At 59.5% G+C, this 57671-nt stretch carries 53 protein-coding genes and 3 pseudogenes (1 of these 56 running past the window's edge); 29 read left to right on the top strand and 27 right to left on the bottom strand.

Annotation, left to right across the window (positions count from 1 at the left end; genetic code table 11):
• Positions 1–582, top strand: the 3' portion of a protein-coding gene (locus BM374_RS29485; protein WP_210188603.1) for an HpcH/HpaI aldolase/citrate lyase family protein. The gene continues 354 nt to the left of window position 1, outside the view; the window shows 582 of its 936 coding nt (coding positions 355–936); the start codon falls outside the window, past its left edge; the stop codon is at positions 580–582.
• A gap of 57 nt (positions 583–639) precedes the next feature.
• On the top strand, positions 640–1557 hold the full coding sequence (locus BM374_RS29480) for an NAD(P)-dependent oxidoreductase (RefSeq protein WP_349510005.1): 918 nt from the start codon (positions 640–642) through the stop codon (positions 1555–1557).
• Between the two features lie 78 nt (positions 1558–1635).
• Here BM374_RS29480 and BM374_RS29475 read toward each other — a convergent pair whose 3' ends face one another.
• The 7 genes from BM374_RS29475 to BM374_RS29445 all read right to left on the bottom strand — a co-directional run bounded on the left by BM374_RS29475 (position 1636) and on the right by BM374_RS29445 (position 9245).
• Complete coding sequence (locus BM374_RS29475) at positions 1636–2562, bottom strand: electron transfer flavoprotein subunit alpha/FixB family protein (RefSeq protein ID WP_092300714.1); 927 nt, start codon at positions 2560–2562, stop codon at positions 1636–1638.
• The gene (locus tag BM374_RS29470) at positions 2559–3308 is read right to left on the bottom strand and encodes an electron transfer flavoprotein subunit beta/FixA family protein (RefSeq protein ID WP_092300712.1); all 750 of its coding nucleotides are present in this window, start codon (positions 3306–3308) and stop codon (positions 2559–2561) included. Before BM374_RS29470 ends, BM374_RS29475 begins: the two co-directional genes overlap by 4 nt.
• A 184-nt stretch (positions 3309–3492) precedes the next feature.
• Positions 3493–3852 carry a hypothetical protein gene (locus tag BM374_RS29465; RefSeq protein WP_244552731.1) on the bottom strand — a complete coding sequence of 120 codons (360 nt, stop codon included), beginning with the start codon at positions 3850–3852 and terminating at the stop codon, positions 3493–3495.
• Positions 3853–3918: 66 nt separating this feature from the next.
• Positions 3919–5553, bottom strand: a complete 1635-nt coding sequence (locus BM374_RS29460) for a GMC family oxidoreductase (RefSeq protein ID WP_092301132.1) — start codon at positions 5551–5553, stop codon at positions 3919–3921.
• 148 nt (positions 5554–5701) lie between these two features.
• Positions 5702–6682: an ABC transporter permease gene (locus tag BM374_RS29455; RefSeq protein WP_092300707.1), complete on the bottom strand. Its 981-nt coding sequence runs from the start codon at positions 6680–6682 to the stop codon at positions 5702–5704.
• On the bottom strand, positions 6679–8199 hold the full coding sequence (locus BM374_RS29450) for a sugar ABC transporter ATP-binding protein (protein WP_092300704.1): 1521 nt from the start codon (positions 8197–8199) through the stop codon (positions 6679–6681). Before BM374_RS29450 ends, BM374_RS29455 begins: the two co-directional genes overlap by 4 nt.
• Positions 8200–8258: 59 nt before the next feature.
• The gene (locus BM374_RS29445; RefSeq protein ID WP_092300701.1) at positions 8259–9245 is read right to left on the bottom strand and encodes a substrate-binding domain-containing protein; all 987 of its coding nucleotides are present in this window, start codon (positions 9243–9245) and stop codon (positions 8259–8261) included.
• A gap of 330 nt (positions 9246–9575) precedes the next feature.
• On the opposite strand from BM374_RS29445, the gene BM374_RS29440 reads away from it, so the two are divergent.
• On the top strand, positions 9576–10343 hold the full coding sequence (locus BM374_RS29440) for an SDR family NAD(P)-dependent oxidoreductase (RefSeq protein WP_349510004.1): 768 nt from the start codon (positions 9576–9578) through the stop codon (positions 10341–10343).
• Between the two features lie 35 nt (positions 10344–10378).
• Positions 10379–11275 (top strand): amidohydrolase family protein, encoded by an 897-nt coding sequence (locus BM374_RS29435; protein ID WP_092300695.1) that lies wholly within the window; start codon positions 10379–10381, stop codon positions 11273–11275.
• 262 nt (positions 11276–11537) lie between these two features.
• Here the strand turns inward: BM374_RS29435 and BM374_RS29430 are convergent, their stop codons facing one another.
• Positions 11538–12440: a LysR family transcriptional regulator gene (locus BM374_RS29430; protein WP_092301129.1), complete on the bottom strand. Its 903-nt coding sequence runs from the start codon at positions 12438–12440 to the stop codon at positions 11538–11540.
• A gap of 202 nt (positions 12441–12642) precedes the next feature.
• Between BM374_RS29430 and BM374_RS29425 the strand changes: the two genes are divergently transcribed.
• The 7 genes from BM374_RS29425 to pyc all read left to right on the top strand — a co-directional run bounded on the left by BM374_RS29425 (position 12643) and on the right by pyc (position 21627).
• Complete coding sequence (locus BM374_RS29425; RefSeq protein WP_092300692.1) at positions 12643–13017, top strand: EthD family reductase; 375 nt, start codon at positions 12643–12645, stop codon at positions 13015–13017.
• 16 nt (positions 13018–13033) lie between these two features.
• Complete coding sequence (locus BM374_RS29420) at positions 13034–14074, top strand: LysR family transcriptional regulator (RefSeq protein WP_092300689.1); 1041 nt, start codon at positions 13034–13036, stop codon at positions 14072–14074.
• A gap of 183 nt (positions 14075–14257) precedes the next feature.
• Positions 14258–14686, top strand: a complete 429-nt coding sequence (locus BM374_RS39540) for a type 1 periplasmic-binding domain-containing protein (protein ID WP_244552730.1) — start codon at positions 14258–14260, stop codon at positions 14684–14686.
• Positions 14604–15218, top strand: coding sequence for a substrate-binding domain-containing protein (locus tag BM374_RS39535; protein WP_244552729.1), 615 nt, complete (start codon positions 14604–14606; stop codon positions 15216–15218). Before BM374_RS39540 ends, BM374_RS39535 begins: the two co-directional genes overlap by 83 nt.
• Before the next feature lie 313 nt (positions 15219–15531).
• Positions 15532–16968 carry an aldehyde dehydrogenase family protein gene (locus tag BM374_RS29410; protein ID WP_092300686.1) on the top strand — a complete coding sequence of 479 codons (1437 nt, stop codon included), beginning with the start codon at positions 15532–15534 and terminating at the stop codon, positions 16966–16968.
• Positions 16969–17032: 64 nt separating this feature from the next.
• Positions 17033–18049: a zinc-dependent alcohol dehydrogenase family protein gene (locus BM374_RS29405; protein ID WP_210188602.1), complete on the top strand. Its 1017-nt coding sequence runs from the start codon at positions 17033–17035 to the stop codon at positions 18047–18049.
• A 137-nt stretch (positions 18050–18186) separates the two neighbouring features.
• A complete protein-coding gene (gene pyc, locus BM374_RS29400) occupies positions 18187–21627 on the top strand; it encodes a pyruvate carboxylase (RefSeq protein WP_092301123.1) in 3441 nt (1146 codons plus the stop codon).
• Between the two features lie 157 nt (positions 21628–21784).
• Here the strand turns inward: pyc and BM374_RS40305 are convergent.
• Positions 21785–21872: pseudogene (locus BM374_RS40305) on the bottom strand (IS5/IS1182 family transposase); the annotation flags it as partial.
• A 5-nt stretch (positions 21873–21877) separates the two neighbouring features.
• Positions 21878–22351 carry a MarR family winged helix-turn-helix transcriptional regulator gene (locus BM374_RS29395; RefSeq protein ID WP_092300683.1) on the bottom strand — a complete coding sequence of 158 codons (474 nt, stop codon included), beginning with the start codon at positions 22349–22351 and terminating at the stop codon, positions 21878–21880.
• Between the two features lie 97 nt (positions 22352–22448).
• On the opposite strand from BM374_RS29395, the gene BM374_RS29390 reads away from it, so the two are divergent.
• Both BM374_RS29390 and BM374_RS29385 read left to right on the top strand, forming a co-directional pair.
• Entirely contained in the window at positions 22449–22817 is a 369-nt protein-coding gene (locus BM374_RS29390) for an antibiotic biosynthesis monooxygenase family protein (protein WP_244552728.1), read from the top strand.
• 29 nt (positions 22818–22846) lie between these two features.
• Positions 22847–23293: a hypothetical protein gene (locus BM374_RS29385; RefSeq protein WP_092300677.1), complete on the top strand. Its 447-nt coding sequence runs from the start codon at positions 22847–22849 to the stop codon at positions 23291–23293.
• Between the two features lie 260 nt (positions 23294–23553).
• Here BM374_RS29385 and BM374_RS29380 read toward each other — a convergent pair whose 3' ends face one another.
• Positions 23554–25167 carry a methyl-accepting chemotaxis protein gene (locus BM374_RS29380; RefSeq protein ID WP_177248611.1) on the bottom strand — a complete coding sequence of 538 codons (1614 nt, stop codon included), beginning with the start codon at positions 25165–25167 and terminating at the stop codon, positions 23554–23556.
• 699 nt (positions 25168–25866) lie between these two features.
• Between BM374_RS29380 and BM374_RS29375 the strand changes: the two are divergent.
• A pseudogene (locus tag BM374_RS29375) lies at positions 25867–26061 on the top strand (aquaporin family protein); the annotation flags it as partial.
• 380 nt (positions 26062–26441) lie between these two features.
• On the opposite strand, the gene BM374_RS29370 reads toward BM374_RS29375, so the two are convergent.
• From BM374_RS29370 to madL, 4 genes are all read right to left on the bottom strand, one after another.
• Positions 26442–27728: an SIR2 family protein gene (locus BM374_RS29370; RefSeq protein ID WP_092300672.1), complete on the bottom strand. Its 1287-nt coding sequence runs from the start codon at positions 27726–27728 to the stop codon at positions 26442–26444.
• Positions 27729–28042: 314 nt separating this feature from the next.
• The gene (locus BM374_RS29365) at positions 28043–28759 is read right to left on the bottom strand and encodes a GntR family transcriptional regulator (protein ID WP_092300669.1); all 717 of its coding nucleotides are present in this window, start codon (positions 28757–28759) and stop codon (positions 28043–28045) included.
• Complete coding sequence (gene madM, locus BM374_RS29360) at positions 28760–29524, bottom strand: malonate transporter subunit MadM (RefSeq protein ID WP_092300667.1); 765 nt, start codon at positions 29522–29524, stop codon at positions 28760–28762.
• Complete coding sequence (gene madL, locus BM374_RS29355; protein WP_092300664.1) at positions 29521–29955, bottom strand: malonate transporter subunit MadL; 435 nt, start codon at positions 29953–29955, stop codon at positions 29521–29523. The genes madM and madL overlap by 4 nt, the downstream gene beginning before the upstream one ends.
• Positions 29956–30148: 193 nt before the next feature.
• Between madL and mdcA the strand changes: the two genes are divergently transcribed.
• The 9 genes from mdcA (at position 30149) to BM374_RS29310 (ending at position 37752) form a co-directional block, all read left to right on the top strand.
• Positions 30149–31795, top strand: coding sequence for a malonate decarboxylase subunit alpha (gene mdcA / locus BM374_RS29350; RefSeq protein WP_092301120.1), 1647 nt, complete (start codon positions 30149–30151; stop codon positions 31793–31795).
• Between the two features lie 10 nt (positions 31796–31805).
• The gene (gene mdcC, locus BM374_RS29345) at positions 31806–32123 is read left to right on the top strand and encodes a malonate decarboxylase acyl carrier protein (protein WP_092300661.1); all 318 of its coding nucleotides are present in this window, start codon (positions 31806–31808) and stop codon (positions 32121–32123) included.
• A complete protein-coding gene (locus BM374_RS29340) occupies positions 32120–33034 on the top strand; it encodes a biotin-independent malonate decarboxylase subunit beta (RefSeq protein WP_092300658.1) in 915 nt (304 codons plus the stop codon). Before mdcC ends, BM374_RS29340 begins: the two co-directional genes overlap by 4 nt.
• A complete protein-coding gene (locus tag BM374_RS29335; RefSeq protein WP_092300655.1) occupies positions 33021–33749 on the top strand; it encodes a biotin-independent malonate decarboxylase subunit gamma in 729 nt (242 codons plus the stop codon). Before BM374_RS29340 ends, BM374_RS29335 begins: the two co-directional genes overlap by 14 nt.
• A 1-nt stretch (position 33750) precedes the next feature.
• On the top strand, positions 33751–34398 hold the full coding sequence (mdcG, locus tag BM374_RS29330; protein WP_092300652.1) for a malonate decarboxylase holo-[acyl-carrier-protein] synthase: 648 nt from the start codon (positions 33751–33753) through the stop codon (positions 34396–34398).
• Positions 34395–35243, top strand: a complete 849-nt coding sequence (gene mdcB / locus BM374_RS29325) for a triphosphoribosyl-dephospho-CoA synthase MdcB (protein ID WP_092300649.1) — start codon at positions 34395–34397, stop codon at positions 35241–35243. Before mdcG ends, mdcB begins: the two co-directional genes overlap by 4 nt.
• Entirely contained in the window at positions 35129–36169 is a 1041-nt protein-coding gene (locus BM374_RS29320) for an acyltransferase domain-containing protein (RefSeq protein WP_244552727.1), read from the top strand. Before mdcB ends, BM374_RS29320 begins: the two co-directional genes overlap by 115 nt.
• Before the next feature lie 285 nt (positions 36170–36454).
• Positions 36455–37105: an FMN-binding negative transcriptional regulator gene (locus BM374_RS29315; protein ID WP_092300643.1), complete on the top strand. Its 651-nt coding sequence runs from the start codon at positions 36455–36457 to the stop codon at positions 37103–37105.
• Between the two features lie 20 nt (positions 37106–37125).
• Positions 37126–37752, top strand: a complete 627-nt coding sequence (locus BM374_RS29310; RefSeq protein WP_092300640.1) for a LysE family translocator — start codon at positions 37126–37128, stop codon at positions 37750–37752.
• Positions 37753–38410: 658 nt separating this feature from the next.
• Here BM374_RS29310 and BM374_RS29305 read toward each other — a convergent pair.
• From BM374_RS29305 to BM374_RS29280, 6 genes are all read right to left on the bottom strand, one after another.
• Positions 38411–39805: a M20 family metallopeptidase gene (locus BM374_RS29305; RefSeq protein ID WP_092301117.1), complete on the bottom strand. Its 1395-nt coding sequence runs from the start codon at positions 39803–39805 to the stop codon at positions 38411–38413.
• Positions 39806–39836: 31 nt separating this feature from the next.
• Positions 39837–40964, bottom strand: a complete 1128-nt coding sequence (locus BM374_RS29300; protein ID WP_092300637.1) for an ABC transporter ATP-binding protein — start codon at positions 40962–40964, stop codon at positions 39837–39839.
• The gene (locus BM374_RS29295; protein ID WP_092300634.1) at positions 40961–42103 is read right to left on the bottom strand and encodes a M24 family metallopeptidase; all 1143 of its coding nucleotides are present in this window, start codon (positions 42101–42103) and stop codon (positions 40961–40963) included. Before BM374_RS29295 ends, BM374_RS29300 begins: the two co-directional genes overlap by 4 nt.
• A gap of 117 nt (positions 42104–42220) precedes the next feature.
• Positions 42221–42988 carry an ABC transporter permease gene (locus BM374_RS29290; protein WP_177248610.1) on the bottom strand — a complete coding sequence of 256 codons (768 nt, stop codon included), beginning with the start codon at positions 42986–42988 and terminating at the stop codon, positions 42221–42223.
• A gap of 83 nt (positions 42989–43071) precedes the next feature.
• Positions 43072–43956 (bottom strand): ABC transporter permease, encoded by an 885-nt coding sequence (locus BM374_RS29285; protein ID WP_177248609.1) that lies wholly within the window; start codon positions 43954–43956, stop codon positions 43072–43074.
• Positions 43957–44022: 66 nt separating this feature from the next.
• Complete coding sequence (locus BM374_RS29280; protein WP_177248608.1) at positions 44023–45084, bottom strand: ABC transporter substrate-binding protein; 1062 nt, start codon at positions 45082–45084, stop codon at positions 44023–44025.
• A 176-nt stretch (positions 45085–45260) separates the two neighbouring features.
• Between BM374_RS29280 and BM374_RS29275 the strand changes: the two genes are divergently transcribed.
• Positions 45261–45743 (top strand): Lrp/AsnC family transcriptional regulator, encoded by a 483-nt coding sequence (locus BM374_RS29275; RefSeq protein ID WP_092300622.1) that lies wholly within the window; start codon positions 45261–45263, stop codon positions 45741–45743.
• Between the two features lie 14 nt (positions 45744–45757).
• Here the strand turns inward: BM374_RS29275 and BM374_RS29270 are convergent, their stop codons facing one another.
• Entirely contained in the window at positions 45758–46981 is a 1224-nt protein-coding gene (locus tag BM374_RS29270) for a diaminopropionate ammonia-lyase (RefSeq protein WP_177248607.1), read from the bottom strand.
• Between the two features lie 75 nt (positions 46982–47056).
• Here BM374_RS29270 and BM374_RS29265 point away from each other — a divergent pair, with 75 nt between their 5' ends.
• A complete protein-coding gene (locus BM374_RS29265) occupies positions 47057–48439 on the top strand; it encodes an aminotransferase class V-fold PLP-dependent enzyme (protein WP_244552726.1) in 1383 nt (460 codons plus the stop codon).
• Between the two features lie 1807 nt (positions 48440–50246).
• Complete coding sequence (locus BM374_RS29250) at positions 50247–51572, top strand: DUF3422 family protein (protein ID WP_092300613.1); 1326 nt, start codon at positions 50247–50249, stop codon at positions 51570–51572.
• Between the two features lie 216 nt (positions 51573–51788).
• Here BM374_RS29250 and BM374_RS29245 read toward each other — a convergent pair whose 3' ends face one another.
• The 3 genes from BM374_RS29245 to BM374_RS29240 form a co-directional block, all read right to left on the bottom strand.
• Positions 51789–52610: a hypothetical protein gene (locus tag BM374_RS29245; RefSeq protein ID WP_092300611.1), complete on the bottom strand. Its 822-nt coding sequence runs from the start codon at positions 52608–52610 to the stop codon at positions 51789–51791.
• Positions 52611–52667: 57 nt separating this feature from the next.
• Positions 52668–52820 carry a hypothetical protein gene (locus tag BM374_RS38815; protein WP_177248605.1) on the bottom strand — a complete coding sequence of 51 codons (153 nt, stop codon included), beginning with the start codon at positions 52818–52820 and terminating at the stop codon, positions 52668–52670.
• Between the two features lie 886 nt (positions 52821–53706).
• Complete coding sequence (locus BM374_RS29240) at positions 53707–53937, bottom strand: hypothetical protein (RefSeq protein ID WP_143270268.1); 231 nt, start codon at positions 53935–53937, stop codon at positions 53707–53709.
• Between the two features lie 418 nt (positions 53938–54355).
• Here BM374_RS29240 and BM374_RS40300 point away from each other — a divergent pair.
• Positions 54356–54762 (top strand): annotated as a pseudogene (locus tag BM374_RS40300) (IS66 family transposase); the annotation flags it as partial.
• Between the two features lie 628 nt (positions 54763–55390).
• On the opposite strand, the gene BM374_RS29225 reads toward BM374_RS40300, so the two are convergent.
• Positions 55391–55600, bottom strand: coding sequence for a hypothetical protein (locus tag BM374_RS29225; protein WP_177248604.1), 210 nt, complete (start codon positions 55598–55600; stop codon positions 55391–55393).
• Positions 55601–55977: 377 nt separating this feature from the next.
• Here BM374_RS29225 and BM374_RS29220 point away from each other — a divergent pair, with 377 nt between their 5' ends.
• Complete coding sequence (locus BM374_RS29220; protein ID WP_092300605.1) at positions 55978–56181, top strand: hypothetical protein; 204 nt, start codon at positions 55978–55980, stop codon at positions 56179–56181.
• Between the two features lie 942 nt (positions 56182–57123).
• Positions 57124–57348: a hypothetical protein gene (locus BM374_RS29215; RefSeq protein WP_092300603.1), complete on the top strand. Its 225-nt coding sequence runs from the start codon at positions 57124–57126 to the stop codon at positions 57346–57348.
• Positions 57349–57450: 102 nt separating this feature from the next.
• On the opposite strand, the gene BM374_RS29210 is transcribed toward BM374_RS29215, so the two are convergent.
• The coding region (locus BM374_RS29210) for a winged helix DNA-binding protein (protein WP_143270267.1) at positions 57451–57671 on the bottom strand (221 nt) is incomplete at its 5' end.

Below are 57671 nucleotides of genomic sequence, written 5' to 3'. Positions count from 1 at the left end.
GGCGTCATGCTCGCCAAAACGGAGCAATGCGAGGACGTCTCGCGCCTCGCGGACCTGCTTCCGGGTCGCTCCACGGTGGGTCTGATCGAGACTGCTACTGGCATCGCCAATGCGCGCCTTCTCGCACCTCTGTGTGCAAGATTGGCATTCGGATCAATCGACTATGCGAATTCGATTGGAGCTGCCCATTCGGCGCGCGCCCTGCTGGCGGCCCGGTCGGAACTCGTTTTCGCCTCGGCGCTTTCCCGTGGGGCCGGGCCGCTGGACGGGGTGACAACTTCGATAGGAGACGAGTCGGTAATCGAGACCGATGCGTCCGCGGCGCGAGAGCTCGGGTTTCGGGGCAAATTGCTGATCCATCCGAAGCAGGTCGTGCCAGCGCTACGCGGCATGGTCCCTCCGCCAGCGGCTCGCGAGCACGCCCTCGCGGTTCTCGCCCCAGGTCATGGCGGTGCCCACGGTGTCGACGGGAAGATGGTGGATGCACCGGTTGTCGAGGCCGCAAGACGCATTGCTGAAGACTACGACCGAATACATCGCAGGATTGACGCCATTGCGCGCGGATCCGCCCTGCCATCGTAGTTCATCCGCGAGGACGTCCTTTTAGGACCACAGCGAACTGAAGAGCGCCACGAAACGTTGCGGCGACATTCGCCGCAGAGAGGAGCAAATATGGAGAAGCGGATTGGTATTATCGGGATCGGCCTGATGGGGCACGGCATTGCCAAGAATCTTCTCCTCCGAGGGTGGAAGATCAGTTATCTAAGACACGCGGGCAACCAACCGACCGACGATCTCGATGCGAAGGGTGCGGTGGGCTGGCCTTCAACGACAGACCTCACGAGAACATCCGACGTTCTTATTTTGTGCGTTACGGGCACTCCTCAAGTTGAGGATGTCCTGACGGGAAGCGGCGCAGTACTTGATGCCCTCCGCCCCGGTACGATTCTTATCGACTGCTCGACAGCAATTCCGAGCTCGACGACGAGGTTAGCGGAATTGGTCGCCGCAAAAGGCTGCCACTTTGTCGACGCTCCAATGACGCGCACTCCGAAGGAGGCCGAAGAAGGCCGGCTTAACCTCCTGGTTGGTGGGGACGTCGCTGTGGTCGAGTCCTTGCACCCTCTACTTTCTTCATTCGCGGAAAACATCTTTTACGCCGGCGGCATCGGGTCAGGGCACCAGCTCAAGCTGCTTCACAATTTTGTATCGCTCGGCACCGTCACATTGATCACGGAAGCCGTGGCCTGCGCAGCCAAAGGAGGCGTCTCAATGGCCGCTCTTGTGGACTGCCTGAGCCGCGGTGGCGGCGCCGGCGTCGCGCTCGATCGGCTTATTCCTTACATTCAGAAAGGACAAACCGAACAACTTCGCTTCACCGTGGCGAATGCTTGCAAGGATTTCTCCTACTACAATCAAATGGCTGATGAACTCGGCGCCTCGCATTTAATCGCCGCTGGTATCTATCACACCCTCGATGGTTTGGTTCGCTGCGGCGAAGGAAACGCATTCATGCCCCAGCAAGCCAAATTGCTTCAGAAGCATGTCATAACGTGATCGATGCCGAGGCTTTCAGCACCTCGCCGGAAAGAAGGGACTTATCGGCCCCTTCTTCACCGCAACACTCCAGCGTTCTCACAGCGCCTTTTCCAGTTCGGGCAAGGCCTCGAATAGATCGGCAACCAGGCCGAAGTCCGCCACCTGAAAAATGGGCGCATCCTGATCATTGTTGATCGCTGCGATAATCTTAGAGTCCTTCATGCCAGCGAGGTGCTGTATGGCGCCGGAAATGCCGACCGCAATGTAAAGGTCGGGTGCCACCACTTTGCCGGTTTGCCCCACCTGATAGTCATTCGGCACGAAACCCGCGTCGACGGCCGCACGGGACGCGCCCACCGCAGCGTTCAACTTCCGAGCCACCGCTTCGAGCATTTTGAAATTGTCGCCGGACTGCATACCACGTCCCCCCGAGATGACAACCTTGGCTGAAGTGAGTTCAGGTAGATCCGAGCGAGAGATGGTTTCCCCCACGTAGGAGGACAGGCCCGGATCAGCAACGGCCTCTTTACGCTCGACGACGGCGTTCCCGGTCTCTCTTGCCGGCGGAAACGAGGCGATACCCACCGTGATGACCTTTTTCGCATCGGTCGCTTGGACCGTCTGCACGGCGTAGCCGGCATAAATGAGTCGAACAAATGTGTCGGCTGCCTTGACGTCCGACACTTCAGACACCTGCATCACATCAAGCATCGCGGCCACACGCGGCATGTAGTTCTTGCCGTTGTTGGTGGCCGGCGCGACGATGTGATCGTAATCGGCCGCAAGTGCGACAATATTCGCTGCCATGGGCTCAGCCAGCGGACGCTCGAGCTCCGCAACGTCGATATGCAGAACCCTGGTCACGCCGGTCAGTTTTGCCGCATGCCCGGCCGCCGCCGTGGCCCGGTATCCCGCGACGAGTACGTGAATATCGCCACCCAACTTGGCGGCCGCAGACAGTGCCTTGTGAGTAGCTTCTTTCAGCGACTCGTTGTCATGTTCCGCGATGAGTAGAACGGTCATCGAATTGCACCCGTTTCCTTGAGCTTTACTACGAGCTCGCTCACCGAACTCACCTTCACGCCCGCCTGCCGTCTCAACGGCTCCTCCGTCTTGATCAAGTTGAGACGCGGTTTAACATCAACGCCGTAGTCTGCTGGAGTCATTTCGGCGCAAGGCTTCTTCTTTGCCTTCATGATGTTGGGCAGCGATGCATACCGCGGCTCGTTGAGCCGGAGATCCGTCGTAACTATAGTCGGCATACTAAGCCTGACCGTCTGCAGGCCGCCATCCGCCTCGCGCACGACGGTCAAACTCGAGTCCTCTAGGTCAATCTTCGAGGCGAAGGTACCTTGTGGCCAGCCCAACAATGCGGCGAGCATTTGTCCCGTTTGATTGCAGTCATCGTCAATGGCTTGTTTACCCAAAATCACGATGTCGGGTTTTTCGGCCGTAACAACTTCCTTTAGCACCTTGGCCACGCCGAGCGGCTCAACATAGTCCTCGTGCTTGACGAGAATGGCCCGGTCGGCCCCCATGGCCAGCGCCGTGCGTAGGGTCTCCTGGACCTGGGCAGGGCCGACCGAAACAACCACCACTTCGGTCGCCTTTCCGGCTTCCTTGAGGCGCACCGCCTCCTCCACACCAATCTCATCGAAGGGGTTCAGCGACATCTTCGCGTTGCCGATGTCCACGCCGGAGCCGTCGGGCTTAACACGGATTGCGACATTGAAATCGACGACGCGCTTCACCGCGACGAGAATCTTCATCAGTCGAATTCTCCGATCTTCTTTGACAGTTTTGAACTGAGTTGTAGTGCCGGAACGGCTTTTCGATCGTCAGCGCCCGATGCACTTGGCGACAGGACTTCGGCGACAGGCCCGGATTGGAGCAACTGGCAGGCCAGCCGCTCATGGACGGCGGCCTGCCCTTCAAAGCCCGGAGCAACTTGACCTAAACCTTGACGTAACAAGGTCCGCGGGCAACGATGGGCTCGACCGTTTCCATGATCTCGTCGTAGTCGGGATTCATGGGAAGCGCCTGGAAGCCGGTGAATCCGAGTTTCTTGGATACCTCTTCCCCCGAAAAATACGCGCCCGCGACGAACCGGCCGACGACATCCATTTCCTCGACCGGGATCGCATTGACAAACGCGAGCGGATCGCGAGGCGTCTCAGCAGGCAGCCTGGAGACGATCTCGTAGAACCGTGGTGCGAGATCCGGGCGCGCCTTCAGCGCGCGCGGGAGCAGCGTCTCCAGAACGCCAGCGGCCCTTGCGGAGGGCATACCCAGTTCACTGTCCCCCGGGATCATGGCATCGCATAGCCACCCCAGCTGAGCGCGGATCTCTTCGTATGTAGTGGACATAAAAGGTGCTCCTCAGGCGACTTTCGATGAGACTTTCTGATCGCGACGGCTGTTCACGATCGCTTCGGCATTGCGCAGGGCGAGTGCGGCCACGGTTCCGGTTGGGTTTACCGGCCCCGATGTCGGCATCACGCTGCCGTCCATTACAAACAAATTCGGGACATCGTGGGCACGTCCAAATCCATCGACCACCGATGTAGCGGGGTCCGCCCCCATGCGAACCGACCCGAGAATGTGCCAGCCAGTTTCACGCGAGTCTGGCGCGATAACGGTCTCGTACGCCCCGGCCTCGCGCATCGAAATCGCGGCGTGCTCCTCGTGCCACTTGACCAACTTTCGGGAATTGTCGTCACACCGGTAGATGACCTTGGGCGCCGGAATTCCGTCCGCGTCCTTCAAGATCGGATCGATCACGACCCTATTTTCGGGATTCGGCAGATCTTCGCCGATAATCGACCACATCGCGGAGCGACCGAACCGCTTGTGAACGGTCTTGTGGAATTCCGCGCCCCAGCCTGCGCGCTTACCCCACGGCCAGACGCCGATCGTCCCGAGCGGGCCGCCCGTACCCATGAGCTGCCACTTTGCGCCGCGTACGAACCCGACACCGGGTTGCGTCTCTGTGAATTGCTGCGAATAGGCTCTCTGTCCGGTCGGACCCTGCCAACTGTCGAAGTGATCATCAAACAGACCCATCACCATGCCATGGGGATGCATCATCAAGTGGCGTCCGACCATGTCGGAGCTGTTGGCGAGCCCCTTGGGGAACTTCGCGCTATGCGAGTTCAAAAGGATCCGCGGGCTGCCGATACCGTTGGCACTGACAATGACGATCCGCCCCGCCTGGAAATGGGTCTTGCCGGTCTCACGATCAATGTAGGTGACGCCGGTCGCGAGACCCGCTGCGTCAGTTTCGACCCGTGACACGCGCGCCCGCTGCACAAGCTTCACACCGAGCTTGATGTTGGTGGGCCAATGCGTCCGGTCGACGGACCCCTTCGCTCCGTCGAAACAGGCCGGAGCCATGCATGCGCCCCGCCGCACGCACGGGTTCATGCCGTTGTGCTTCACCGTGGCAATGGCGTTGGTGCCAGGCCAAATATGCCACCCCAGACGCTTGTGAGCTGCGAATAATTTCTTGTCGATCACGCCCATCGGCATGGGCGGGAGCGGTGGATCGAACGGCGGATAGGATGGGTCTCCACCCACTCCCGACACGGACATTTGCTCCTCTGCCCGCGCGTAGTACGGAGCCAGGTCATCATAGGTCAGCGGCCAGTCCGCACCGACCCCATCCAAGGTCTTGACGCGAAAATTGCTCGGCTGAAAGCGATGCCACGCCGCGGCGTAGATCACCGAGCTTCCTCCAACGCCATTCCACATGAACGGCGCAACGTCCGACTCCTCGTCATTGATCGGATAGTCGGCCGCATTCATACGCCTGTTTGGGTACCAGCTGAACACCTGGTCTCTTTTGAGCTCGAATGTCGGCTCGTCGAAATTGATTGACGTGTAGTTCGGGTACTCGCCCTGCTCGAGGCAAACGACAGATAATCCAGCCTCTGCGAGCCGGCGAGCCGCGATCGCTCCACTCGGCCCAGAGCCGACGATAACGGCGTCCACGATGTCCTTCGTGCCTGTATTCACGGCATCCTCCTCGTTCCAAATCAACACTTACGCGTCGATGGCTTTTTCAAACGGCTGTCCTGATAGCGGTGTGTGCACGCTAGTGCTTTTCATCGGGCCCTGCGCGTACTCGCCCCGATTTCTGCGCAAGGCTCTCCCCATGGGTGACTCAACGCGATCCCGCAATACGCTTTTGGAGGGCGTCCAACAGGACCGCGGCAAGAATGATCGAGCCAGTCGCGAAGTCCTGCCAAAAGATGTCGATGCGAGCGAGATTGAGGAAGTTCCTGATCAGCGCGATGACCACGACGCCGATGATCACTCGCAGGATATTGCCCTGCCCACCACTGAGGCTGACACCTCCGATAACGACGCCGGCAATCACTTCGAATTCCAATCCGCGGGCCGTGTCAGCCTGGATCGATCCGATACGCGCCAGCAGGACCATCCCGGCGAAGGAGGCGCAAAGACCACAAATCATCAGACAAATGATCTTGATGCGATCCACATTGATGCCGGACAGCGCAGCCACATTTCGATTCGCACCGATGGCGTACACCTTCTTTCCGAAAGCCGTGTGGTTGAGAAGGACGTAACCCGCCAGGATCGTCAGGATTGCGATGATGAAGGGCATCGGAATGCCAAGGGGTCGCCCAAGGCCGAGGATTCTGAATGCCTCAGGCACATTGGATACCACCTGTCCTTGGGTTGTCACGAACGCCAGGCTTCGGGCGATCATCATCGTTCCGAGCGTGGTTATGAACGACGGGATGCCAAACCTTGTCACAACAACGCCGGCGAAACGGCCGAATAGCGGACCCACCACGAGCGCGAGCGCAAAGGTTGCGGTAATTCCGATCTCAGGCATCAGCTTGCCGGCAATGGATGCCGTCAGCGCCAGGACGGCGCCCACGCTGATGTCGAACTCGCCGTTTATCATCACAATGGTCATGCCTGCAGCCACGATTAGCGCTGCCGACATCTGAGCCATCAGGTTCTGAATGTTTATCACTGACGCGAATCGCGGTGAAACGATCGACATCACCACGACCAGAACGAGCAGGACGGCCACGGACTGGATGAGACCGTAAGAGCGTCGAATGCTCTCCTGCAAATTCGAGCGCCCAGCTTCTAGCGTGTACGTGCTCATGCCGCTTTCCTCCCACTGACCGAAGTTTCGAGAATTCGATTATGCTCCAGCTGCGCGCCGGCAAACTCTCCAACGATGGAGCCGCGGAACATCACGATGGCCCGATCACACAGCTTCTCGATGTCCGGCATCTCGGTGCTGATTATGATGACGCCGACCCCTTCGGAGGCAATGCGTTCGATGATCTTTCTGATCTCGTCCTTGGAGCCGACGTCGATACCGACGGTCGGATCATCAAGAATGAAAATTTGTGGGCGCGTCTCCAGCCACTTCGCAATCAGCACCTTCTGCTGGTTTCCGCCACTTAGCGTCCTGATTGGAACGTGCGCGCTCGGCGCCTTGACGTTGAGCTCACGGACGCACCGTGTTCCCATTGCGTCGATCTTGCTCCTCGACAGCAACCCCAGTGCATTGCGCAACTTACCGATGATGGGAAGCCCGACATTCTCCGCGATGGTGAAATCGGGCAGAATCCCCTCGCGCAGCCGGTCACCGGTCAACAGGGCCACCCCTTCCTGGATGGCCTTGCCGGGATTCCAACGGCTCTTTACGTCACCGCGGATCGCGATCGTTCCCTTGGACGGCTGATATCCCTCGACGCCGAACAAGGTCTTTGCGAGCTCGGTGAGGCCGGAGCCCGTCAAGCCGGTAAACCCCAGGATTTCCCCACGATGAAGATCGAATGAAACATCGTGAAGCATCCCCGATACGCTCAGCTCGCGGACCGAAAGAAGCACGTCATTGCTTGCGACCGCACCTCGCTTACTCCTTGCGTCGACTTCGACCAGCTTACGTCCGAGCATATGCTGCACAACCTCCGTAATGGAGGTCGACTCCTTCTGCAGATTGGCGATGGTCTGGCCGTCGCGAAGTATCGTAATCGTGTCGCAGATCCGAAATACCTCGGACAGGTAATGAGAAACGAAGACGATCGCGACGCCTCTGCGAGACAACTCGGCAATTAGCCTGAGAACGACGTCGACCTCGGTTGCGGTCAGCGAGGACGTCGGCTCATCCATCAGCAAGATGGTTGGCTTCCAGGTCATCGCCTTGATGATCTGCACCATCTTCTTCAGGTCGTTCGGTAGCCGGCTGACCTGCTGACTTGCATCGACCTCGATTCCATAGTGGTCGAGGAGCTCCTGCGCTTTGGCGTTAAGGCTGCCAGCCGTAAGAACGCCGAGTCGGCCCGTCGGCTCATTGTTCAGGAAGATATTTTCCGCTACGGTCATTCCTTCCACAAGATTGATGTCCTGATGGATGGTCACAATGCCGCGCTGGAGGGCGTCGATCGCATTATGTGGGCTGTAGTCTTTCCCGAGCAACTTGATGCTCTCGGCAGAATCTGCCTGGTACACGCCGGCCAGAATCTTGAGAAGAGTGCTCTTGCCGGCTCCGTTCTCGCCGACCAGTCCGACCACTTGGCCCTTTTCCAGCGTGAAGCTCGCGCTTCGAAGAGCCTTGATACTGCCGAACGTTTTTTTTACGTCTTTGCAGACGAGTGCCGGTTCACCCATTGTTTCCCCCGTCCGGAGTGTCCGGCGTTGCGCCGGACACTCCACGATCTGTTCGTGCCTCAATTGACCTTTGCGTCGAGGACCTGCGGTTCATTGACGAAGTCGGCAGCGTTGGCCTTGGTCATCAGTCTGGGCGGCAACTCGACCAGCTTCTCCGTTTTCCCGCCGGTCAGGAACGACAGCATCGAGTTCATGCCGACGTAGCCCATCTCGAAGGGGTTCTGGACGATCGTGCCCGCGATCTTGCCTTCCTTGACGAGGCGGTAGGCCGTGGGATCGGTATCGAAGTTGACAAGCTTCACGTCCAAGCGCTTCGCCGCCTCGAGCGTCGCCTCAGCACCGATCGTCGGGGCGTGGTTCTGGAAGAAGACGCCGGCGATGTCCGGGATCTCGGTCAACGTGTCCTCCATAGTGCGTCGGCCGTCCTCGAGGGAGAGCTTCATCACCTTGCGGGGAAGGACGCTCAAGCCGAGCTCCTTGGAGCGCTGCTCGAAGCCGCGATTGCGGTCGATGATGCACTGCACGGCCGGGCCATGGTCGAACACGATGACCTTGGCTCCCTTCGGCACTAGCGTGGACATGTGATCCGCCGCCATGCGACCGCCCAATTCATTCGCCGTCACGACGTAAGTCACCCAGTCCCCCGAGTTTAGGCCGATATCGGTGACGACAACCGGAATCTTGTTTTTGTTGTAGATATTCTTGACGGGATCGGCGAGAACAACGGAGTCACCAGGGAAGATCAACAGACCGTCGATCTTCTGCGTGTAGAGGTCTTCAAGGTCTCCGACCTGCTTGGTGGTATCGGTGTCGCCGCCGTTGGTCACCAAGAGCTCGACCGACACGCCCTTCTTTTCCCATTCGCCCATCGCCTTCCTGGCGCCCGCGATCTGTGTGCGAAGAAAGGTATTCGTGCCCCAGAACTGGGAATATCCGAGCTTGAACTTCTTGTCCGCGGCCATCGCCCTGCCAATAAACGGTGATGCCAGAACGGACGCTCCGAGTAGTGTCGAAAACTTCAATACGTCGCGCTTGCTAACAGTCATTCCCACCTCCCTATGCAAAGGAATATTTTTCTCCGAGCCAACGTCGGCCCGTCCGAGCGCTCTGTTCTGGCAGCGGCAGCGCCATACCTCACGGCAATGACGCCAGCTGCCTATCTCAAAGCCGGCAGGTCTGGAGCATGGCGATTGGATCCCCCGATCGGCAATTATCCCTACGCTCTGGCATCGATTAGAATTTGATATCGCTGGCACCGACCGCTGGCAGGCGGCCATAGCCAGCACCAATTGCCATCAGAATGAATGCAGCCTAGCTGCCTGCACGCCACCTGGGATTACGTCGCATCCTCACACTAACCTTGGGAGGACTAGCTCATGCAGGCAAAAGGGAATGGTATGAAGGATTGCGTCGTACTCGTGACGGGAGCTGCCGGGGGCGTCGGCATCGAAGTCGTCCGTCAACTCGCCGAGAACGATGCCAAGATCATCGCGACGGACATTGCCGATCAGGTCCATGACCTGAATAGGGAATTCTCCGGCGCCCGCATCACGACGGTCACCGGCGACGTCTCGAAGAGCGTCGATGTCGAGAAGATCTTCAGCGCTGGCGAGGAAAAGTTTGGCGCTGTTCAAGCCCTCATCAGCAATGCGGGCTACATGATTGCCAAGGCGCTGCACGAAACCAGCGAGCAAGACTGGGATGCTGTCCTCGCGGGGAATGCGAAATCCTTTTTCCTGACCGCAAAGCGCGCTCTTCCAAACATGATCGCCGCCAAGAAGGGATCGATTACGGCGACCGGCTCCATCTCCAGCGTCGTCGGACTACCCTCTCAGGCCGCTTACTGCGCTTCGAAAGGTGCCGTTCTGCAGCTCGTCCGGCAACTAGCCGTTGAGTATGCCGGGTCGGGTGTCCGCATCAACGCCGTCGGTCCGGGCGCCATCAATACGCCGTTCCTCACGCGATATCTGAATGGCCTTCCCGACCCGAACGCTGGCGCGGATGCCGTGAAAGCCGCGCATCCGATGAAGCGTTGGGCCGAACCTGACGAAGTCGCCAAAGCCTTGGTTTTCCTGGCAAGTGACGACGCCGCCTTTATCACCGGCCATATTCTCATGGTCGATGGCGGATACGTTGCGGGCTGATCCATAGTTAGAACCGTTCCGATTGGAGAGACGCCATGTCCGTCAGCGCCATTATCGACCCCCATCATCACCTTTGGGATCTCGAAAACTATTCCTATCCCTGGCTTTGCCAAACCGGCGAACCGATGGCTCCGATCGCAGGTAGCCTTCGGTCCATCATGAAATCCTACTCACTCGCGGACTATCGCGAGGATTCCAAGCGATGGAATATCGTGAAGGACGTTCATCTCGACGCGCTCTCGGCGGACATTCTCGCCGAGACACGTTGGCTTCAGGATATGAAGAACAAGACAGGTTTCCCGACGGCCATCGTTGCGCACGCCGATCTAGAGGCCGACAATGTCGATATCGTTCTTGCAAGCCACGCGGAAAGCAAGGCGGTCCGTGGAATTCGCCAGATCCTCAACTGGCATCAGGATCCTCGCTATTCCTTCATCGAACGTTCGGACCTGCTGCGAGACCCGAAGTGGTTGAAGGGTTTTGGTCTGCTGAAGAAGTATGACTTCTCGTTCGATCTTCAGCTCTACCCTCACCAGATGATGGACGCAGCCCGCGTTGCCCGTGACCACGAGGACACGACGATCATCCTGAACCATACCGGAATGCCTCTTCAGCGGGATGCGGAAGGCATTCAGACATGGCAAGACGGCATGCGGACTCTGGCGTCTGTTCCAAGCGTCCATGCCAAGATCTCAGGCCTCGGAATGGTCGACCCGGACTGGACGGTTGCAAGCATTCGGCCGTTCGTCCTCAAGACGATCGACTACTTTGGGGTCGATCGGTGCATGTTCGCAAGCAATTTCCCAGTCGACAAGATCTACGCCAGCTTCGACCGAATCTATGAGGCTTTCTTCGAAATCGTGAAGGACTTATCCGATACCGACAAGAAGAAGCTCTTTCACGATAACGCGCTGCGGGTCTATCGGCTTTGACATCGAGTCCGCATCGGCGGACTGCCGCGATTGTTGCGCTAGTCCGTGGGACGGACACGATGGGAGCAAGCCCATCCCCTTTGCGGGGGTGGGCAGCCTCAGCTAGGAATCCGATGTGCCTACCCTAAGCGGTCGCTCAGCCGATCGGTGCCGAACCGAATTCTTCGCGCCAAGCTCGTGACGAGACTCGATTCGCTCAACCGGACCCCTTACCAGGGCGGCTGCCGTGACTTGGTCAACGAACAGGAACAACGCATTCCGACTATGCTGCAGTCGTCGTTGCGGCCGCGCACTCGACGAGGATCCTCACGAGCTCGTCGCGGTGATGGTTGGCCGGGGCGTCCTGCCGGACACAAATCCGCAAGTTTCGCTCTGCCCAAGGCTCAGCCAGAGGCAACATCACAAGTCGCTTCTCGTCTTTCTCAACGGCCGAGCGAGGCACAACGCTAATGCCAGCCCCTGACGCGACAAGATGAGCAACGGCCCGGTAACCGGGAACCTGCACTCGGATATCGAGCGTCGCGCCGAGAGCTGCCGCATGGCTCAATAAGAAGGTGTTGATCGCTGCACCTCGCTGCAGGTTAATGAATGGCTCGCGAAGACATTCCTCGAAACGAACGGGCCGATTTTTGTCGATCGGGCTGCTCAGCGGCACCAGAACCACCAGTTCGTCATCACGATACGGAAAGAAGGCCAATTCTTTATGGTTGGCCTGAAGCGCAACGATCCCGACATCGGCGCGCCGGTCCGCGACGGCGGCCAATATGTCGTGACTGTTCTTCTCTTCGAGTGCGATACGGACGGATGGATGATGCTTGAAGAAGGTTGCAAGATCATCTGGAAGAAACGAATTAACTGCGTTGGTATTCGCAAATAGTGTGATCCTCCCGGGCATCCCCGCCGAGAATGGCAGCATATCGGCGTGCATCTGCTCAAGCAGATCAAACGATTTGCGAGCATAGTTGGCCAGAACTGTACCGGCAGGCGTGGGGCTGACACCCTCGCGATTTCGTTCAAGAAGGGGAGTACCGAGCGTGTCTTCGAGCTGCCTGATGCGTTGGCTGACGGAGGATGGCGCCAGGTTACACCGCTGTGCGCCTCGCGATAGGTTTCCTTCGTCTAGAACCGCGAGAAACACTCTCAGATCGACCAGATCGTAACGCATCTTTCCTCGTAAGTTTGTGCTCGCGTTCGGCTCTGACGAACGCTTCATTCGGAACATACCGCTTCTGGTTGGCCCGGAAAATGGCCTAGCTTCAATTCCAACCTAGAAGAAATTCCAATAACGGTCAGTTGCCAACTACCGTACCGGCTTCGGACAAGGCGCCTATGGTTGGCGCAAAAATCAGCATCGGGAGGTTAACGACGTGAAGGCGCAATACGCGAAACGTATAGGTTTTCTCACAAAGCGCGAAGACATGACGAAAGAACATTTCGTCCAGCATTGGCGAACTGTTCATGCGCAGCTGTGCAAGAAGATCCCGGGGCTCAAGCGATACGCCATCAACTTCATTGATCGCGATGTCTATCCTAATGCCGGCTACGACGGCTTTTCGGAGCTTTGGTTTGAAAGCAAGGAGGCCCATGACGCGTCCTTTTCGAGCCCCGAAGGGAAGACATTGTTGGCCGATCTTCCCAACTTCACCTCTACGATATGCGGAGTCATTGCGTACGAGGAACGCTTTATTTGGCCGGCCGACGATGGGCTAGGCAGTGAAGCGCGGTTGGACACGGGCCACTAATTCAGAGGATGGCGCAATGGACGAGCGCCAACTTAAGTGCTTCCTGGTTATCTCAGAGTCGGGTTCGGTGACAGGAGCCGCCGAGCGCTTGGATATTGCCCAACCGTCGTTGAGCCAGATGCTTCTCCGGCTCGAGGAGGAATTGGGCTCAAAGCTCTTTCAACGAACGTCACGCGGGGTCGTGCTCACCGAGGCCGGACAAGTCTTCCGCGAGCACGCGCGCAACATCATTTCGGACATTGAACGCGCTCGGGATGAGATCAAGGCCGAAGACAGCTACGTCCGATCGGAGGTCACGATCGGCTTGCCGAGCTCTTTTGCCACGTTGATCGGCGCTCCCCTCATTGCTGCAGCTGCACAGGAGACACCTCGCGTGCAGCTGAGACTGATCGAGGCGATGTCAGGGCATATCCGTGAGTGGCTGACCAAAGGCGACCTCGACGTCGGCGTTCTCTACGGGATTCAGGACAGCCGGCACTTGTTGCTGGAACAAGTCGCCGTCGAGGAGCTATTTCTGGTCGGTCCGCCGAACGCCTTCAAACACTGCGACCGACACGGTTTTGCTGATGACGCCGTCGATCTCAGTGCGGTCGACGCGTTCCCCCTCATTGTACCGACGGGGCAACACGGCCTTAGGCGCTTCGTCGACGAGCGCGCACGCTCGTCCCAACTGAAGCTCAACATCCAACACGAGATCAACTCGCTCACCGTCATCAAGAACTTGGTTCAAAGCGGCCATGGCTATACCTTGCTCGCGCACGCGGCCATCTCCGAAGAACTGAAACGAGGCGAGTTGTCCGCAGCCCGCATCGTCAAGCCCGTCTTCCGGCGCGGGATATTCCTGGCGCGCAATCCATCCCAATTCGTGACGCGCGCGTCAGTCAAAGCTGCCGAGACGCTGACAAGCATCGCATGGGATCTCATCAGCCGGGGCGATTGGCTTGCCACGCGCGTCAAGCGTTCCAGAATGTCCGGTCCGGATGACAATTTTATGAGATCATCTCCGAGACTCATACAGGCGAACAAAGAGTTCTCGCTAGCGCAAGCCGCGAAGTAGTCGTGAACGCGAAACCTTCGACACGCGCCGACCTACGGATTCCAAACGCGCAAGGGCTAATCACGCCAGAGGTAGACCACAGCAGCCTCCTTCAAAGCGCCGATCGTTAGATGCGAAGCGATGTCGCGTCGAGAGAACGGCGACCGCCTATAGCCTTGCCATAACGAAATCTTGGAGGAGTTCATGACAAACCGACGGTGGTTCGCCGCGCCCGGCTGCTGGCCGCCATATGTGCCATTGGAATATCCACGGGAACGTCCGATGCCGCGGATAAATTATCCGTCGGCTATTCGCAATTCTGGGGGACCATCCCTTTCTCGCGAACGCAGGTTGCTGGAGCGAGAAAGGCCATGGAGGAATGGAAGGCCAAGGGGGGTAGACGTCGACCTGATCGTCACCAATGGCGGCAATACCGACACGACCCGCCAGGTGGCCGACCTCAAAGACCTCCATACGCAAGGAGTCAACGGCATCCTCCTTTTGCCAGGAGACAGCGTCGTGCTCGCCGAGCCAGTCAAAACGGTATTCAATGCCAACCACATTCCTGTCGTGGTCACCGATATCGGCCTGCAATCGGGATCGTGGGATTCCTTCATCATCACCGACAAGTGACGGGCGGCAAACAAGCCGCGCAGCTCATGGCGAAGAATGTCAAGCCGGGCGAGGTCATCGTCTTCGACTTCGGACCGGAAAACGACAACGTGCAAGCTCGCGTGCGAGGCTTCGAGAGGAGGCCAAGGCGCTCGGCCTTACGGTTCTCGCCCGGAAGGTAACTAAGCTGAGCCTCGAGGAAGGCAGGCGTACTATGGAGGATGTTCTGGTCGAGACGCCAGACATCGCCGGGGTTTTCTTTGAAAACGAAATCGTGGCTCAAGGTGCCGCCGCGACCCTGGACGCGGCGAAGTGTCAGGACGTGAAGCTCGTGACATTCGACTTGAGTGCACGCGCCTACGAACTGATCAAGGAAGGAAAGCTTCTGGGCGTCATCGTGCAGGATCCCTTCAGAATGGGTTACGAGGCCGTGAATGCCATGGTTACGACGCTGAAGGGCGGGAAGCCCCATGCCCAGATCGACCTTGAGACAAGACTGCTTACCAAGGGAAACGCCGGAGAATTCGCATCCGATCCGCAGGTCGGAGACTAACAGCGGCGTCATCCCCCAGCCCATACGCGGCGTTGCTTTCGTACGCGTGGCGTAGGTGGGGCGTTCGCCGAGGAGCCGATAGGGTCTCGCTTTCCTCTCGATGGCTCGGGCGAGTGTCTCGCGCGGGTCAACTTGTATGGGACGGATAACTGACGATTTTGGACCGATCACCGTCCGACGCGATCAAATGGGACGCGCCATGCGATCTCGCCCCATAGGGCAACATAATAGCAGGTAGATCGTAGACGCCATTGAGACCCCTCTCCCGCCCGTGCTTCTACATCGACGGCGGCAACAGACAGGAGTTGAAATCATGTCGAAGCACTTCATTGGTGGCAAATGGGTCGGGGCATCCAGTGGCGAGACGACCGATATGATCGATCCCAGCACGGGGAAGGCCTACGGGAAAATCGCCGCCGGCACCCGTGAGGACGTCGATCTGGCCGTCAACGCGGCTCGCAGCGCGTTCGAAACCGGTGCATGGGGCAAGTTGATCGCCGCAGAACGGGGCCGCATTTTGATGGCAATTTCGCAGCGCATACTCGAGAAGAGCGAGGAGCTTGCAGCCATCGAAGCGCGGGACACCGGCAAACCCATGACGGTGGCGAGGAACGATATCAAGGCGGTCGCTCGATATTTCGAGTACTATGGTGGTGCTACGGACAAAGTCTATGGACACACGATTCCGTACCTCAATGATCATTTCGTCGCCGTCGTGCGTGAGCCAAAGGGTGTAACAGGACACATCCTTCCCTGGAACTATCCCGCCCAGATGTTCGGCCGGACACTTGCTCCTTCGCTAGCGGTCGGAAACGCAACTGTTCTCAAGCCGGCAGAAGCCGCATCCGCCTCCATTCTACGCCTTGCCGAGCTCGCGACGGAAGCCGGCCTTCCTGACGGGGCGATCAACATCGTGACAGGATTTGGAAGCAAAGTGGGCGTAGCGCTTACGACGCATCCCGGCGTGAATTTTGTCTCGTTCACCGGCTCACCCGAGGTCGGCCAGCAGATCCGGAAGCTGGCCGCGGACAACTACATCAATTGTACTCTCGAGCTCGGCGGCAAGTCGCCGCAGCTTGTGTTCGAAGACGCAGATTTCGAAGCGGCTACCCAGACTATCTGCGCCGCCATCATCCAGAATAGTGGTCAAACCTGCTCGGCTGGAAGCCGTGTCCTTGTTCAAAGGCGCATCTTCGACGACTTCATCGCGAGACTTAGCAAACGATTCAAGGCCGTGCGGGTCGGTAGCCCAGAGATGGATCTCGACTGCGGTCCGATTATCACCGCGGGACAAAAGAAGACCGTCCTTGGCTTCATCGGCCGTGCCACCGCCAGCGGAATCCCGCTCCTCGCCGAAGGCCAGATTGCGGAGGGCGTCGACCCGGATGGATTCTTTGTCCGGCCCGCTCTGTTCGGGCCGGTGCCCACGGACCACGAGCTCGCGCAACACGAGGTGTTCGGACCCGTGCTGGCCGCCATTCCGTTCGACGATGAAGATGATGCGGTACGGATCGCCAACGGGACTACATTCGGCCTTGTCGCAGCGGTCTGGACCAGGGATGGCGGCCGACAAATGCGTCTCGCGAAGCGGCTGCGCTCCGGTCAGGTGTTCGTGAACTGTTACGGGGCCGGCGCCGGCATCGAGTTGCCCTTCGGAGGTACCGGCAAAAGTGGTCATGGACGGGAAAAGGGTCTTGTGGCGATGGACGACTATTCAAACCTGAAGACCGTGGTGATCAAGCACGCTTAATCACTGAGCAGGCGGCGCTGATATCCGATAGCTCGGAACCGCCGCAAACAAATGAGGAGCAATCATGTCGGCGACAATGCGGGCCATACAAGCGCACCAGTTCGCGATCTCGGGCCTCAAGTTGACCGAGGTCCCGATACCAACGCCGGGAAAGGGAGAGGTATTGGTCAGGGTGGGGGCGGCGACTCTCAACTATCGCGACTTGGCCGTACTGGGCGGTGACTATATCAAGGGTCTTCCTTTGCCCTATGTCCCCGCCTCCGACGCGTGCGGCACTGTGGCGGAGATCGGACCGGGCGTCACCCGGTTCAAGAAGGGAGATCGAATCGTCCCGATCTACACCCAGGGCTGGCACGACGGCAAACCTACTCCGGAGCAACGCGCGAAGCGCACCCTCGGTGCGCCGCTGGCCGGCGTTCTTCAGGATTACATCCTCATCCCGGAAGAGGACGCGGTCACGCCTCCGTCGCACCTGACCGATGTGGAAGCCGCCACGCTGCCCATCGCTGGTCTTACAGCGTGGTCGGCTTTGGACGAAGCAAACGTCAAATCCGGAGACGACGTTCTGCTCCAGGGAACCGGCGGTGTTTCGCTTTTCGCACTTCAGTTCGCCAAGTTGTCGGGGGCCAGAGTTACAATTCTGTCGTCATCCGACGAAAAGCTGGCGCGGGCGAAAGCGCTTGGGGCTGACTTTGGCGTCAACTATCGCACCACTCCGGAATGGGATGTCGAAGTAAAGCGGCTCACCGACGGCCGTGGCGCGGATATCGTGGTCGAGACTATTGGATCATCGTTGGGCAGATCGCTGAGCGCGGTTGCTTTTGGGGGAACGATCAGTGTAGTCGGGTTTGTCGCCGGCTATTCGACGGAATTGAACATCCGACAGCTGATCGGCCCAATGGTGAGCGTCAAAGGGATCGCCGTTGGTTCAAGGCGCGGCTTCATTGATATGAACCGCGCAATCGAAGTGACCGGTATCAAACCGGTCGTCGATAAGACTTTCGAAATGTCCGAGACAGCAGAAGCCTTCAAGTACATGAAGAGTGGCGCACACTTTGGAAAGATCGCCATCACAATTTAGCTGGCCATAGCAGCGGTCGTCAGCCTCTTGCGACGCATCTGTTGAACAAGAAACACATCGTGACGGGCACGACGACGTCAGTTGTCGTGCCCATTCTCCTTTCCCATCCAATACCTTTAGCAAAAGGATGATTGAACGTGCGCCAGTTCAATAAGATCCTGATCGCCAATCGAAGCGAAATCGCAATTCGCGTCATGCGCGCGGCGACCGAATTGGGCAAGACGACGGTTGCGATCTATGCCCAAGAAGACAAGCTCTCATTGCATCGGTTCAAGGCCGACGAGGCATATCTGATCGGTCAGGGATTGTCGCCCGTAGGCGCCTATCTTTCGATCCCCGAGATCGTCCGCGTTGCCCGATCGTCGGGTGCTGACGCGATCCACCCCGGCTATGGACTTCTCTCTGAGAGTCCCGAACTCGTGGAGGCGTGCGAGGCTGCCGGCATTGCCTTCATCGGGCCAACGGCCGCAACGATGCGTCTTCTCGGCGACAAGGCCTCCGCTCGCCGCGTTGCGATCGAAGCCGGCGTACCCGTGGTGCCCGCAACTGGCGTCTTAGGCGACGATTTCGATGATATCCGCAAGGAGGCATCCGACATCGGATATCCGCTGATGCTGAAGGCGTCCTGGGGCGGCGGTGGTCGGGGAATGCGCACAATCCACAACCCGGAAGAACTTCAGTCCAAAGTTCTCGAAGGCCGCCGCGAAGCGGAAGCCGCCTTTGGAAACGCCGAGGGATACCTGGAAAAGCTTATCGAGCGGGCCCGCCATGTCGAGGTCCAGATCCTTGGCGACAGCTATGGCAACATCTTTCATCTGTTCGAGCGCGACTGCAGCGTTCAACGCCGGAACCAAAAAGTGGTCGAGCGCGCCCCCGCGCCTTATCTCACGGCGGAGCAACGTTCTGAAGTCTGCGAGCTTGCGAGGCGCATATGCCTGCACGTAGGTTATCGATGTGCTGGAACGGTCGAATTTCTGATGGACGTTGACTCTGGAAGATTCTACTTCATCGAGGTCAATCCACGCATCCAGGTCGAACACACGATAACGGAGCAGGTCACCGGTATCGACATTGTACAGGCGCAGATCTTGCTCACGGAAGGCGCTACGCTTGCCGAAGCAACAGGCGTCGCCAGACAGGAGGACGTTCGGCTCACGGGGCATGCCTTGCAGTGCCGTGTAACCACGGAGGACCCACAGAACAAGTTTATCCCCGATTACGGTCGAATCGCGGCCTACCGGTCGGCTACGGGAATGGGCATCCGCTTGGACAGCGGTACCGCCTATTCCGGCGCCGTCATCACACGGCATTTCGACTCGTTGCTCGTCAAGGTGATAGCCTGGGCTCCGACGGAAGAACTTGCGACCAACCGGATGGTTCGCGCGCTCCGGGAATTTCGCATCAGGGGTGTCAGCACCAACATCGAATTTCTCGTGAACCTTCTCAATGACGCGCAATTCCGGAGCAACGGGTATACGACTCAGTTCATTGACACCACACCTGGATTGCTAAGGTTCACCAAACGGCGCGACAGAGCGACCAAGCTCCTCACCTATATCGCGGACGTCACGGTCAACGGACATCCCGAGACCAGGGCTCGTCCAAAGTCGACGGCTCGGATGTCCGAGCCCAGGCTGCTCCCGCCACGAAGGGCCATAGCTCTCGGCACTCGCGACATTCTCGAAAAAGACGGACCGCAAGTCCTGGCGAACTGGCTATCCGCTCAGGAGCGGGTGCTGATCACCGACACGACGATGCGCGACGGGCATCAATCGCTGCTTGCCACCCGAATGCGTTCGATAGACATGCTCCGGATCGCGCCCGCCTATGCCGCAAACCTCCCTCAACTCTTCAGCATCGAATGTTGGGGCGGCGCGACCTTCGATGTGGCCTATCGCTTCCTCCAAGAATGTCCGTGGCAACGGTTGCGCGACCTTCGGGCCGCGATCCCGAATATCCTCACCCAAATGCTCCTGCGTTCGGCCAACGGGGTCGGGTACACCAACTATCCCGACAATGTCGTTCGCATGTTTGTCTTGCAGGCTGCAAAGTCCGGAGTCGACGTCTTTCGCGTGTTCGACTCGCTCAACTGGGTTGAGAACATGCGGGTCGCCATGGACGCCGTGATCGAGGCAAACAAGGTGTGCGAAGGCACGATCTGCTATACGGGCGACCTGCTGGATCCCGCGCGTCCGAAATACGACCTGAAATACTATGTGGACCGGGCGAGAGAGCTGAAGTCGGCAGGTGCCCACATCCTCGGTTTGAAGGATATGGCGGGACTCCTGAAACCTCAACAGGCTCGCATCCTCGTCAAAGCGCTCAAGGAGGACGTGGGACTCCCGATTCATTTCCACACGCATGACACTTCGGGAATATCAGCGGCGACCGTCCTCGCCGCTTGCGAAGCCGGTGTCGATGCAGTTGATGCCGCCATGGATGCCTTTTCGGGCGGCACCTCGCAACCGTGCCTCGGATCGATTGTCGAAGCGCTTCGACGCACTCACCGTGACACGGGACTGGATAGCGAGGCCATCCGCGAAATATCCGACTATTGGGAACAGGTCAGGGCTCAATATGCCGCCTTCGAATCCGGTCCAACCGCACCCGCCTCGGAGGTGTTCCTTCACGAAATGCCTGGCGGACAGTTCACCAACCTGCAAGCGCAGGCTCGCTCGCTCGGCCTAGCAGAGCGGTGGCCCGACATTGCGAAAGCCTACGCGGAAGCCAACATGATCTTCGGCGATATCGTGAAGGTTACCCCGTCATCTAAGGTCGTCGGTGACATGGCGCTGGTCATGGTTGCCCAAGGGTTGACCCGCGAGCAAGTCGAGGACCCAGCCGTGGATGTCGCTTTCCCCGACTCGGTGGTGGATATGATGAAGGGAAATATCGGCCAACCGCATGGAGGCTGGCCCGAGGGGATACAACGGAAGGTGCTGAAAGGCGGTGCCGCATTGACGGCACGGCTCGGCCTTGGCTTGGCGCCGGTGGATGTGGAAGCAACCCGTAAGACACTAACGGCGACGCTGGACGGCTACGTGGCGGACAACGAGGATCTACTCGGTTACCTCATGTATCCGAAAGTGTTCATCGACTATATCGAACGCCATCAGGTCTACGGACCGGTGCGCACGCTTCCAACGCGTACGTTCTTCTACGGCATGCAACTCGGAGAAGAGATCTCGGTCGAGATTGATCCCGGCAAGACACTCGAGATACGTCTTCAGGCCGTCGGCGAGAACTCCGACGAAGGTGAGGTGAAAGTATTTTTTGAGCTGAACGGTCAACCTCGCCTAGTCCGTGTGCCGAATCGTGAACTCAAGAGCAAGATAGCGGTTCGTGCGAAGGCGACCGACGGAGATCCGAGCCAGGTCGGCGCCCCGATGCCGGGCGTCATCTCGTCCATTGCAGTCTCCGTGGGCCAAGCCGTAAAGGCTGGAGATCTTTTGCTGAGCATCGAGGCGATGAAGATGGAGACCGGATTGCACGCGGACCGCGCATCAAGAGTGAAGGCCATCCATGTCGGCGCAGGCAGCCAGATCGAGACTAAGGATCTGCTCATCGAACTGGAGTGACGTCGACGCGCCGATCTCGCGTCGGCAGCGATCCCGGCGCATCAAGCCGACACGTTTCGATGCCGACTACAACCTCACCACGATCTTGCCGACCTGCTCGTTCGAAGCGGCGAGCGTGGCGGCGGTGACGGAGTCTTTCACTCTCTCTAGGACGCGGCTCATAAAGACGCAGCCATAACCATTGACGCGAGTTGCACGAAGGCAAGGTAGTTGGCTGCGAGCCTGTCGTAGCGCGTTGCGACCTGACATATCAGGCCGACTTGTCCTCACGGCTGCTCTCAAGCTTATCTCGCAAGGCGGTGATCACGCGATGGACAATCCGTATATCCTTGATCGACAGCCCTTTTGAAAGATCGTTGATCCAGGGAGCCTGCAATTCCATTGCGGCTTCGAAGGCGCGCTGTCCATTCCCAGTGAGCACGACGAGCTGCGCCCGTCGGTGATGCGGGTTGACCTCAAAAGATACCAGGCTCTCCCTGTGCAGATCATTGATAATCCGCTGCACGTTTTGACGATTGCCGCCGAGGTCGCGTGCGAGCCAAGCGACCGGTTGGGGACGTTCGGCGGACACAATGGCGCCAAGCACCTGCCAGCGTGCGCTTGTTAGGCCAAGCGGGGCGACCAGACGGTCGCCGGCTGTCAGAAGTAGGCTGTCGAGCCTGAATAGATCGAGAACAAGGTCGGTCAGGGCGTCACCCTCGGAAGTTCGCTCGGCTCTTTTCATCTGTCACCGTCATTTTATATTGACATCATGTTGTCAAGCTGTTACGTAATCATAATACCAATTAGGCATCACACATTAAATTGCAATGGAGGCACTCATGTCGCTGCTACGCCCACTCGACCCGTCCTTCCCGGTCGACCGCCAGATCGCCATCGAGGCAAATTCGGTCGTCCTGGTGAACCCATTCACTCTCGACAAAGCCGATGAGGCGGCTTTTCTCAAGGTCTGGCAGGACGACGCAGCGTTCATGAAACGACAGCCGGGCTTCATTTCCACTCAGCTGCACAGAGCTCTCGGCGACAGCTCGACCTATCTGAACTACGCCGTCTGGGAATCCACCGCACACTTCCGTACGGCCTTCACCCATCCTGACTTTCTAGCAAAAATCGCCAGCTATCCGGCCTCGGCAATAGCTTCCCCTCATCTGTTCCAGAAAGTTGCTGTCTCCGGCATCTGCGTTGCCTAGCCCTGCTGTTTTAGGAAGGGAAGATACTCATGATCAAGTTGATCCATCCTGTCGCTGGCGCCTTGGCTATCGCAACGATCGGCACATTTTGGCTATCGACGGTACTCAGCGAGCTGTTCGCGTCCCCTGCCACGGTTGCAGCGGTTAAGAGCACCATACCGTGGGGTTTCTTGTTGCTGATTCCGGTGCTCGCTGCGACCGGTGGTACAGGTATCATCTTGGCAAAGGGGCGCCGGGCCGGACTGATCGGGGCCAAATTCAAGCGCATGCCCTTCATTGCAGGGAACGGCATTCTGATTCTTATTCCGTCTGCGCTCTTCCTTGCGTCCAAGGCTCAGGCGGCAGAATTCGATGCCACGTTCTATGCTGTGCAGGCGATCGAGCTCGTCGCGGGCGCAACAAACATTACACTTCTTGCTCTCAACATGCGGGACGGTCTCCAAATGAAGGGGTGGTTGCGCCGCAAACCCGCATGAACCGGAACTGCGCGCACAACTGCGCCCGGCATTGTCGTGACTTTATGAGTACGCGCCGCCTCCTCGTTCTCGGGCCTCGCTTCCCCAACCTCACCGAGCCCCCCTGTGGCTCACAGATCCTTTACTCGTCACAGAAGTTATCCCAACAAAGTCGCATTTAGCCTTGAAGAGTGGCCAACCACAAAACACCGATTATTGCTACTTCACGCTCGCGATCAGCCAATTCCCACTCCATTTGCTGCAAGGACACTACCCGCCTATCAAGATGCGCGGAGGTCGCGGATGAAGCTGTCAACGTCCCGGCTGAGCGTTTCCGCCTGCCTTGATAGGTCGGTAGCAGCTGTCAGCACCTGCGTGGCGGCCGCACCTGTCTCCTGGGCCGCTTGACTGACATCCGCGATATTGCTGCCGATCTCCGCCGTACCGCGAGCTGCTTGCGTGACGTTGCCGGAGATTTCCCGTGTAGCCGCGCCCTGTTGGGTAACGGCCGAGGCGATCGCGTGGGCTATCTCGTCGATTTTGACGATCGCACCGCTGATGCTACCGATCGCATCAACCGTGCGGCCGGTGGCTACTTGAATCGTCGAGATCTGGGTCGCGATCTCTTCCGTTGCCTTGTCAGTTTGAGCGGCTAGGGTCTTCACCTCATTGGCGACCACGGCAAAGCCCTTCCCCGCGTCGCCGGCCCTAGCCGACTCAATACTGGCATTGAGCGCCAACAGGTTGGTCTGAGCGGCGATGTCCTTGATGAGTTTGACAACGCCGCCGATCGCTTGCGCGGTGCTGGCAAGACCATCGACGATCTCGCCGGTCCGCGTTGCTTCCACAACGGCCTCGCGCGCCATCGTCGAAGAATGCTCGACTTGGCGCCCAATTTCGGCGACTGACGTCGCAAGTTGCTCAGCCGCGCTTGCTACGGTTTGGACATTTTTCGACGCCTGATCGACGGACGTCGTTACCGCATCACTACGGCGCGAGGTTTTCTCTGCGGTCGCCGTCATGGTTTCCGCCGCCGCCTCCATCTCCGTTGATGCAGCAGCGACGCCGTCGACCACCCCCCTGATGCTACGCTCGAAATCGTCGGCAAGTCTGCTCATGGCCACACGCTTGTTCTCCTCAGCGCGCGCCTTCGCCGCCTCCTTTTCGCACTTTAGACGTTCGGCTTCAGCCATGCTGTCCCTGAACACCTGAAGCGTTTCAGCCATTTGGCCAACTTCGTCCATTCGCTTCAAATAGGGAATGCTTTCCAAGTTCTCTGCTTGGGCCAAACGCCTCATCGTATTGGCGAGGATTGGAATCGGACGCATCAATCGACGAGTCAGCAGGAAGGTGGCGGCGCTTAGCAGCGCGAGAAGAAAAAGACCCGCGCTGGCAAAATACAGCCAAAGAGCCGAAAGGAACTGGGTTATGTCGCCCGTCTTCACGCTGACGGCAATCATCCCGACCGGCTTGCCGTCCGCGTTCATTGCGGGAAGATAGCCCGTGAAATATTCCTGCCCGTCGTAATAGCGCTCCTCCATAGCAATGCTTCCATGCTGCAGACGGGTCAACGTTTCTTCAGAACCATCGAATGGTTCTCCGTTTCTTCTTCCTCGGTTTTCGTTGAGTAGGGATGTCGAAGCAATGAAATAGTGAGGCTTGGACTTGTCGCCTCGCGTCGATGCAACCCAGGCAGGTCGCTGCTCTCCCGCATCGAAGTATGAAAAGATCGATACCCGGGCGCCGGTATACGATGACATTTGATCGACCGCGTCGTCTGTTCGAAATTTTGGCAGAATGCTGGTCGCATCAAGAACCGAGAGATCTCCGTTTTGATCAAATTTTATGCGGACACCGCTTTGAGCGGTGACCATTATGTTTGCGGCGACGAGCATTGTTTGATCAAGTCGACTTCGTTTCGTGCCGTCGACGTACCGAGACGTTGCCACCCACCCAAGCACACTAAGCGAAATTATCACCGCAGCCAGCATGCATACGGTCATTAACGTCACGTTGTTTGCGAGACTGCCCTGCCGAGTTTTCGTCAATGGTTGTCTCCGATGCTATCCGGATCCTGACTTCACGCGTGTTACCGAAGCAAAATGAACTCAGCCTCTCCCCGGTGATTGGAGGATCCGAGGTGAGCCGTATGGCAATCCGCGTTATCCTCGATTTGTGCCGGGAAGGTCGCGGGGACTCTGCGGCCAAACATCGATGACGTTATTGCACCGCAGCACGACTCCGTGCGCGACACGCTGCTTCGCGATTCGCGCGACCCAAATCGTTCCATGGAAGGAAAGGTTGGAGCCATTACGCGTTTCGTCTATGTGCGATCAGAAAAGCGAATGGCCGTAAATTTCCTCCGAAAGGGACATTGACACGCGGCTGTGCTCAGCACAGCTGGTCCCTTCCAGCGGCCTGTCTACATCGACCGCGGCCGCCCCTCAGTCAGCCCAAGGTCGCGCCACTCGCGTAGTAACAGCAGCGATCCCCGCCTCAGGATAAATTTAATCTTTGTCGTGACGAAAACAGCAGGGCGGGCAATTTCGAAAGAGCCGGATAGGCTAGCGAAGTTGCTCGCAGCACCAGTCTTGACCTCGTTCGCCAATCCGGCCGTGGCGATTTCACGCTCGCTGACGAACACCTTCTCCGGCATTCGTTCGGTGGACTTGCCGGGCTTCATCCTGGCCGAACTTTGCGGCGCGATTGTCGGCATGATGCTGATGAATTGGCTACTCGGGCGCAGTCCGGCCCGCGCTCCCGTCGCTCTGTCGAAGACATCACGATAGCTGGCGCCGCTACTACAGCGGGGCAATATAGCGGCGCCGAGTTGGCTTTAAGCCGAAGCAGCCTGCCCGCGTTTCTCTAGTTTCTGGCAAAGTGCTAACGACGTTGGATGGCCGCCGCGTTCCAACTCCTCGATGATCTCAAGCTGGCGTGTGATGTGCTTATCGCTCAGCGCAACGTGGCGCTCTGCCTCTGCCAAGTGACGTCGGACGAGCCGCAGCTCCATGCGGGCAATCTAGCTCCGGACGGACCATGCCGACAGTGAAAAAGGAGGCCAAACGGTCGGATTCCGGTCGAACAGTTTGAACCCGAACGTCGGGCACGATCATGACCGAGGTCAACTCCGCATCGGCGGCGTGTTAACACTCCGCGAGTTGCATGTTCACCCTAGCGACAAACAGCGCTCCATCGTGTCGGTGATTTCCCTCACTACGATTTTGCCCGCTGGTCTAAACAGGCGCTCCCCAAGCGACCGACTTTCTAGGGCACATTGGGGGAATCTACGGGGTAAGTCATTGAAATGGTGGGCGCACAAGGGATCGAACCTTGGACCTCTCCCGTGTGAACACGAGTTCATCCCGATAGCGCTTGTACGTCTGCGCCCGCACCGTCTCATCGCTTGCTCGTCGATGCTGCGGTGGCTTGTCGAATAGATTTGTTGGACCGCACCCTTCACGACAGCGCTGCCAATCCCGAGGCCGAATCCGCTCGTGATTCGCAAATTCTTGTTGATCAGTTCCGCCGCCAGCTTGGACATGAATTCCTCGGTCGCGGCCTGCCCCCAAACTCCATAGTCGGACGCGCTTCCCGATATGAAGACTGTCCTTCTCCTGAATCGGCGATCCATATCCGCGAGCAGCCGTGTGACATCGCCGTAATCATCAATGAAGATCGTCTTGATGTTGAATCGCATCAAGTCTTGCGTAACAAGTTTTTGCTTTGTTTCGGCGTATTCGAACTCGGTTTTGCCTTCCCTTTTGTTTCGGGTCCGCCTCTTCATCACACAGAAATGCTGCCGCTGATGCTTTTCGAAGCGCGCTCTAATGCGCGAAAGAACGAAATCGAGATTGGGATCGGTGAAGCTAAAACCTAGGAAAAGGAAGGTCTTTTCCACGAGGTCGCCCGACAAGGCCGTTATGAAGGGACCGTGGGTCAACGAATATCGTTCATAGTCGTCCTTGCTCAAGATGGCTTCCGTGGGATGCTCAATGTCTCCGTGCATCTTGTAGACGACGGCGTCGCGTCCACGGCGCGTAGTGGCGAGCTGATTGACCGTATATTTGGAATCTACGCGCCGGCCGCCGGCTTCCAGCGCCTTCTCGATCAATCGGTCGTAATTTGTCGTCCAGTAGGTCTGAATGGGCAACCTTGCTAGCAGTGAATGATTTTCGGTAGGGTTCTTGAGGTCCGAAAATTCATCGATCAGCAGCTGGCTCAGCTTGTGCCGATTATTGTTGTTGGCGTTGAGATGATATTGGGCGAGCGCAACCAAGTCGGATTCCTTGGCGATATCTAGGCCGAGCCCCTTGGCAACGGGGGACATAAGCCCGGCCCAGTCGACATAACCTGCGGCTTTCGACATGCCAGCGCCAATGAACACCGCTGCATTGTTCTCGTTCAGCTCCTTTAGGTAGCTGGCTAAAAAATCCTCCGTATCTCTGTCAGCCATCGTGCAGCCCCGAAGTCCCCAACCGTCTTCTTGGTTGTTCTGCGTTCGCCAGCCTCAACCTTAGCTTGGCGTGAGGGCGCTAGAACAAGCCACGATTAGTAATTCACACTTTTTTGGAGAACTGCATCAGTTTACTCGCGCATCCGACCGTCCCCCCGGTGGGCATGCGAAGGGGCCGAAAAATTGATCGCTGGCGCGGCGCCCCGGTGGCTGCCGCCACGCGTTCAACCAGACCGCTTGTCCGAATTGCGGCTGGAGGTACCTTCAGGCGCGTCTGCCTTCGTTTACGTCAAGGGCGGTCCATGACCGCCTTGTCAGAAATTGTCGGGCTCAGGTCCGTCGACGGGCCTGACGCGATCTTCGATGTAACGCCGCAGCGCTGCGGCGGCGTTCAGCATATGCGCACGCATCCGGCGTGAGGCGGTCTCGCCGTCCCCTTCGGCGATCGCCTGCATGATGGCATCATGCTCGTCGCGGGACTTGCGAATGCGATCGCCCTGCCGCAATTGCGTCCGGCGGAAGGCGCTGAGCCGCGCGCGGACATCCTGCGCCTGCTCGGCCATGAACGAGTTGTGCGTCGCACCGTAGATGCATTCGTGGAACGCCCGGTTGAAGGCATCATAGGCATCGACGTCGTTGGCCTCGACCATCGCCCGCGAGCCTTCGTGCAGCTCGATCAGGCGGCTGCGCTCGAGCGGCGTCATGCGATAAGTCGCGAGCCTGACGCACATGGCTTCCACCTCTGCGCTGGTCTCGAACATGTCCATGATCCGCTCCGGTGTCATCCGCGCCACGACGACCCCGCGACGCCCGCGCACCTCGACCAACCCACTGACGACGAGCTGCCGGAGAGCTTCCCGCACAGGCGTGCGGGAAGCCCCGAAGCGATCTGCAAGCTGCTGCTCTTCCAGGGCCGAGCCGGCAACGAGCGCGCCGGAGGCAATCTCGTCCGTGAGCGCATTGCGGATACGATCGGAGAGAAGCCCACCATCTTCTTCGGCTTCGGTTGCGACTTTGAACAGGCCTGCCATTCAGCTTCCTATGATTGCGCGCACCGTAAAGTAGAGAATGGACGGTGCGACCAGGCATCCGAGCCCGGTATGAAACGTCGCGGTCAATGCGCCGTAAGGCACCAGGCGCCGATCGGTCGCGGCAAGTCCTCCGGAAACGCCGCTGACCGTTCCCATCAAGCCGCCGAACACCATCGCGCTGCGCGGATTGTTGAGGCCGATCATCCCGGCGACGAAGGGCGTGCCGATCATCACGATCACCGCCTTGAATACACCGGTCGCGATCGAGAGCGCAATGACCGGCGATGACGCGCCGATCGCTGCCCCCGTGACCGGACCGACAATGTAAGTGACCGCGCCGGCGCCGATCGTGGTGAGCGATTCGGCATCCGTGTAGCCAAACGCCGCCGCGACGAACACGCCCAGAATGAACGGAACGACCGTTCCCAGTCCGAGCGCGACCGCACCGATCAATCCGGCCTTGCGCGCATGAACGACATCGACCTCGAAGGCGGTGGCGACGATGGCGAAATCCCGCAGCATCGCACCGCCCATCAGGCCGATTCCGGTCAGCGCCGGCAAATCGGCGACGCCCTTTTCGCCGCCGGTGGCAAGGCCTCCGAAAAAGGCCAGCACGAGACCCAGCATGATCGCGATCGCCGAGCCGTGGATGCGCCCGAAGGTGAGGTATTTCGAGATCGCCCCCGAGATCCACATCAGGATCCCGACGGCGGCGAAGGCAGTGATCAGCGAATTGGCTGCGAGAATGTGAAAGATCATGGTCATCCGACCCTCCCGGATTTGAAGTGGGGCACATTCGCCTCGATCGCCTCTCGGGCTTCGATCTCGTCCATGGTCTCGATGCGGCCACTGAGCCGGCCGATCATCGCCACCATTGCGAAACACACGGCGACCGCGCCGGCGCCAGCGATGACGACGATCGGGCCGCCTTTCGCCGCGGCGACGACGTTCTGCTGCGCAGCCATGGCGACCACGATAGGAATGTAGAAGCTGCCCCAGAACTCGACGCCGGTATTGAGCCCGCGGCTGAGCAGGCCGTGCCGGACCAGCCACAGCCGGACGGCGATCAAAAACATCATCGCGATGCCGACGCCGCCGACATTGGCTTTCACACCGAGAGCGACACCGAGCAGGTCGCCGAGCAGGCCTCCAAGCAGGGTGCAGATTGCGAGCAGAGCAACGCCGGAAATGGTCACGGGCGCCTCCCCTGTGCATGTGGAGCAGCAACGTCCGGGCATGGACCTTCTGTATGCATTCGCGCCATAAATTCCCTCCTGTGTATGCGAATATCTCTGATTTATGACATTACGCATACATTAATTGACAAATGAACGCAAGATGCATACATTCGGCGCCATGAAGCCATTTCTCGCATGCCAAGGAGCCGAAATGAGCGATTGGGGTATGCAAAAGGCCGCCCTCGGCGAGCGCCTCACGGGCGGCCGGCAGCACGCCACTGGCAAGGTCGTCGCGATCCCGAACCTTCTCGCGTTTCTGAAGGCGGTAATCAGGTCAGGCGACCGCGTGTGCCTGGAGGGCGATAATCAGAAGCAGGCTGACATCCTCGCCGTTGCGCTCGCGAACCTCGACCCCCGGGATGTCCATGACCTGCACATGGTCCAGTCGGGCGTGGTGCTGCCTGCCCATCTCGACATCTTCGAGAAAGGCATCGCGCGGCGGCTGGACTTCTCCTATTCGGGCCCGCAATCGGCACGCATCGCGCGCATGCTGTTCGGCGGCAAGATCGAGCTTGGCGCCGTCCATACCTATCTCGAGCTGTTCGCGCGCTACTTCATCGATCTTACGCCGAACGTCGCGCTGATTGCGGCTGTGAGCGCCGATAAGGACGGCAATCTCTATACCGGGCCGAACACCGAGGACACGCCGACCGTCGTCGAAGCGACCAGCTATAAGAACGGTTTCGTCGTGGCGCAGGTCACCGAGATCGTCGATAAGGTGCCGCGCGTCGACATTCCCGGCGACCTCGTGCATTTCGTGGTCGAGGCTAACAGGCCCTTCTATGTCGAGCCGCTGTTCACCCGCGATCCCGCCGCCATCACCGAGACCCAGATCCTCACTGCAATGCTCGCCATCAAAGGCATCTATGCGCCTTACGGCGTGCGCCGGCTCAACCACGGCATCGGCTTTAATACCGCCGCGATCGAGCTGTTGCTGCCGACCTATGGCGAAAAGCTCGGCCTCAAGGGCAAGGTCTGCACCCATTTCGCACTCAACCCGCATCCGACGATGATTCCGGCGATCGAAGCCGGCTGGGTCGAGCAGATCCATTGTTTCGGATCGGAAGTTGGCATGGAGGATTACGTTGCGGCGCGTTCCGATGTGTTCTTCACCGGACCCGACGGCTCGCTGCGCTCGAACCGCGCCTTCTGCCAGACCGCGGGCCTTTATGCCTGCGACATGTTCATTGGATCGACGCTGCAGATCGATCTCGAAGGCCACAGCTCGACGGTGATGACCAGCCGTATCGCCGGGTTCGGCGGCGCGCCCAACATGGGCTCGGATCCGCGCGGCCGCCGCCACCCGAGCGAGCCCTGGCTCAAGGCCGGCGCCGAGGCCGATCCTGATTGCAATGCGGCGCTGCGCCGCGGCCGCAAGCTGGTGGTGCAGATCGGCGAGACTTTTGGCGAGCGCAACACGCCTTTGTTCGTCGAGCGGCTCGATGCGCTCGATCTGGCGCAGGAGCTCAAGCTCGATCTCGCGCCCGTCATGGTCTACTCGGACGACGTCACCCACATCGTCACCGAGGAAGGTATCGCCAACCTCCTGATGTGCCGCAGCAAGGACGAGCGCGAGCAGGCGATCCGCGGCGTTGCCGGCTACACCGAGATCGGCCGCGCCCGCGATGCGAATCTGGTCGAACAGCTCCGGCAGCGCGGCGTGATCCAGCGTCCCGAAGATCTCGGCATCGATCCGCTCGATGCCGACCGCAATCTGCTCGCGGCCCGCTCGATCAAGGATCTCATGCTGGCATCCGGCGGGCTCTATCGCCCGCCCAGCCGCTTCCGCAACTGGTGAGGGGTTTTGCATGGAAAAGCTGAGCTTCAGACTGTCTGCCCCCAAGCGCGCCGGCGGCACCCGCACGCAGGCAATCGTGGGCGTCGTCGCCTCCGGCAATCTCGAAGTTCTGCTGGAACGGGCCTCGCCCGCCGACACCTGCACGATCGACATCGCAACCGCCGCAAACGGGTTCGGCGCGGTGTGGGACGCCGTGGTCCGCGACTTTGTGGCCCGCCGCTCGGCCGGAGGCTTGCGCATCTCCATCAATGACGGCGGCGCCCGGCCGGACACGGTCGCGCTGCGACTGGCCCAGGGCGTCCGCAAGATCGAGGAGCCGGAACGATGACAGCCGTGACCGCCAATGACGTCTCGCTGAGCTGGTACGAGGCGAGCGCCCGGCAGCGCATCGACGCGCTGGTCGATGCCGGCAGCTTCTGCGAATTCATCGGCCCGGAGCTGCGCGAGATCAGCCCGCATCTTTCGATCTTTGACCTGCCCGCGCAGTTCGACGACGGCATCGTCATCGGCCGCGGCCGGCTTGACGGCGCATCCGTGCTCGTAGCCGCGCAGGAAGGACGCTTCATGGGCGGCGCCTTCGGCGAAGTCCACGGCGCCAAGCTCACTGGCCTCTTGCGTGCGGCGCGTACGCTGAAGCAGGACGTGGTGATCCTGTTCGACAGCGGCGGCGTGCGGCTTCAGGAGGCCAATGCCGGCGAGCTCGCGATCGCGGAGATCATGCGCGCCGTGATCGAGGCGCGCCGCGCCAGGGTCAACGTCGTCGGCCTGATCGGCGGACGTGCCGGCTGCTATGGCGGCGGCAGCCTGATCGCCGGCACCTGCTCGCGCCTGATCATCTCCGAACAGGGCCGGCTCAGCGTCAGCGGCCCCGAAGTGATCGAAACCAACAAGGGCATCGAGGAATTCGACTCGCGCGACCGCGCGCTGGTCTGGCGCACCATGGGCGGCAAGCACCGCTATTTGATCGGCGGCGCCGATGCGTTCGTGGAGGACGAGGCGCTGGCGTTCCGGCAAGCCGCAATCGCGGCGCTTGGGGCCAAGCGAGGCTGCAACGCTGCGGCTCTCGAAGCAGAGCAGAAGCGCCTCGAGCGACGGTTGCAGCGCTTCGGCGAGGTCGAGGACGCCATCGAGATCTGGCAGACGCTCGGCATTGACGATCCCACCGATGTTCCCGCACTTCCGACCGGCGCGTTTCTTCGCGCCGCCAACGACAGGGAGAACGCCGATGACGCTCGATGACATCCTGACGAGCCTGTTCCCGAACGGCCGCAGTATTGAAACCTCGGGTGCGATGATCGCGGGACGGGCGGTCCTGCCTGATGGCGGATCGATCCACGTGCTCGGCCTCACGCAAGGAGAGCCGCTTGGCCTGGACGAAGCGATCGTGCTCGCGGGCCGTGTGATCCAGATCGTGAAATCAGGCGATCGGGCGCCGATCCTGGTTCTGGTCGATTCCGCCAGTCAGCGCATGACCAAGCGCGACGAGCTGCTCGGCCTCAGCGAGTATCTGTCTCACCTCGCCAAGGCGCTGCTGCTGGCGGAGGCCGAAGGACACCGCACCGTCGGCCTGCTCTATGGCGGCAGCGCGGCCGGCGCGTTCATCGCAACGGCACTTGCGACCGGCACGCTGGTGGCCCTGCCCGGCGCGCATCCCGCGGTGATGGATCTGCCCTCGATGGCACGGGTCACCAAGCTTCCGATCGACGTGCTCACGGCAAAGGCGGAAGCGACGCCGGTGTTCGCCCCCGGACTCGACAACATGGTGATGTCAGGCGGCATCCACATCGTCTGGGACGACGCTGCGCCGCTAGCGCCGCAACTGGCCGCCCTGCTGCGGCTGCCTCACGGACGGGACGATCGCGGCAGGCTCGGCGCCGAGCGCGGCGGACGGCGGAAGGCCGCCGATCTCGCCGAGCGCGTTGAGCACGCTGCGGCCTCACACCAGGCGGCGTGAAATGCTCGAGCCTCTCGCGCGCCACAGCATGGTGAAGGCTTCGACCGCGGGATGGGCCGCGGTGATGAACCGCTATCCCGAACTTGCCAGCGAGCCGATCGTCGCGAGCTGGGCGCATGCGGGACGCCCGCTCGTCGTCCGCCGTCCCGTCTGCAGCGATACCGCAGGTCTCGTTCCGCTCGGACTGCCGCTGCCGCCGACCCATGGCAAGCGGCGCATTGCAGTCTCGCTCGCCGCGATCGATATCGTCGCGTCCGCGCCTCCGCCTCTCTTGGCCGATGCCGCCACCCCGGCGCCCGCTTCCTGGCACCCGACCATCGACAAGCTCCTCACGCTTCTGCCGGAGACCCGCAGCTATGGCAGCCTGGCCTGGCAGCACCTCACCGGCCTGCCCTATCTCTCAGACAGTTCGGATCTCGATCTGCTGTGGCCGCTGTCGTCGGCGAAGCAGGCGGAATTCCTGTTGTCCGGCATCGCGGGAATCGCAAAGCAGGCACCGATGCGGCTGGATGGCGAGATCACGGGGCCAGCCGGCGGCGTTCAATGGCGCGAACTGTGCGGCGCTGACGAGGACGAAGTCCTTGTGAAGGGGCCGGCAGGCGTCACCGCGACGACGCGCGCGGCCTTCCTCGCGGGTCAGGTGTCATGACCCCAGCGCTCAGATGGCCATCCCGGCCGGGGCCCGCATTCGATGCGGTGGAGCTCGGCGATCTTGCGTCACTCTCTCTGAAGCTCGAAGTCGAGACCTATCCGAAGCCCGGCCTCGTCAGCCATGTCGACAACGGCGCGCATCGCGACATGGACGCTGCGCTGCTGTACCGGAGCGCCACGACCCTGATGCCGTTTTTCACCGAACTCGCCGCCGCGGGCAGCGAGGGCGCTGGGATGAACCGGCTACGCGCGATCGGCGTTGCCGCCGAGCGCGCGATGCTGGCTGCAACAGATGGCGTGAATACGCACCGCGGCGCGATCTTCGGGCTGGGTCTGCTCTGCGCGGCGGCCGGCTACCGCAATGTCGTCGGCATCAGCAAGTCGCTCGGAGGACTGGTGAGGGAGCGCTGGGGCGACGACATCCTGTCGGGCCCGGTCTCGCTGCGCAGCCATGGTGCAGTGGCCGGACGGCGCTACGGCGCAGGCGGCGCCAGGGCGGAAGCCGCCGACGGCTTTCCGTCGGTCTATGATATCGCCCTGCCCGCGCTGCGTGCGGCGCGCGAGCTTGCGCCTCAGGACGAGGAAGCGGTACGGGTTGAGACCTGCATGAAGCTGATCGCCGAAGTTACCGACACCAACCTGCTGCACCGGGGCGGAGCGAACGGGTTGCGCTTCGCGCGCGAGAGCGCCGCGAGCTTCCTCGCGACCGGCGGCGTCGGGTCGCCGGATTGGCGCTGGCGCGCGGCCGACATTCACCAGGCGTTTGTTACCCGCAATCTCAGTCCCGGCGGCTCCGCGGATCTGCTGGCGATGGCGCTGTTCGTCGATCGACTGGAAGTCTGATGCTCGCCCTGCTCTGCGGTGGACAAGGAACGCTCTCGTGCAAGATATTTGATCTTGTCGCGGACGAGCCCGCAGCCGAGCCGATCTTCGCTGCGGCCACCAGCCTTCTAGGAGCGGATCCGCGGGAGTTCATCAGGACAAGGAGTGCGGACGAACTCTCCGCCAATCATTCCAGCCAGATCCTGACCGTCACATCGGTGCTCGCGATCCACGCCTGCATCGCTGACCTCCTGACCGAGCCAACGGCCGTCACTGGCTACAGCGTCGGCGAGATGGCGGCCTGCAGCATCGCGGGAATTTGGACCGCCGATGAAGCCTTGCGGCTGACGGACGTTCGCGCCCGCTTGATGCAAGATGCAGCGAAGCTGGATGGCCGCCTGGGCTATGTTCGCGGGCTCAATCGGGCGGAGCTCGAACCGCTGCTTACGATGCATCGTTGCGAGATCGCGATCAGGAACCCCGACCTTCTCTATGTGATCGGCGGCACCGAGGAGGATGTCATCAATCTGTGCCGGGAAGCGCCAGCGCGGGGAGCCGCGCGCGCCGGTCTGCTCGCCGTCAGGATTGCGTCGCACACATCGTTGCTCGAACCGGCCTGCGCGCCCCTGCAGCAAGGGCTCGCAGCAACCACACACGCGCCGATCGCAAATCAAAGGATACTCCTCGCCGGAGATGGCGGCGGGCGCATCTTCTCCGCGTCGGACGCGGCGGCAAGGCTCGCCGGTCAAGTCGCACGCCCGATCGACTGGGCGGCGACGCTGGAGGCTCTTGTAGAGCAGGGCGTCGACCGTGTGCTAGACCTCGGTCCGGGACACGCGCTCGCAGAGATGATGCAGAGCTCCCTTTCCTCGATCCGATGCTATGCCGCCGATGGCTTCCGCACTATGTACGGCCTGCGAAGCTGGATTTCCAAGCCATCACCATGAACTTCCGTTTGACAATCCGCAAGCTCGCGAACTCATCGAATGGCTGGCCCATCCCGGCTCGGCGGCCATGGCCATCTCGGTTGAATAGCTTCACAGGCGCCCAAAGGGCCGGTGGCTCCAGGTCCAAGATGGATTGGATCGCGCGTCTGCGCGGCTCTGAGCCGGGTGTCGACGCCTCGCTCCCACCGGTAAAACGGCATTGGGAAAAACACTGACTTATTGTAGGTCGACAATCGACTCAGTGGTGCGCCACACTAAGAGGCCTAGTGTAGAACGGAGAACACCATGTATGTGCCACCCGCTTTTCGGGACGATGATCTCGACCGCATTCGAGCGACGATCCGCTCTGCCCGGCTGGCCAATCTGATCATCGCCACGGCAGACGGGCCAGTAGCGACGCCCCTGCCGCTGTTCCTCAATGAGGCCGAAGGCGATCGTGGTGTGCTGTACGGGCACATCGCAAAGGCCAACCCCCAATGGAAGGCCAGCCGGATCGGGGACGCACTTGCGATCTTCATGGGTCCGGAGGCTTACGTGACGCCCTCTTGGTACGCCACTAAGCAAGAGAGCGGGAAAGTGGTGCCGACATGGAACTACATCACCGTGCACGCTTATGGGCCGATTGAATTCTTTCACGATCCCGAGCGCTTGCTTGAGGTTGTCACGCGCCTTACGAACATTCGCGAGAGGCCGCGCGCAAAGCCCTGGACCGTCGACGAAGCTCCTGCCGATTTCATCGTAACGCAGTTGCGCGGGATTGTTGGTGTGCGCATTCCCGTTCGCCGGTTCGAAGGCAAACGCAAGATGAGCCAGAACCGTCCTGAAGCTGACCGCGCGGGCGTCGCCGCCGGTTTTGCGGCGAGCGAGGATCCGCGGGATAGAGAGATGGGACCGCTCATTCCGGTTCAACCCACAGGCGAGAGATCCTCAGATTAGCAGACTCACAAAGGCAGGGCATGTTCAGTTTTCAGAGCTCTCTTCTGTTCTTGGCTGCGGCCCTCGTTGTCGCCATCACGCCGGGACCAGGAGTCTTTTACATCGTTGCGCGAACGCTCGCTGGCGGACGCACGGAAGGACTGGCATCCAGTCTCGGCCTCGGTCTAGGCGGGCTCGTGCATGTTCTCGGTGGCGCTATTGGCCTATCTGCGCTCGTGTTGGCGAGCGCGCAGGCCTTCACCATTCTAAAGATCGCTGGAGCAGTCTATCTCGTCTGGCTCGGCATCAAGACATGGCGCGAAGCCGACGTCATCGAACCGACAGGAGTCAAAAAAACAGGGGTTCATCGCGCGTTTCGCGAAGGCATCCTGGTCGAGGCGTTCAATCCGAAGACGGCCGCATTCTTTCTCGCCTTCATCCCGCAATTCGTCGATCCAGCCGCGCACGTTGCCACGCAGTTCATCGCACTTGGGCTCGTCTCGGTTGCACTGAACACAAGTGTTGACTTGATAGTAACCTATTGGGCCGCGAAAGCGAGAGCCGGACTTGCCAGGCGACCCTCATTCATTGCCAAGACACGACAAGCATCTGGCGCCGTCATGTGCGGACTGGGAGCGACATTGTTATTTGCTCATCGTACAACTTGAGGCGATACTTAACGGGAAGTTAATCGCCCTTCGCGGCGATCACAACCAGCGCTGATGCCGGTTCTGACGTCATTGCGGTGAGCTTGTGGGTGTCGTCAATCGAACAGCACGTAATCACTGGGATTGAGCACCTCCTTGCAGGCTGACCTCGAGGCCTTCCTTGCTGTAGCGTCCACGCTTCTCGCCCTTTGATCAGCGCTACGGCGCAAGTAATTGGCAATAAGCGGCCGGCGAGCGTCGTCTTCTCAAATGGGTTTGCGCTCTTGGCCAATCGCCTTCAGCGTCTCGATCGGCAGAATGCTCGAGAGTGCCCCGACGATCGCACTGGCTCCGACCTTATCGCAACCACTTCACCTCGCAACGTGGGAACAGACCATCCAGCAGCGCCTGCTCGACTTGGTCCGACATGGCCGCCTCGAAGCCTGGTTAGGCTGGACCGGGCTCGCAAGAGCGGCAACGCTTGCCGCCGAAGCCATGACCATCCGATACGTTACTCATGTGCCCAGCCCCCTTTTCCAGCGTCCGGCTTCGAACATGGCTCCCGTCGCTGCCTCGACTGGAGCTTGGCGTATCAATTGGGAAGCGGTACTTCGAAGATGCGCAACGGCCTTCGCAAAAAAGCGATCACCCGGCGAGCGCGAAACGGCATCCGATCAGTTCAACCTCGTCGCACCCGCGGAAGGGTATCCAGCTCCCCCAGATCCCAATATAGGCCCGCCATAATCTCCAGGGCCTCACGCGCGAGCCCAATCGGCATGTGCTCGTCGGCTGCATGTTGATGGCATCCAGGATAGGCATGGGGCAGCCACAACGTGGGTAAATTTAGTAGGTTGGCAAAAATGTCGTTCGGAAGCGAGCCAGCGGAATTGGGCAAGATCGCCGGCGATTTCCGTGTCGTCCGAACGATCGAATCCTGGGCCCATCTGGCCCAGGGATGCTCGGGATCGAGGCGCGTGGCGAGAAAAACACCATCGTCAGGACTGGGCGTCACCTGGACCATGTCGAGACCGGCCTTCGCGAGATGTCGCTGCAGCGCCGGCAAAATGTGGTCGTGGTCAACACCGACTACGAAGCGCAGCTGACAGCGCGCCCAGGCACTTGCGGGAATGGCATTGACCGGCGCCTGCGGATTTCCGCAACTGATGGCGAGAACATCGAATGAGCACCAGCCATACACCTGCTCTGCCGGAGAGAGCCCCGGCTCGCCCCAAGCCGGATCGATCTCTGGTCCGCCAGATCCCTCTTCAACGGCACAATCGGCAAGCACCCGTCGGACGGCGTCAGGCAGCTCACTTGGAAGCCATTCTGCGATCAGGATGCGGCCGGTCGGAGAGACGATCGTAGCCAGGGCATGCGCGAGCTGGATTGCGGGATCAGAAAGCAGACCTCCCCAATTGCCCGAGTGATACGCGCTCTTGCGCGCATGAATAGAGAGATCGAATGTAACACATCCCCGCGAGCCCAGGAATATTGTCGGCCGTTTCTCTGACAAACGCGGTCCGTCCGACGCAACGAAGATGTCTGCGGCAAGGAGCTTCTTGTGCGTCGTACATAGTTCGACGAGACCAGGCGAATCGACTTCTTCACCCATTTCGATCAGGTATTTCAGGTTGAACCCCAGCCGGCCTCTCGTCTCGAGCACAGCACGGAGGCTGGTAATGTTGATGGCGTGCTGTCCCTTGTTATCGGCGACACCGCGTCCGTACCAGCGATCATTGAGCTTTGTGAGATGCCAAGGGGATCCTCCTGCCGCCCATGATCCATCCATGCCACGAACCACGTCGCCGTGCCCATATCCGAGCACAGTCAGCAATGATGGATCTTCTATGCGTTGTGCATAGAGGAATTGCGCGCCTGCAGCGACCAAAACCTGGCAGTCGCATCCGAGCTCTTCAAACATGCAGCGTAGCTCATCGAGATACTCGGCAAGGTGATGTTTTCGCTCCGGGTTCTGACTCTCGGAAGGAATAGCGACAAGCCGCGATAGCGCGGCCTCAAGGTCTCCAGAGGCCAGTTGGCTTCTCGCGCGCGAGATTGCCGCGTTCCGGTTCATGACGGCTAGCTCCTTGCACGCCAAAGGCATCTCAACTGGCAGTCGGAAACACCCTTGTATGCGCAGCATCGATCTCAATGCGGACCCGTTGACCGGATTGGAATAGCGGCCGTCCGGGGCTCACCGAAATCCGGGCGATCAATCGAATGGACCCCACCTGCACAAGCACGCTTTGGTTCGTACCTGTGTAGGCAGACTCCAAAACCGTCGCGCTAGCGCGCTCGTCCGGTGTCAGACCGACATACTCGGGGCGAACCGCCAGCAACCCTCGGCCGCCTGACGTCAGCACCTGGCTTGCCTCCTGCACAACCTCAAGGCCGAGATCGGTGCTGCGGGCACAGACCTCGCCTCCAGATTGCCGCAGCTCGACCGGCAAAAAGTTCATCTCACCGATGAAATCCGCAACAAATGCAGTGGCCGGCTTCTCGTATAGCTCGCGCGGCGTTCCTAACTGCTGCAAGCGTCCCCGCTCGAGCACCGCGACGCGGTCCGCCATTGACAATGCTTCTTCCTGGTCGTGGGTTACGAAGATAATGGTGCTGCCAACCTCCTTATGAATCAATTTGATCTCCATTTGGAGTTGCTGCCTCAGCTTGCGGTCCAGCGCCCCAAGCGGCTCATCCATCAGCAGCAGCGGGGGACGGAAGACAAGAGCGCGGGCCAGAGCCACACGCTGCTGCTGCCCACCCGACAACTGGTTTGGGAGCCGCGCGCCATATCCGTCAAGTGCAACGAGCTTCAGAGCTTTTCTGACCTCGCGTTCGACGTCTCCGCCACGCAAACCCCGGCGCCGCAGCGGATAGGCGATATTCTCAGCGATGGTCATATGGGGGAACAACGCGTAGCTCTGGAAGACCATGCCGAAGCCGCGGCGATAGCTCGGAACATCATTGATCCGTATGCCGTCGAGCGTGATGTCGCCAGAGGAAGCAACTTCGAACCCGGCGATCATCATGAGCAGAGTTGACTTTCCTGACCCGCTCGATCCGAGCAAGGCGACGAACTCTCCCGGCTCTATCGACAGCGAGACGTCGTCGACCGCCTTGACCGGACCAAACATCTTGGTCAACGAGTTAACCGAGACGGAGCCACGTTGATTTTGCGACCTTGATACGCCTGCCGTCACCTTTTCGCTCATCATTGCTGTAATGACGCTCATTTCGGCCTCGTCTCGAATATCTTGCGCGGTATTGAGGTCAATTGCTTCCCACCCGCACTCGTCACCACGACGGACTCGCTGAAGGCAAGTCCGGCAGCGGATGTGTACATGTGAAAGACCATTCCTTCCTCGATGGCCCAATCCGCAATTGGTGTGAAACAGCGATATAGGTCACTCGTGTGCTGGGAAACGAGCGGAGCGGTGCCAAGGGTGTACCCGGTGATATTATCGTAGGTCTCGCGCAAGCCAGCCGCTACAACGCCTTCCCGCACGATGCGGTCGACGTCGGCGGCAATCGCCCCAGGCCGGAGCGCGGCGATTTGGCGATCTTGTAACGCGATAAGCGCCTCGGCCGCAGCTCGCTGCTCGTCTGTTGCCCGTCCCACGATGACCGATCGCATGATCCGTACCGTATAGAATCGTAGCCGAGGCAAGAGTTCGATATGAACGATATCCCCATCGACCAGCGGTCGCTCTGCGAGGAACCCATGCAGCGAATCCCAACCGGATCCGACATTGAGAGGCCCAACGAAGCCATCGTCGAACCCAAGCCGATAATAGGCCGCAGCGGCAGCGGCAGCGATATCACGTTGGCTTCTGCCGGTTGCCACCTCCTTGACGGTCGCGTCGAAGGCCGCATCCAACAGTGAACCGGCGCGGGACATATGCGCGATCTCTTCCCGCGACTTTAATCGCCTGAGATCCCATCCCGAACGCTCGAGGTCAAGAAACTCGGTCTCCGGCAAGAGCTCGCGCAGCGATTGGAGTCTTTGGATGGTGAACGAATTCGATTGAAATTCAGCGCCGATCCGGGCGGGCACCGAACCCCTTTCCCGCAAGGTGCTGACTAGCACCGCCAGCGGGTCGTCCCAATCGCCAAACCCGACGATGTTATCCATCCACGTGCGTTGGCGCGCCGGGGGCATATCGAGCTTGCGCACCAGCAGGAACGGCTCGGACGCTGCCGGCACGATGCACGCTCGCCAGAGGTTTTCGGAGACCGTATAGCCGGAGAGCCAGGACATCATCTCGGGCTCGTCAAAGATGGCACAGTCAAGACGACGCTCTGCCATCAGTTTTCGGACGGCGTCACATCGACGCTTGTACTCCTCGACGGAGAAAGTGAGATCGCGGCTCATGGTCGATGCTCCGTTACGCTTGCGAGACTTGCCCCAGATTGGGTCGAGAGGGCTGCTTCAGGAAAGGCGCCATTGGCTTTCTCGTAGTCTGAACGATGCACAATCGCGATCCGATGCTCAATGATGCAGGCTTTCCTGCGCGCGAGGCCCTTGAGCAACAGCGGCCACGAACAGCCTCAGGAGCATGAGAAGCGCAAGCACGACGATAAAGAGAACGGCGATGACGGCTATCTGGGGACTGATTTCCAGGCGGATGTTGTCCCACATTCTCATGGGCAATGGCGTCGCGGTGGGCCCGCTCAGGAACAGACCGAACACAACGTCATCGAATCCTACGATGAACGCGAAGAGAGCTGCGCTCGCTAGCGTCGGCAACAGCAATGGAAGCGTCACCGTTCTCAGCGTCGCGAGAGGGCTCGAGCCCAGGCTCGCGGCAGCCAACTCGAGTGTGCGATTGAAGCGCTTGAGCCCGGCGATCATGACAACGACCGTATATGGCGCACCAATGATCGTATAGCTGAGAGCAAATGCCAGGGGATTTCCGATCAGCGAGGATCCGGCGAGAGCGAAGAACAGGGACACTGCGATGACGACATGAGGAACAATCAGCGGAGAAATCAGAAGAAGATAGACAGGCACGCGCGCAGAGAACCGGTAGCGCACAAGAGCGAAGGCGGCCGGCACACCAATCGCCACGCTCAAGAAAGCCGACAGTCCGGCCCATTTCAGGCTGAAGCTTAGCGCATCGAGCCATTGCGTATTCCTGAGCAGACTTGAGAACCACCGCAGTGAGTAGCTGGGCGGCGGAAAGGTGAGGTACGGTGCATCGCTGAATGCAAGAGGAATTACGACCGCGAAAGGCAGCACCAGAAGGAGGAGCGTCACCCCTGAGCTAACGTATAACAAGGGTCGGCGGACGGCCGTCAAGGCCTCATGCAGACTCATTGACGGGCCATGCAAGATCGCCGTCAGTCGCTCCAGTATCGGCCATTGCGCGGAAAGACCGGATGTGGACTTGCCGGCCAGAGAAACATTGTTATGCGGGCGATGTCGAGTTCTTCCGCGATCCGCTGACGAAATATGAGAAAGACCCCGATCACCATCAGCATCAAGACTGATGATTGGGCTGCGGCTTCATCAAAATTGCCGAGGATCAGCACGCGCAGGCTAATGCCCTGAGCGATTAGATAGCTATCAGGGCCACCAAGAAGCTCTGGCGTAATATAGAAGCCGAGACTGGACAGAAACACGAGCGTGCAGCCGCTAATCACGCCTGGCATCGAGGCTGGCAGCGTGACCCTCAGGAAGGCGTCCGTAGGAGGACTTCCGAGGCTTTGTGCCGCTTTTGCAAGGCTTGGATTAACCCGCGCCAATACGGCATAGAGAGGAAACACCATGAGCGGCAGCTGGACCTGCACCATGCCGACATAGACGCCGACCGAATCGAACACCAATTGCAGCGGCTCGGAGATAAGGCCAAGGTACAAGAGGAGTTGATTAATCGGTCCGTTGGGGCTGAGCAGGACGATCCATGCATAGGTCCTGATCAGGACACTCGTTAAATAGGGAAGCGTGACAATAAGCAGGAGAAATGCCGCCGGGCGCGGAGGACATTTTGATATGGCATAAGCGAGCGGATAGGCTATGAGCAGGCAGACGATTGTCACGGTCGCGGCGAGCGAGAGTGTCCTGAGGACGATCCATACAAACGCCGGCGAGCTCCCGATCTCGCTGTAGCTCTTGAGCGACCAGGCACCATCGTGCTGCAGGCTCTTGAGCACGAGTTGCGCAAGCGGCACGACGTAGCCGACCGAGAACAGGATCACGATCGGCAAGAGAAGGAGGACGGGCAATAGGTGCTCCCGCCCTAAGGCGTCTCTCCTGTTCGGCATGGCGACACTCGCATCCACCATTTTGAGCTACCGTACGCCGGAAATCCAACGTTCCCATTGAGCGACGGCAATTTCATTGTTGGCCTTGCCGTTGGAGCTCACGGTATTCCAGAACTCGTAGTCCTGGACGAACTGCAGCTTCCGTGCTTCCGGGGAGGTCGGCAGGAGCTTCGCCCGTTCAGAGGGCACATGTTCGAATGCACGCGAGTTCGGTGGCGCATAGAGGATGTGCTGGACGAACTTCGCCTGATTTTCGGCTCGCGCTGAGAACGCGAGAAACTTGAATGCGTTGTCCGCATTCTTCGTGCCTTTCAAGACCACCCAGGTGTCGTACTGCAGCATTCCCTGATTCCAGGTGTAGCCAATCTTGGCCCCCTGCTCGTTGGCTGCCGAAACGCGGCCGTTCCAGGCGCTACCGGCCGTGATCAACTTATCAATGATCATCTGCGGAGCTTCCGCTCCGGTGTTCCACCACTTCAGGATGCTTGGTTTGACACGGCTGAGGCTCTTGAACGCCCGATCCCAATCAAGCGGATACAGCTTCGAGGGCTCAACACCATCAGCCATCAGAGCTGCTTCAAAGGTGCCGCCGTCTGACGCCCAGGTTCCCGCCATGAGCGATCGTCGTCCCGCGAATTTCTGGGTGTCCCAGACATCCGCCCAAGTGTTCGGCGCACCGGATGCAAACTTTGACGCATCGTACGCAATGAACAGCGAATAGATTATGGCGGGCACGGTGAACTTGCCGGCCTTGACTGGACTGAATGCGTCGATGTCCGCCTTCTCGAAGTAGCCATAGTCAATCGGAAGCAGAAGATTGTCCCGCTCGAAAGTCGGGGCCTTGCCGCCAGGAAGTATCGTCACGTCATATCGGGGAGCCCCGGCGAGCACACTCGCTCGCACCGCTCCCGTGTCGGTCCGGGGTTGGGCTATGACCTTGATGCCGGTCTCTTTCTCGAACGGCTCGAAATAGGCGATCCGCTTGGCTTCCCCCCAAGACCCGCCGCCGTCATAGACCACGACTTCACCCGTGCCCTTCAGGGTTTGCGCAATCGCGGGGGCGGGGAGAAGCGAGCGCGCGGCGGCCAAGCCCCCAGCCCAAGCAGTGCCCTGAAGTAGCTTCCGTCTGACTACATCCACCATCTTCCCCTCCGTCTGGCAAACACTTGCTCGATCCGCCTTTGCGCCTATAATCAGTCGAGCACGTGGCTAAATTCGCCGTTCTGCGATTCAAAATGCCAGAAAACTGCAAATTGACATTTTAAATGGCTGTCACGCCCACCGACCTGGATCGCCTCGATCTGAAGCTCCTCATGCTGCTGCAGGAAAATAATCTGCAGACCTCTGAGGAATTGGCCGAGCGCGTGGGACTTTCGCCGACTTCTTGCCTGCGTCGACTCCGGCGATTGCGCGAAAACGGGGCCATCATGTCCGACGTCTCGATCATATCGCCGTCAGTCGCCGGGAAACGGGTCACGTCGATCGTGCTTGTGGCGCTCGAGCAAGAGCAGCTCGATCTTCTAGACAACTTCAAGAATCGAATGAGCGCATATCCTGAGGTTACGCAGTGCTACTACGTAACGGGTTCGGCTGATTTCATTCTGGTGGTCAACACCGGCTCTATGGAAGAATATGGGGCATTTACCGAGCGAGCATTCTTTCCCGACAAGAACGTCAAGTCATTCAACACATTTGTGTCGATGCAGACGGTCAAGTTCACCACCCGCATCAACCTTGACGTATCTTGACTAGCGGAACTTGCTCATGCCAATTGATTTCCGCTCCAAAGCGATAGGTCGGTCGGGCCTTCCGTGGCAAAGAGCAGAACCTTGGCGGACTGATCGAGGCCAAGTCTCTTACGGTCCTTCTCTTCGGTCGCCCTTAAGAGGCCTGCCAATCCTGCCGCTCCGGATTCTCCGACGCGAAGAGCCTGATCGCCTGAAGCACCTTCTTTAAGCAAACGTACCGCGCCCACGGCTTCTTCTTCGGTTACCGTGATGTAGCCGCTGGCCAGCTCCTGGATGATCGGCCAGGCCAGCAAGGATGGGCTTTGGCATTCAAGCATCGACATGTTTGTCGCAGGTCCAGACGGGAGCCGCACGGGCATCTTGGCTCGGGCGCTTTCGTAAAGGCATGCCGACCGTTCTGGCTCCACGATCCAAAGATGGGTATCGCTTCCGAATAGCCCTCGTGCCGAGCCATGGCCGAACACGCTTGCTGCAAGACCACCCACACCAGCCTGAACCAGAACATGCGTAAACGGCTTTGACTGTCCTGCCGTTGCCGCAATGATTTCGTCGATCAGTATCGCATACCCCTGGACCACAAACGTGCAAGCAGTGTCGTCCTCCCCAGGGCCTACCGTATCCGGGACAGCCATCCAACCATCCTGCGAGGCAGCCTTGGCTGCAGCCTCAACGGAGTCGTTATAGTCTCCAGCCACCCGCACGATCGCGGCGCCTAGGCGCGAGATATGAGCGGCCCGCTCGTCGCTCACACCTTCGTGGAGATATATGACGGCCCGCGCTCCGATCAGCCTCGCTCCGGCCGACACCGAACGGCCATGGTTACCGTCCGAAGCACATGAAAATGTGAGCTCCGAAAGCATAGATCGCGCGCCTGGCTCGGCCAATTCTGCAGGCACAATCGAGCGTCCAGTCCGTCTCTCAACGTGCTTCATTGCGAGCTTCAGCACTGCATAGGCGCCGCCGAGCCCCTTGAAACTGCCTATACCAAGCCGCTGCGTCTCATCCTTGATCCAGATTTCGCCGACACCCAACTTTGCGGCGGTATGCGGCAGGGAAATCAGGCTGGTCGGTGCATAATGCGGGCAAACCCGAAGGAGGCGGAGAGGCTCATCTCCTGCGTTGCGGTCGCACCACCAAGGAGCCTTTTTCAAGCCGGGTGAGCGATTGCACAGCAGAATGGGCCGATGATTGACAAGCGTCTCCGACAGAGTTTCTGCGGATTTTGAAGTGGGGAGCAAGGTCATCCTCCTGGGCAGGCAAGTACGATCATCTCGAACCACTTTGCCAACCCGTGAGGCCGTTTGGCGCAATCTATGAAGCCGCAAACGAAGGATTTTGGCATTTCGGGCGTCAAAATGGCGGGTTTGGGCCTTTCTGTCAGTTATGTTTCGACAGATCCGCTGGTCGAGGAGCGGCCGTGCTTGCGAAGCTATCCATCTACCTTCGTCGCGAAGCAGGAGCTTCAGGTGCATAAGGTTCAGAAGCAAACTGCAAGCTCGATCAGGGGCCTTTCTAATGCCGACCTCATTCGCTTGCGAGCGGATACGCCCGGCGTTGCACACCGAGTCCACCTTAATAATGCCGGCGCTGCCTTGATGCCGAGCCCCGTCGTTGATGGTATGATCGCATACCTCCGGCGCGAAGCTGAAATTGGCGGATACGAAGCGAGTGCCGAAAGCACGGGGCGGTTGGAGGGCGTATACGATAGCATTGCTCGACTGGTCGGCTCAAAGCGGGAAGAAATCGCCCTAGCCGAGAATGCCACTTTGGCATGGCAGCGCGCCTTCTATTCGCTCCGTTTTGGCCCTGGCGACCGAATTCTCACTAGCTCCGCAGAGTTCGCGGCAAACTATGTTGCGCTTTTGCAGGTCGCCCGCCGTACGGGCGCACGGGTCGAGGTTATACCTGACGACGCAAATCAGGTTCTGGACCCGCAGGCGCTGGAACGCATGATTGATAGGCGCGTAAGGCTGATCGCCGTCACGTGGATACCGACAAATGGCGGCTTAGTGAACCCAGCTGAAGCCGTGGGACGCATCGCACGCGCTCATAGCGTTCCCTACCTGCTGGATGCGTGCCAGGCCGTTGGCCAGATCCCCGTCGACGTCCGTGCACTTGGTTGCGATATGCTGACGGCAACAGGACGGAAATTCTTGCGTGGCCCTCGCGGAACGGGCTTTCTCTACATGCGAGGCGATTTCCTCAAGGACATCGAACCCGCCATGATAGACCTGTTCGGCGCACCTTGGGTTGGACCTGAGCGCTACGAACTTAGGCCCGACGCACGACGATTCGAGACTTGGGAAGCGAACTACGCGGCGCGGCTCGGACTTGGTATCGCCGCGGACTATGCGCTTTCGATTGGCATAGAGAGGATCGAACAACGTTGCCGCCAGCTTGCGAACGAATTGCGCGCGGCACTTGGCACCGTCCCTGGCGTGTTGCTTTACGATCTTGGAGAACGTCCCGCTTCAATCGTGTCGTTTTCAGTTCGGGGCACAGTCGCCAGCGAGGTCAAGTGCAACCTTGCAAGGCAGAATATTAATGTATCCGTCTCGCCACCAACAAGTACACCGTTAGATGCGGCGCGCAGAGGTCTGCCGGACATCGTTCGCGCATCTCCGCATTACTACAATACGATTGATGAGGTTCACAATCTCGCGTCAGCGGTGAAGGGAATTGCCGCGTCATCGTAGGCTGCGGGCGGCGCCGATTGATCAAACACGTCCGGTTTGCGATACCGCCCTAGCGTGTGACTTATCTAGAGGTCGACCTTCGGATCACGACTCTCCATCCTCAATTTCGGTCGGCGTAGGCTAGACGAGCTAACATCACTTCTGAGCTCGCGATACTAAACGTAGAACGCGCTATTTGTTGTGACTATTTCGGTCTCGAAATCAAAGACCGCCGCCATCCTTGCGACCTGCCGTAACTCCTCGTGGGCGGCAACCCAAACTCGCGATTGGTCCTTGTCTCAGGGCCGGTACGCGCCGGAGCGTGGGTTCAAGGTCCGCCAGTAGGTGGAAAACGTTCCAACGCCAAAGCCTCGCCTGACCGCCTCCAATTGGACAAGTGGACTGGTGCTGCGGAAGACGACACGTCTCTCGCCGATAGTGTCATGCAGCCATTTCAATGCGAACATTTGCGTCAAAGCCGAACAGCCGGCCGGCGCAACCATATCGGCGAGCCATTTCCGGAAGAGCTCTTCATGCGCCTTTGCATCAAGGCTCACGCGCGCCTGCGTCACCAGATTGCACAAAGGGATCGGACAATCAAGCCATGGTCGCGGAGGCCGCAGACTGCGGATTGCTAGAGGCTTCTTCGAAGACGCCGGCCACTCGACCAGACAAGCCCTGATTGGTTTGAAGCGAGCAGTCGATCGTCCGCGAAAGCTTCATCAGGGGATGGCCCATGTCGATGATCGCGTCCAGCCGCAAGCGCAGAGAATCGGCCTCCTGACGCCCTCCGCGGTGAGACACCAAATTAGGAGGCCCGCACTTTGGCTGCGAGCGGCTCGAAGCCCATCATCTGCTTCGATGTTCCATCTGCCTGTTGGTTGTTGACGTCCGCGACGGCAACGAAATTGTCGAGCTTGCTTACCCACGGCCACGAAGTACCGATTCTGCGCAGACATAACGGCTTTAATTCTTCGGTGAGCGGCACTCTGGTCCGATATCGGGATCGATCGGCGGCTTTGGGGCCGATGATTCTGCTGGAGCAAAATTGCAGCTGCTTCGAATATCAACCTTTGCCGCGGGAACGACCGATTACGCAACGCGGAGCTAAACGGCTGCCTACCAAATTTGGTATGGGACATAAAGACGCGTTTGCATCGTGCGATCGAAAGTCTGTCACGCTCGAGAGATATTGGTGGGACGAAAAACGTTTTGGCAGGCTGCTTCATGCCCGTTCTTGTAAAGCCCCGCACACTGGGTCTGTTGACCAAATGCGAGAGTCGTCCTCCAGGGCCGAGCCCATCATTTCGCTCTTCGCGATCTTCGACCTCGCCAACCGGCGCGCAGATCGTTTGCAAGGCGAGCAGGAGCTTTGCGTCACCGCGAAAGAGCTTCCGCCCGCCGCCGCTCGACCTTGGCATGCCCAAGTAAAAAGTCGAGGTGCTCATCGGCGACAAGCGGCGGCATCTTGGGGACGGCCAGACGACCATGTCCACGTAAATTTAGGCGTTCGCCGAACGGGGCTGCGCGCCACCGCCAACGTCGCGCGAGCACCGCTACACCTATTGAGCCACAATGCCGACATTTCGCGCGAAACACCGGACCATCCGTTGGCGGCGTCATTCGAAATCTGGATGGGACGGCCCCATCTAAATCTGGCTAGCCTGACGCTCCTGCCCGCAAGACCTCTTTCCCGAGTTCAAGGCGGCATCGGGAGTGATCGTCGGCATGACTTGATCAGCAGCCGCATGCAACCGTCCCGGCACTGCCATTGCCTCCCGCGTCAAGGCTGACGGTTGCCTGCTCACCTGAAGCGAAGCGTCAATACATGATCGATGAACTGGATCTGCGAACCTTCACGCCACACCCGCAACGCGACGCTGTGCTCCGCGAAGTGCACGCGCGCCCCTTCACACGCCTTGTTTCGCCCTTCAGCGTGATCCACTTCGCTTTTCTTGCACAGGGCGAGGCGGCCACAAGCGACCGCTGCCGCTTTATCGATTTTTGCCTCGAGCGCAATCTTACCCCGCCTGAGCAATCGGCGAAACTTCATCAAATTGTCATCGGGCCCGTTACGCTACGCTGGGAGCAGCATTCAGAGTTTACAACATTCACCTGGATCTGGACTAACGAAAATTGTTCTGCCGCCGAGCGATTTGACAAAGTTGATGGCACTGTCCGATCGCTGATCCGCGCGTTGCGGCAGAACGGACAGTTGTTGGTCGCGATTAGGCTAGAAGTGGAGCGGGCCGCCTCGCCGACCAAGCGGGCCGAACAGATTTTTGACAAGGACAGCCTAGCCATGGTTGCCACAAAGAGCGGCGCAGCCGTTGCCGCCTCAGACTTCCGCGTGGACGAAAAAGGCTTCACGAAAATCCTCGTCTGCGACCTTGGGTTGACGTCGCACGGTCTCGGAGCGCTGGTGCAACGGCTCCTGGAAATCGAGACCTACCGTCCGTTGGCGCTGCTTGGCCTGTCGGCGGCCCTTGAGCTTGCACCATCTGTTGATCGCATCGACCGCCGTCTTGTTGAGGCGCTCGAGAAAATGCAAAGTGGTGAGGGGCTCCAGTTCAACAACCATCTGCTTGCCGAGCTGACGGCACTGGCCGCATCCTTCGAAAGAGGCGCGACCGGCAGCCTGTTTCGATTCGGCGCCAGCAGGGCCTATAACGAGCTGGTCCAATCGCGACTATCCATTATTGAAGGCAACGATGTCTCGGGCTATCCAACCTGGTCATCGTTTCTGGCACGCCGCATGGCGCCGGCGATGCGAACCTGTGCAACCGTGGAGGATCGTCAGGCGGCTCTGTCGGTCAAGCTCGCGCGTGCCGCCGATCTGTTGCGAACCCGGGTCGATGTCGAAATCGAACGACAGAATCGTGACCTGTTGCAGGCTATTGACGAGCGCGCAAGACAACAACTTCGGCTGCAGTGCACGGTCGAAGGATTGTCGGTCGCGGCGATAGGATATTATGTGGTGAGCCTGTTTAGTTATCTTGCCAAGGGCGCGCATGATGTCGGACTGCGAATAGAGCCCTCGTTCCTGACGGCAGCCTTCGTGCCGATCGCGGTCGGCGTGATCTGGCTGGTGAGTTACAATGTCCGAAAGCGACACCTCAAGCACAACGACGCGCCTTCGGTTACTTGCGACTAGAGCCCCTTAAGGGAATCGGTGCGTCCGTCCTGCGACGCTCGCATGGTCGGGGTGCGACGCTGCCGCAAGATCGCCGCCGGCTGCTGCGCAAGGTAATGACCCGCCCGAACCAGCCTTCGGAGGCAATGTGGGCCGGGTCAGTCGCCGTTGCGGGGCTGGGGGCGGGACCAGATCAGGCTGAAACCCTCATCTTCGTCGGCGAACAGGTAGCGGCGCTCAGCGGGTTTGAGAGTCTGCGATCATGTCGCGCTGGGAGCTGGCCCTTGCTTTCTTGATCGGCCGAACATCTTGCGGTGGGTCGGTCCTGTACGGATTCGGTTCGCTGAACGTCTTATAGTCAACCAGATTGCCGCCCAAAAACAAGACCTCAGTCTCCTGAGACGGTATTCCCCTCACCCAATCTAGCAACTCCTTATCTCCGGGAGCACGCCCGCGCTCTAAAATATCTTTGATTTTCTCGGTTGTCCAAGCGGCAACGCTCGGCACCATGTAGGTGTGTAGCTCCTTAGCATTCTTTGCAATTGCCTGCGCGCCATGCTCACTGTGGTCCTTTGAAAGAAGCAGTCGTGAGGGGTCCTGGGACAATGACACAAAAGCACTATCGGTAAGGCCTTGCGTGTGCCACGCGCCGAGGCGTGCCATATCAATTTCGTCCTCCCTCTCGTCGTCCGAACAGATGGCAGACTGAGAAACATGGGGCCTAGCGAGACAACGAAAATCCGCTAGGGAGCGCACATGCTCGATGGCGCTCACATCCTCATCCAGGCGCGGCTTGCAATCGATGGCCTCGTTCTGAAAGCGGTGCAGCCGCATATATGACGATGCCAACACATCCTCGAGAATGCGGTCGCCATCGCCGCCCCCCGCCGAAGACTCGGTCGTTGCTGGCCACCCTGCTACTCGCTGCGCAGCCAGCCTGATCTCGTTCTTCAGAGTCTCAACGTTTGCTCCGGCCAGCGAGACGGCAAGTTCGGCGCGTCCCGTGATAAAGGATACGGCCCGGCACCGCTCGCCTTCCTGGATAGCACGCGCTCGCACATTTCCCTTCGTTAGGGTCGAGGGGGATCCAACGTTGGAAGATTTCGAAGCGGCAGTTCAATCCCACGTTTGGAGGATTGGCCGCATGTCACTAAGTTGCCGCTCAAAGTTCGCCTGATCCACAGAAGGGTGTGCTTGTAAGCTGGTTTGTGCATTCAAATCACCCGGCGGTTGCGGCGTTTGTGTCGCGTTGGGCAGATCGATCTTCATTCTGTTCCCGTCAACTCGACACTTTCAGGCTTCATTTTCGCAGCGCCGCCTTTCGAGAAGCTGACAAGTCAGGGAAAGGGTGTCACCAACTTCTGACGCTTCCCCGTTTAGCTGCCAAACGACATAAGGACCTGCTCCCTTTGCATCTTGAAGAACTCCCCAAGCGGACGAAGGCGTCGGGCCAAGCTGGGGCCTCTGGTGAGAAAGTTTGCGCCTGATGTCGTGACCAGGCGGCCACAACAGCAAGACGCGCCACGCCGAGCGATGTGACGATACGCAGTGTCAGCCATGCGGCCGAAAACGTTAGCCTGTAGCGCGGCAATCTGGGTAGGAAGTCTCTCATCCTGATTGTCGCGCTATACGCAATAGCCCGTTCAAGAAAACGGGCGGTGGTGAACGGTTCGTCAGCCACTCGTCTATGCCGTTTACGAGCATCTGGCCGATTTCCGCGAATTGTAGGATGTCATCGCCGACAAGCGGCACGGTCTCGCCAAGGCGAGCATCAGCGGCGTGCTCAGCGGAAGCTGCATCCGCGACGCCCGATGACGTGGCGCATCTGGATCTTCGGTTTCCAGTAAAAGCGCCACATGCCCTACGGACGCTAGCCGTACGACCGCTGACACGCAGGTTCCGTGACACACTTCCAACGCTGTCATTCCGCCGCCCCCCTGCCGCGTATGCTCCGCGCTGGCACCGCTCTTGCTGATGAAACGGTAAATCGACCAGCAGCATTGAAAGGTGTGCCGCGATGAGATCCATGGTGTTTCAAAAAGGTGCGGTCGGCATTGCTGTCAGGTACGCACCTCCCTTCTTACTGGGCCGTCTGCTAACACGGCGAAAGACCCTCCGGCTGCGCCGAAAGCTGCCGTCCTGGACGGGCCTTGCTCTACTGGTGCTTGTCGCGGACATCCTGATGGCGGTGTTCGCCTGGATCACTGTAGGCTTCTTCCTGAACTGAGATGTCTCCCTTAAGCAGGCAGAACGCTGCCAGCATGTAGGCGATCTGGCCGACAAGGAGGCATCCGACGACGACGGACACGCCAGCGAAGAAGCCAAAGCCGGAGGCCTGAAGAACGATCGCGGCGAGGACCGCGGTTGCCGGAGACACTAGCATCATGGCCCAGACCCGAAAGAAAAGGCCCGTCCCCAGTCCGCTGATTGCGCTCCCTAACAGGACTAGGATGGTCGTCACATTTCACTTCCAGTTTGAGTGCGAGCCGCACTGCAATCCATCATCTGGATCGCTCTAACAAGAATGGCGTTGTCCGCCGCGCCGACAAGGCGGAGTTAGTGTTAACCTCGACAATGTCCTTAAAATTGATCCCCACGCGGGCCAGACCTGTTCTGAGGGGCTGGTCTCGAAACACCACGATCGGCCTTACCGCGGCGGACGGCAGTCATGCCTGGCTTGCGTGGCGTCAGCGAGGGCGCGCACACTCTGCAGATCATCCCCATTGTCGAGAGTTGACGTTGAAAGTTGTAACCGAATGATCCAGCCTCTTAGACGAACTCGACGATACCATTCCCACGCGAAGGTGGCCTCGTTCACGCGCAAGAGGCCGTCGCGCCAGCCGTTCCCGGACCATCTGCCTCACGAGCGGGTGCTCGTGCCGGGACCTGTGGCGTGCGCCTGCTGCGGCGGAGCGAGGTTGTCCAAGCTCGGGGAGGACAGCGCCGAGACGCTGGAGGTGATCCCGAAGTCATGGAAGTGATCCAGCACGTCCGGGAGAAGTTCAGTTGCCGTTGGTGGGCAGGCCCCGCCGGGGGCAGTATTTTATTACTCGCGCGATCGCGCCGGCGAGCATCCCCAGGCCCATCTGGTCGGCTATAGCGGCATCTTCCAGCCGATGCCTATAGCGGCTTTGGCAAGCTTTACGAGGCGGGCCGTAATGCAGGCCGGATCCTGGAAGCGGCGTGTTGGGTCCATGCCCGACGGCCGTACCATCAGCGAAAGACGCATCTAGCGGCGGCCAGCAGTCCCCGAACGAGTCGATGGGTGCACCTGCCACAAACAACTTCTTGCCAAGCGAGGAGGTCCTCATCAGCCAGGAGCATGACACAGCTGAGTTGAGACCCGCGAAGAGGCCGAGGACCTTAAACAATCCGCAAAGCGTTGCCATTGAGCGGCCGGGACGGGAGATCGCCGATACAGGCGGAGGTAGTGGAGCAATGCCGGCGGCCTCGGCGCGGCAGCCGCCTCAATCAACGGAGACCGTGGTGGGGTGGGACAAGTGGCCTCTTTTTTCCGAGGATGCTCCCGTTATCGTGGGCCTTAAGGAGGCCCTCATCGAGGGAGGGATGAACGTCACCACGGCGAAACAGTATGCAAGCTCTCTTTTGGCTCTTCGCAAAGAAAAGACTGAGCATTGTTGCTCAGTTGGACATCAATTCGCACAGCTATCGCCGGTGGCGTTCTGTTTGGGCCCGGAGCGAACGCGCACGCTCGACCTACTCGGCCCAGGCTATGCCCTCGCGCCCCTGAGTAGAATTGGGGTTTCACCGCGCCCGGCGCAGGTCAGCAGATCAGGCCGACCGGGTCCCGAACACGCGCGTCGGTCGCGGCTCCGCGCCTAGCTTGCCGGCATGTCCGCTCCCTTCCGAAGGCTAAACGCGAGCGGGAAGGTCTCGGCCGAAAGAGACTCGAGCGCGGTCTGCTCTTCCATCAGACGGCTTTCGATGAAGTGACGTTCGACATCCGACAGGTTCGACTTCAGCAGGCGACGATAGCGGTGGATGTTGTTGCGGTGAGCACGGATACGGGCCAAATATTCATCGAGCATTTTGAACGCTCCTGAGGTCGTCGCAATCTCTACGAAGAGATATTCGGGCGAACATGTCGTCGGTCGACGCGCCACTGTATCGCGCCTCGGAAGCCGAGACAGGCGGATAAGGACCGTGGCAGCTCGTGAAATCATTCCTAGCCTAGCATTTCCATCGCGACGATCCGCAGCGTTTTGGCTCGCCATACGCCGTCTTTCTGCTCGGCTAGCCCTCAAACAGATTTGGACGCTTGTAACGCGCATAGTCGGTCATGCCCCGGGTGCCGGGCGCTTGTCGCTAACGAGCTCGCTCGTCAGTACTCTCGCCCGGCGGCTGACATCATTTTCCGATGTGCTATACGCATCTTCGTTGAGAACAGCTTTGTTTGAGAGTTTCGATGTCTCTTTCGATTGGATTGATTGTGGACGGCTATGTGAAACTAAACGACCGCAGCGCGCTGGAGAACCTTCTGACGCATCGGCGGGAGCTCCTGCAGAAGTTGAACTGCGTTACTGGAATTGATCCGAAGGAAGCGATGGCTCAGGTCAGTCAAGAAATCACAGTGATCGAAAAGGCAATTGCGGCGCTCGCACGAGAGTAAACAGCAACGGCGCTCCGACGCCGAACACTGATTTCGCCCGCGTTTGCGGATGAGTGTTACAGCACGACGCCTCACCGGCATCGTGGCGCGGAAGGATGCGTGCGCCAAGGCATGGATGTCCTGCCTTTTGTACGAGCTGCTCTCTTCTTTGAACGCTCGGCCGCTCGCACGAGCAACGCGCCAACCGATTCACATATGCAAATGCCGGGCGGCAGCTTGCACGGGCCTATCGTGACGTATGTGGTCATGAAAGCGGGAGACTAAGATTGACTGACGGCGCTTGAAACGCTTGGCCCGCAGAACGTTCGAGCCAGATTGGCGCAAACCGACGCCGTGTCGACCGGCTCTGTCGCGATAGGCGAATTACGGGTTTTGACGGTCGGCTTCGCGCAGGAATGGCTCGCGTGGCACGATCGCCGGCGAGAGTCATTAGCACCCCAGCGGCATAACCGGCAGGTCTTCGGACTCGTTTAGCGGCTTTGGCGGCGACGTTCGCCGCGGCAAGCGCGGCGCTTGGTTGGGCCTGGACTCTTTCACAAGTAGCCCTCGGCGCCCACGCAATGGATATTCGACAAATTGTTGACCTCGCCAATTGGGATTTACTCCCCTGCTAAAGACCACGATCGGCGCCGCCCTAGGACGGCCGCCGTGCAGGGCGAAATCGTCCTTGACCGATAACGTACGCTGAAAACCGAGCATGCCGCCTACCTCGCCTTACGGTTGGCCGTCATCTTGGAAGCCCACGCTAGAGCGAAGAGCTGGCCGCTGCAATCAACGCAATGCCGATTCCGACCGCGATCGCCGGCGTGGTCCCGCTGACCTATCTGAACACCAAGCGCGGCAAGATGCGCAGCAAGAGGCGCTCGGCAATGACTTCGCGGGATGGGTGAAGTTGGCCGGGCTACCGGATGAGTGCCGGATGCCCGGTCTCAAGAAGGCGGCATGCGGCGCGGCGCGGAAGCCGGATTGAACACCCACGAGCTGATGGGCCGCTCCGGCCATAAGAGCCAAGCCGAAGTCGAGCGGTACACCAAGGTGGCCAACAAAAAACTCGCCGACAGCGGTGCGGAGAAGAAGCCGCCGAAGGGACCGAAGCTGATCACCAAGCAGGGCCGGCTACGCCGCCCAGGAATTGAAGCTCCTTGTGGCATCGTCCGCGCCAGCTAGGCTGTTCATTCGTAGTCCGTTAGTTCAATGGCGCATGATTCAAAGCCCAGTTTGGGAGCTTGAATCACGCGCGCCGGGCCGAGCACAATGCTTTTTGCCATGTCAGACGGACTTATCCTCGCGGCTGCCCTCGAGCTTATCTCGCAAGACCGTGATCACGCGATGGACAATCCGTATATCCTTGACCGACAGCCCTTCTGAAAGATCGTTGATCCAGGGAGCCTGCAATTCCATTGCGGCTTCGAAGGCGCGCCGACCATTCCCAGTGAGCACGACGAGCTGCGCCCGTCGGTGATGCGGGTTGACCTCAAAAGATACCAGGC

It is taken from the genome of Bradyrhizobium sp. Ghvi (genome assembly GCF_900115265.1).
Classification (GTDB): Bacteria; Pseudomonadota; Alphaproteobacteria; order Rhizobiales; family Xanthobacteraceae; genus Bradyrhizobium.
The sequence above is the reverse complement of the archived record's forward strand: the minus strand, read 5'-3'. Positions and strand labels throughout refer to the sequence as shown.

What these genes read in the sequence shown, in the direction of transcription:
- BM374_RS29275 (WP_092300622.1), top strand. Translation starts at nt 45,261, where the DNA reads ATGGCTGTCACGCCCACCGACCTGGATCGCCTCGATCTGAAGCTCCTC.
- BM374_RS29385 (WP_092300677.1), top strand. Translation starts at nt 22,847, where the DNA reads ATGATCAAGTTGATCCATCCTGTCGCTGGCGCCTTGGCTATCGCAACG.
- BM374_RS29450 (WP_092300704.1), bottom strand. Translation starts at nt 8,199, where the DNA reads ATGGGTGAACCGGCACTCGTCTGCAAAGACGTAAAAAAAACGTTCGGC.
- BM374_RS29220 (WP_092300605.1), top strand. Translation starts at nt 55,978, where the DNA reads ATGTCTCTTTCGATTGGATTGATTGTGGACGGCTATGTGAAACTAAAC.
- BM374_RS29225 (WP_177248604.1), bottom strand. Translation starts at nt 55,600, where the DNA reads ATGCTCGATGAATATTTGGCCCGTATCCGTGCTCACCGCAACAACATC.
- BM374_RS29455 (WP_092300707.1), bottom strand. Translation starts at nt 6,682, where the DNA reads ATGAGCACGTACACGCTAGAAGCTGGGCGCTCGAATTTGCAGGAGAGC.
- BM374_RS29395 (WP_092300683.1), bottom strand. Translation starts at nt 22,351, where the DNA reads ATGAAAAGAGCCGAGCGAACTTCCGAGGGTGACGCCCTGACCGACCTT.
- BM374_RS29335 (WP_092300655.1), top strand. Translation starts at nt 33,021, where the DNA reads ATGACGCTCGATGACATCCTGACGAGCCTGTTCCCGAACGGCCGCAGT.
- madM (WP_092300667.1), bottom strand. Translation starts at nt 29,524, where the DNA reads ATGACCATGATCTTTCACATTCTCGCAGCCAATTCGCTGATCACTGCC.
- BM374_RS29380 (WP_177248611.1), bottom strand. Translation starts at nt 25,167, where the DNA reads ATGCTCGTCGCCGCAAACATAATGGTCACCGCTCAAAGCGGTGTCCGC.
- BM374_RS29340 (WP_092300658.1), top strand. Translation starts at nt 32,120, where the DNA reads ATGACAGCCGTGACCGCCAATGACGTCTCGCTGAGCTGGTACGAGGCG.
- BM374_RS29265 (WP_244552726.1), top strand. Translation starts at nt 47,057, where the DNA reads ATGAAGCCGCAAACGAAGGATTTTGGCATTTCGGGCGTCAAAATGGCG.
- BM374_RS29435 (WP_092300695.1), top strand. Translation starts at nt 10,379, where the DNA reads ATGTCCGTCAGCGCCATTATCGACCCCCATCATCACCTTTGGGATCTC.
- BM374_RS29215 (WP_092300603.1), top strand. Translation starts at nt 57,124, where the DNA reads ATGCGGCGCGGCGCGGAAGCCGGATTGAACACCCACGAGCTGATGGGC.
- BM374_RS29445 (WP_092300701.1), bottom strand. Translation starts at nt 9,245, where the DNA reads ATGACTGTTAGCAAGCGCGACGTATTGAAGTTTTCGACACTACTCGGA.
- BM374_RS29315 (WP_092300643.1), top strand. Translation starts at nt 36,455, where the DNA reads ATGTATGTGCCACCCGCTTTTCGGGACGATGATCTCGACCGCATTCGA.
- BM374_RS29295 (WP_092300634.1), bottom strand. Translation starts at nt 42,103, where the DNA reads ATGAGCCGCGATCTCACTTTCTCCGTCGAGGAGTACAAGCGTCGATGT.
- BM374_RS29390 (WP_244552728.1), top strand. Translation starts at nt 22,449, where the DNA reads ATGTCGCTGCTACGCCCACTCGACCCGTCCTTCCCGGTCGACCGCCAG.
- BM374_RS29420 (WP_092300689.1), top strand. Translation starts at nt 13,034, where the DNA reads ATGGACGAGCGCCAACTTAAGTGCTTCCTGGTTATCTCAGAGTCGGGT.
- BM374_RS29410 (WP_092300686.1), top strand. Translation starts at nt 15,532, where the DNA reads ATGTCGAAGCACTTCATTGGTGGCAAATGGGTCGGGGCATCCAGTGGC.
- BM374_RS39540 (WP_244552730.1), top strand. Translation starts at nt 14,258, where the DNA reads ATGACAAACCGACGGTGGTTCGCCGCGCCCGGCTGCTGGCCGCCATAT.
- BM374_RS29250 (WP_092300613.1), top strand. Translation starts at nt 50,247, where the DNA reads ATGATCGATGAACTGGATCTGCGAACCTTCACGCCACACCCGCAACGC.
- BM374_RS29305 (WP_092301117.1), bottom strand. Translation starts at nt 39,805, where the DNA reads ATGAACCGGAACGCGGCAATCTCGCGCGCGAGAAGCCAACTGGCCTCT.
- mdcG (WP_092300652.1), top strand. Translation starts at nt 33,751, where the DNA reads ATGCTCGAGCCTCTCGCGCGCCACAGCATGGTGAAGGCTTCGACCGCG.
- BM374_RS29370 (WP_092300672.1), bottom strand. Translation starts at nt 27,728, where the DNA reads ATGGCTGACAGAGATACGGAGGATTTTTTAGCCAGCTACCTAAAGGAG.
- BM374_RS29405 (WP_210188602.1), top strand. Translation starts at nt 17,033, where the DNA reads ATGTCGGCGACAATGCGGGCCATACAAGCGCACCAGTTCGCGATCTCG.
- BM374_RS39535 (WP_244552729.1), top strand. Translation starts at nt 14,604, where the DNA reads ATGCCAACCACATTCCTGTCGTGGTCACCGATATCGGCCTGCAATCGG.
- BM374_RS38815 (WP_177248605.1), bottom strand. Translation starts at nt 52,820, where the DNA reads ATGAAGATCGATCTGCCCAACGCGACACAAACGCCGCAACCGCCGGGT.
- BM374_RS29430 (WP_092301129.1), bottom strand. Translation starts at nt 12,440, where the DNA reads ATGCGTTACGATCTGGTCGATCTGAGAGTGTTTCTCGCGGTTCTAGAC.
- BM374_RS29470 (WP_092300712.1), bottom strand. Translation starts at nt 3,308, where the DNA reads ATGAAGATTCTCGTCGCGGTGAAGCGCGTCGTCGATTTCAATGTCGCA.
- BM374_RS29440 (WP_349510004.1), top strand. Translation starts at nt 9,576, where the DNA reads ATGCAGGCAAAAGGGAATGGTATGAAGGATTGCGTCGTACTCGTGACG.
- mdcC (WP_092300661.1), top strand. Translation starts at nt 31,806, where the DNA reads ATGGAAAAGCTGAGCTTCAGACTGTCTGCCCCCAAGCGCGCCGGCGGC.
- BM374_RS29475 (WP_092300714.1), bottom strand. Translation starts at nt 2,562, where the DNA reads ATGACCGTTCTACTCATCGCGGAACATGACAACGAGTCGCTGAAAGAA.
- mdcA (WP_092301120.1), top strand. Translation starts at nt 30,149, where the DNA reads ATGAGCGATTGGGGTATGCAAAAGGCCGCCCTCGGCGAGCGCCTCACG.
- mdcB (WP_092300649.1), top strand. Translation starts at nt 34,395, where the DNA reads ATGACCCCAGCGCTCAGATGGCCATCCCGGCCGGGGCCCGCATTCGAT.
- BM374_RS29465 (WP_244552731.1), bottom strand. Translation starts at nt 3,852, where the DNA reads ATGATCCCGGGGGACAGTGAACTGGGTATGCCCTCCGCAAGGGCCGCT.
- BM374_RS29240 (WP_143270268.1), bottom strand. Translation starts at nt 53,937, where the DNA reads ATGATGCTAGTGTCTCCGGCAACCGCGGTCCTCGCCGCGATCGTTCTT.
- BM374_RS29310 (WP_092300640.1), top strand. Translation starts at nt 37,126, where the DNA reads ATGTTCAGTTTTCAGAGCTCTCTTCTGTTCTTGGCTGCGGCCCTCGTT.
- BM374_RS29300 (WP_092300637.1), bottom strand. Translation starts at nt 40,964, where the DNA reads ATGAGCGTCATTACAGCAATGATGAGCGAAAAGGTGACGGCAGGCGTA.
- BM374_RS29365 (WP_092300669.1), bottom strand. Translation starts at nt 28,759, where the DNA reads ATGGCAGGCCTGTTCAAAGTCGCAACCGAAGCCGAAGAAGATGGTGGG.